42 protein-coding genes and 1 riboswitch (1 of these 43 running past the window's edge) are annotated in these 53224 nt (G+C 44.1%); of the genes, 15 read left to right on the forward strand and 27 right to left on the reverse strand.

Annotation, left to right across the window (positions count from 1 at the left end; all coding sequences use genetic code 11):
* From DRB05_RS04405 to polA, 3 genes are all read right to left on the reverse strand, one after another.
* Nucleotides 1-347, reverse strand: the 5' portion of a protein-coding gene (locus tag DRB05_RS04405) for a DUF1285 domain-containing protein (protein ID WP_128725856.1). The gene continues 184 nt to the left of window position 1, outside the view; 347 of the gene's 531 nt are visible here — the first part of the coding sequence; it begins with the start codon at nucleotides 345-347; the stop codon falls past the left edge of the window.
* Nucleotides 334-903, reverse strand: coding sequence for a YceI family protein (locus DRB05_RS04410; RefSeq protein WP_128725857.1), 570 nt, complete (start codon nucleotides 901-903; stop codon nucleotides 334-336). Before DRB05_RS04410 ends, DRB05_RS04405 begins: the two co-directional genes overlap by 14 nt.
* A gap of 615 nt (nucleotides 904-1518) precedes the next feature.
* Complete coding sequence (gene polA, locus DRB05_RS04415) at nucleotides 1519-4275, reverse strand: DNA polymerase I (protein ID WP_128725858.1); 2757 nt, start codon at nucleotides 4273-4275, stop codon at nucleotides 1519-1521.
* A 432-nt stretch (nucleotides 4276-4707) separates the two neighbouring features.
* Here polA and elbB point away from each other — a divergent pair, with 432 nt between their 5' ends.
* From elbB to DRB05_RS04430, 3 genes are all read left to right on the forward strand, one after another.
* Nucleotides 4708-5358 (forward strand): isoprenoid biosynthesis glyoxalase ElbB, encoded by a 651-nt coding sequence (gene elbB / locus DRB05_RS04420; RefSeq protein WP_128725859.1) that lies wholly within the window; start codon nucleotides 4708-4710, stop codon nucleotides 5356-5358.
* A 245-nt stretch (nucleotides 5359-5603) separates the two neighbouring features.
* On the forward strand, nucleotides 5604-5996 hold the full coding sequence (locus DRB05_RS04425; RefSeq protein WP_128725860.1) for a cytochrome c5 family protein: 393 nt from the start codon (nucleotides 5604-5606) through the stop codon (nucleotides 5994-5996).
* A 218-nt stretch (nucleotides 5997-6214) separates the two neighbouring features.
* The gene (locus tag DRB05_RS04430; protein WP_128725861.1) at nucleotides 6215-8785 is read left to right on the forward strand and encodes a diguanylate cyclase; all 2571 of its coding nucleotides are present in this window, start codon (nucleotides 6215-6217) and stop codon (nucleotides 8783-8785) included.
* Here DRB05_RS04430 and rep read toward each other — a convergent pair.
* Nucleotides 8771-10786 (reverse strand): DNA helicase Rep, encoded by a 2016-nt coding sequence (gene rep / locus DRB05_RS04435; protein WP_128725862.1) that lies wholly within the window; start codon nucleotides 10784-10786, stop codon nucleotides 8771-8773. The two genes, DRB05_RS04430 and rep, sit on opposite strands and share 15 nt — an antisense overlap.
* A 191-nt stretch (nucleotides 10787-10977) precedes the next feature.
* On the opposite strand from rep, the gene DRB05_RS04440 reads away from it, so the two are divergent.
* Nucleotides 10978-11247: an accessory factor UbiK family protein gene (locus DRB05_RS04440; RefSeq protein WP_010376312.1), complete on the forward strand. Its 270-nt coding sequence runs from the start codon at nucleotides 10978-10980 to the stop codon at nucleotides 11245-11247.
* 66 nt (nucleotides 11248-11313) lie between these two features.
* On the opposite strand, the gene can is transcribed toward DRB05_RS04440, so the two are convergent.
* From can to ilvG, 8 genes are all read right to left on the reverse strand, one after another.
* A complete protein-coding gene (can, locus tag DRB05_RS04445; protein ID WP_128725863.1) occupies nucleotides 11314-11982 on the reverse strand; it encodes a carbonate dehydratase in 669 nt (222 codons plus the stop codon).
* Nucleotides 11982-13178, reverse strand: coding sequence for a methyltransferase (locus tag DRB05_RS04450; RefSeq protein WP_128725864.1), 1197 nt, complete (start codon nucleotides 13176-13178; stop codon nucleotides 11982-11984). Before DRB05_RS04450 ends, can begins: the two co-directional genes overlap by 1 nt.
* A 27-nt stretch (nucleotides 13179-13205) precedes the next feature.
* Nucleotides 13206-14258, reverse strand: coding sequence for an ABC transporter substrate-binding protein (locus DRB05_RS04455; protein WP_128725891.1), 1053 nt, complete (start codon nucleotides 14256-14258; stop codon nucleotides 13206-13208).
* A gap of 68 nt (nucleotides 14259-14326) precedes the next feature.
* A complete protein-coding gene (gene ilvA, locus DRB05_RS04460) occupies nucleotides 14327-15868 on the reverse strand; it encodes a threonine ammonia-lyase, biosynthetic (RefSeq protein ID WP_128725865.1) in 1542 nt (513 codons plus the stop codon).
* A gap of 2 nt (nucleotides 15869-15870) precedes the next feature.
* The gene (ilvD, locus tag DRB05_RS04465) at nucleotides 15871-17727 is read right to left on the reverse strand and encodes a dihydroxy-acid dehydratase (RefSeq protein WP_128725866.1); all 1857 of its coding nucleotides are present in this window, start codon (nucleotides 17725-17727) and stop codon (nucleotides 15871-15873) included.
* Nucleotides 17728-17819: 92 nt separating this feature from the next.
* Complete coding sequence (locus tag DRB05_RS04470; protein ID WP_102055914.1) at nucleotides 17820-18743, reverse strand: branched-chain amino acid transaminase; 924 nt, start codon at nucleotides 18741-18743, stop codon at nucleotides 17820-17822.
* A 20-nt stretch (nucleotides 18744-18763) separates the two neighbouring features.
* Nucleotides 18764-19006: an acetolactate synthase 2 small subunit gene (ilvM, locus tag DRB05_RS04475; RefSeq protein ID WP_010376329.1), complete on the reverse strand. Its 243-nt coding sequence runs from the start codon at nucleotides 19004-19006 to the stop codon at nucleotides 18764-18766.
* A complete protein-coding gene (gene ilvG / locus DRB05_RS04480) occupies nucleotides 19003-20664 on the reverse strand; it encodes an acetolactate synthase 2 catalytic subunit (RefSeq protein ID WP_128725867.1) in 1662 nt (553 codons plus the stop codon). The genes ilvM and ilvG overlap by 4 nt, the downstream gene beginning before the upstream one ends.
* A gap of 528 nt (nucleotides 20665-21192) precedes the next feature.
* On the opposite strand from ilvG, the gene DRB05_RS04490 reads away from it, so the two are divergent.
* Nucleotides 21193-22068 (forward strand): TraB/GumN family protein, encoded by an 876-nt coding sequence (locus tag DRB05_RS04490; protein ID WP_128725868.1) that lies wholly within the window; start codon nucleotides 21193-21195, stop codon nucleotides 22066-22068.
* A 158-nt stretch (nucleotides 22069-22226) separates the two neighbouring features.
* Nucleotides 22227-22844: a hypothetical protein gene (locus DRB05_RS04495; RefSeq protein WP_128725869.1), complete on the forward strand. Its 618-nt coding sequence runs from the start codon at nucleotides 22227-22229 to the stop codon at nucleotides 22842-22844.
* Here the strand turns inward: DRB05_RS04495 and DRB05_RS04500 are convergent.
* Nucleotides 22830-24539, reverse strand: coding sequence for a response regulator (locus tag DRB05_RS04500; RefSeq protein WP_240036201.1), 1710 nt, complete (start codon nucleotides 24537-24539; stop codon nucleotides 22830-22832). The genes DRB05_RS04495 and DRB05_RS04500 overlap by 15 nt on opposite strands.
* A 157-nt stretch (nucleotides 24540-24696) precedes the next feature.
* Nucleotides 24697-24874, forward strand: a riboswitch (Lysine riboswitch).
* A gap of 115 nt (nucleotides 24875-24989) precedes the next feature.
* On the opposite strand from DRB05_RS04500, the gene dapA reads away from it, so the two are divergent.
* The 5 genes from dapA (at nucleotide 24990) to DRB05_RS04525 (ending at nucleotide 30179) form a co-directional block, all read left to right on the forward strand.
* Nucleotides 24990-25874, forward strand: a complete 885-nt coding sequence (dapA, locus tag DRB05_RS04505; protein WP_128725871.1) for a 4-hydroxy-tetrahydrodipicolinate synthase — start codon at nucleotides 24990-24992, stop codon at nucleotides 25872-25874.
* 10 nt (nucleotides 25875-25884) lie between these two features.
* A complete protein-coding gene (locus tag DRB05_RS04510) occupies nucleotides 25885-26625 on the forward strand; it encodes a 2,3,4,5-tetrahydropyridine-2,6-dicarboxylate N-succinyltransferase (protein WP_128725872.1) in 741 nt (246 codons plus the stop codon).
* A complete protein-coding gene (locus DRB05_RS04515) occupies nucleotides 26625-27830 on the forward strand; it encodes a PLP-dependent decarboxylase (protein ID WP_128725873.1) in 1206 nt (401 codons plus the stop codon). The genes DRB05_RS04510 and DRB05_RS04515 overlap by 1 nt, the downstream gene beginning before the upstream one ends.
* 2 nt (nucleotides 27831-27832) lie before the next feature.
* The gene (locus DRB05_RS04520) at nucleotides 27833-28945 is read left to right on the forward strand and encodes a M14 family metallopeptidase (protein WP_128725874.1); all 1113 of its coding nucleotides are present in this window, start codon (nucleotides 27833-27835) and stop codon (nucleotides 28943-28945) included.
* Nucleotides 28946-29156: 211 nt separating this feature from the next.
* A complete protein-coding gene (locus tag DRB05_RS04525; RefSeq protein ID WP_128725875.1) occupies nucleotides 29157-30179 on the forward strand; it encodes a phospholipase A in 1023 nt (340 codons plus the stop codon).
* A 73-nt stretch (nucleotides 30180-30252) separates the two neighbouring features.
* Here DRB05_RS04525 and DRB05_RS04530 read toward each other — a convergent pair whose 3' ends face one another.
* Complete coding sequence (locus DRB05_RS04530) at nucleotides 30253-31152, reverse strand: bifunctional GNAT family N-acetyltransferase/hotdog fold thioesterase (protein WP_010607756.1); 900 nt, start codon at nucleotides 31150-31152, stop codon at nucleotides 30253-30255.
* A gap of 173 nt (nucleotides 31153-31325) precedes the next feature.
* Between DRB05_RS04530 and DRB05_RS04535 the strand changes: the two genes are divergently transcribed.
* Nucleotides 31326-32015 carry an SAM-dependent methyltransferase gene (locus tag DRB05_RS04535; protein ID WP_128725876.1) on the forward strand — a complete coding sequence of 230 codons (690 nt, stop codon included), beginning with the start codon at nucleotides 31326-31328 and terminating at the stop codon, nucleotides 32013-32015.
* 32 nt (nucleotides 32016-32047) lie between these two features.
* Here the strand turns inward: DRB05_RS04535 and dtd are convergent, their stop codons facing one another.
* From dtd to DRB05_RS04550, 3 genes are read right to left on the reverse strand one after another with little or no spacing between them, the layout of a single operon-like run.
* Nucleotides 32048-32488, reverse strand: a complete 441-nt coding sequence (gene dtd / locus DRB05_RS04540; RefSeq protein ID WP_128725877.1) for a D-aminoacyl-tRNA deacylase — start codon at nucleotides 32486-32488, stop codon at nucleotides 32048-32050.
* A gap of 19 nt (nucleotides 32489-32507) precedes the next feature.
* The gene (locus tag DRB05_RS04545; protein WP_128725878.1) at nucleotides 32508-33452 is read right to left on the reverse strand and encodes an alpha/beta fold hydrolase; all 945 of its coding nucleotides are present in this window, start codon (nucleotides 33450-33452) and stop codon (nucleotides 32508-32510) included.
* Between the two features lie 43 nt (nucleotides 33453-33495).
* Nucleotides 33496-34377, reverse strand: a complete 882-nt coding sequence (locus DRB05_RS04550) for a virulence factor BrkB family protein (RefSeq protein WP_102057833.1) — start codon at nucleotides 34375-34377, stop codon at nucleotides 33496-33498.
* Between the two features lie 157 nt (nucleotides 34378-34534).
* On the opposite strand from DRB05_RS04550, the gene DRB05_RS04555 reads away from it, so the two are divergent.
* Nucleotides 34535-35182 carry a DUF2959 domain-containing protein gene (locus tag DRB05_RS04555; RefSeq protein ID WP_095728998.1) on the forward strand — a complete coding sequence of 216 codons (648 nt, stop codon included), beginning with the start codon at nucleotides 34535-34537 and terminating at the stop codon, nucleotides 35180-35182.
* 168 nt (nucleotides 35183-35350) lie between these two features.
* Here the strand turns inward: DRB05_RS04555 and DRB05_RS04560 are convergent, their stop codons facing one another.
* The 6 genes from DRB05_RS04560 to DRB05_RS04585 form a co-directional block, all read right to left on the reverse strand.
* Nucleotides 35351-36697: an LTA synthase family protein gene (locus DRB05_RS04560; RefSeq protein ID WP_235956606.1), complete on the reverse strand. Its 1347-nt coding sequence runs from the start codon at nucleotides 36695-36697 to the stop codon at nucleotides 35351-35353.
* A gap of 888 nt (nucleotides 36698-37585) precedes the next feature.
* Entirely contained in the window at nucleotides 37586-38245 is a 660-nt protein-coding gene (locus DRB05_RS04565) for a 3-oxoacid CoA-transferase subunit B (protein ID WP_128725880.1), read from the reverse strand.
* Nucleotides 38245-38949 (reverse strand): CoA transferase subunit A, encoded by a 705-nt coding sequence (locus DRB05_RS04570; protein WP_128725881.1) that lies wholly within the window; start codon nucleotides 38947-38949, stop codon nucleotides 38245-38247. Before DRB05_RS04570 ends, DRB05_RS04565 begins: the two co-directional genes overlap by 1 nt.
* 8 nt (nucleotides 38950-38957) lie before the next feature.
* Entirely contained in the window at nucleotides 38958-39713 is a 756-nt protein-coding gene (locus tag DRB05_RS04575) for a 3-hydroxybutyrate dehydrogenase (protein WP_039494664.1), read from the reverse strand.
* A 13-nt stretch (nucleotides 39714-39726) separates the two neighbouring features.
* Nucleotides 39727-40905, reverse strand: coding sequence for a homoserine O-acetyltransferase (locus tag DRB05_RS04580; RefSeq protein ID WP_128725882.1), 1179 nt, complete (start codon nucleotides 40903-40905; stop codon nucleotides 39727-39729).
* A 15-nt stretch (nucleotides 40906-40920) separates the two neighbouring features.
* Nucleotides 40921-42225, reverse strand: coding sequence for an SLC13 family permease (locus DRB05_RS04585; protein ID WP_128725883.1), 1305 nt, complete (start codon nucleotides 42223-42225; stop codon nucleotides 40921-40923).
* Between the two features lie 248 nt (nucleotides 42226-42473).
* Here DRB05_RS04585 and DRB05_RS04590 point away from each other — a divergent pair, with 248 nt between their 5' ends.
* Together DRB05_RS04590 and DRB05_RS04595 are read left to right on the forward strand one after the other, a co-directional pair.
* Nucleotides 42474-44756 (forward strand): TonB-dependent receptor, encoded by a 2283-nt coding sequence (locus tag DRB05_RS04590; RefSeq protein WP_128725884.1) that lies wholly within the window; start codon nucleotides 42474-42476, stop codon nucleotides 44754-44756.
* Nucleotides 44757-44853: 97 nt separating this feature from the next.
* Complete coding sequence (locus tag DRB05_RS04595) at nucleotides 44854-45519, forward strand: response regulator transcription factor (protein ID WP_128725885.1); 666 nt, start codon at nucleotides 44854-44856, stop codon at nucleotides 45517-45519.
* Here the strand turns inward: DRB05_RS04595 and DRB05_RS04600 are convergent, their stop codons facing one another.
* The 4 genes from DRB05_RS04600 to rpsQ all read right to left on the reverse strand — a co-directional run.
* Nucleotides 45520-48978 (reverse strand): PAS-domain containing protein, encoded by a 3459-nt coding sequence (locus DRB05_RS04600; RefSeq protein WP_128725886.1) that lies wholly within the window; start codon nucleotides 48976-48978, stop codon nucleotides 45520-45522.
* A gap of 97 nt (nucleotides 48979-49075) precedes the next feature.
* A complete protein-coding gene (locus tag DRB05_RS04605; protein WP_128725887.1) occupies nucleotides 49076-51028 on the reverse strand; it encodes a methyl-accepting chemotaxis protein in 1953 nt (650 codons plus the stop codon).
* 773 nt (nucleotides 51029-51801) lie between these two features.
* Nucleotides 51802-52653, reverse strand: a complete 852-nt coding sequence (locus DRB05_RS04615; RefSeq protein WP_128725888.1) for a glycosyltransferase — start codon at nucleotides 52651-52653, stop codon at nucleotides 51802-51804.
* Between the two features lie 476 nt (nucleotides 52654-53129).
* On the reverse strand, nucleotides 53130-53224 hold a 95-nt coding region (rpsQ, locus tag DRB05_RS04620), incomplete at its 5' end, for a 30S ribosomal protein S17 (RefSeq protein ID WP_045990750.1).

The raw sequence follows: 53224 nt of genomic DNA on the forward strand, positions 1-53224 counted from the left end.
ATGGGCCACTCACGACCTAAATTGTCTATCGCAATAATACAAGGTGATAACCCCAAAGCCGATGCTTCATCGCAGTAACGCCATTGCTCGATAATAAAAGGATGAGCAAGTACTTCAACCTCACAACTTTCTGCTGGCGTTTTTAACCAGTACTGTTGACCATCAAAGGTTAAGACACTTGCAAACAAGGCTACTAGCGATTGCCGTTTAATTTCACGCCCTTGATGAAACCAACGACCATCCGCTGCAATTTTGATATCAGAAAAACCGCACGACGGCGCCGACCAATTTTCGGTCGGCGCATGAGTCGTAACATACTGTTTGATTAACGCATCAATTTTGTTCATCAAAAACCAAGTTGAAGCTAACAGGCACGCTAGTCGCGATAGTCTTCAGACCCGCAATTTCTCGTAGCGCTTCAATCCCCTTATCTAACCCAAACTGCTTAGAATCGAGAATAAACGCATGTACTGGCGTAACCACCAAGCCATTAGCACTTTTCGTTATCAATAAGTCTAAGCTGATCTTTTGGATCTGACCATGCAGTGTCAATGTTGCTGTTACATCATTGATTTTTTGTGTACCAACTTTAAGTTTAGCAAGTACCTCTGAAACATCAGCATTAACTTTAGCCTTTGGGTGTTGCGCTACGTTGAACAGCATCTTTTGCATGCGTTCATTACGGATCGGGATCATCGTTTCAACGCTTGCCAAGTCAATATTAACCTCAAGTTCGCCTTTAGCAGATAGTGTGCTATCTATCGTTTTAAAATGATGTACTTCTGCAACACTAGTCTGTTTCACAGACACAAAGCTAACATCGCTTTGTTGTTGATTGAATTGCCAAGCAGCAAACGCCTGAGAAGAAATAAGTGCACTACCTAAAAGAAGGTACTTTAGCATGACGACTTCCTTATGAAATGAGAGTGAATTGCATTTGAGCGCTCAGTGTAAAACGCAGTGCAAATTAAATAAACCTTTAATCATAAACTCGTCGTTATGTTGGAATACTTTTATGCTCATGATATTCATTTTACAGCGGGAAAATAGCTTTAGTAGCCAAGCAAAAATTTTGTGATTTAGTTATCCTAGACGAAAAATTTTTAGCGAAGCTAATAACAGTTTCACCTGTAGATTGATTGGGTAGTTACATCAATTGGTATCATCTTTGGGGAGAAAAGAAAAAGACGGCCCGTAAAAATTACGAGCCGCTATAGCAATCTGGGGAGAAGCTATCAATACACTGTATCCTCTTTCGAGAGATACATCATCAACAGGATGTCCTACAGGATGAGGACGGCGCGAACTCTAACAAATAGACGTCCAGAAATAAACACCAAAAAGCAAAACTTAAGCCAATTTGATAAACTTTCAACGTTAATTTGTTTTTTGTTACTAGAGATTAACAGGAGCTACAAAATTAAGACGCTATGCTGCTAGTGTATACTTGCAAACAAAAATGAATAAAGTTGCACTAGTCTAATTGATTAGTGCAACTCGGGTAGATTTTTATTTCAACTAGTGCGCTTGTTCCCAGTTGTCACCACTGTCGGCTTCAACTAATAACGGTACATCAAGTGTTGCCGCTGCGCTCATTAACTCACAGATCTTTTCACTGTATTCAGCAACTTTGTCGCTGTGTACTTCAAACACTAATTCATCGTGCACTTGCATAAGCAACTGGATATCATTGCTATCACAGCCTTGTAGCCATTCATCCACTTTAATCATCGCTTTTTTGATGATATCCGCCGCAGTGCCCTGCATCGGTGCGTTGATGGCAGCACGCTCAGCTGCTTTTCTGCGAGCGCCATTACGCGCATTGATATCCGGTAGATACAAGCGGCGACCGAATAAGGTTTCAACATACCCTTTATCTGCAGCTTCTTCACGCGTGCGCTCCATATACTCTAATACACCTGGGAAGCGTTCAAAGTACATATCCATATAATGTTGCGCTTCATTTCTTGGAATATCTAACTGACGTGACAGACCAAACGCACTCATGCCATAGATCAAACCAAAGTTAACTGCTTTGGCTTTGCGGCGCATATCAGAAGTTACTTCCTCAAGCGGCACGGAAAACACTTCTGATGCCGTTGCACTGTGTACATCTTTACCTTCAGCAAAGGCACTCAACAACCCTTTATCTTGTGACAAATGTGCCATGATCCTAAGCTCGATTTGGCTGTAATCCGCCGCGACAATTTGTTTATTATTGTCAGCAACAAATGCCTGACGAATACGACGTCCGGCTTCATTACGGATCGGAATGTTCTGCAAGTTTGGATCGCTTGAGCTTAGGCGGCCCGTTGCCGTAACAGCTTGATGATAAGAAGTGTGTACACGACCAGTATCCGCATTAACCAATTTTGGTAATTTGTCTGTATAGGTTGATTTCAGCTTAGCCAAGCCACGGTGTTCAATAATAAGTTTTGGCAGTGGATAATCATGCGCCAACTCTTGTAGCACTTCTTCAGCCGTTGAAGGCGCACCTTTTGGCGTTTTCTTAATCACTGGCAACTCAAGTTTGTCGAACAATATCGCTTGTAATTGCTTTGTTGAACTCAGGTTGAACTCCTCACCTGCAATTTCAAAAGCTTGTTGTTCAAGCTCACCTAAGCGTTTTTCAATCTCGATACTTTGTTTCGCTAGCATATCGCCATCGATGTGCACACCTGTGCGTTCAATGCGAGAAAGTACGCTCAGCAGCGGTAATTCAATCTCCGTAAACACCTGCTTAAGGCTATTCTCCTTTTCAATTAACGGCCAGAGGTGTTGATGCAGTCTCAGCGTGATATCAGCATCCTCCGCAGCGTAAGGAGCCGCCTTTTCTAGCTCAATTTGGTTAAAGGTCAGTTGGTTTTTACCTTTGCCTGCGATATCTTCAAAGCTAATGGTTTTATGGCCTAAATATTTGAGCGCCAAAGAGTCCATATCGTGGCGAGTACCTACGCTGTTAAATACGTAAGACTCCAACATGGTATCAAAAGCGATCCCCTGCAGCTCTAAGCCTGCACGAGCAAGCACACTTTGATCATATTTTAAATTTTGACCCACTTTTTTGATCTGAGGATCTGCAAGTAGTGGTGCCATGATCTCGAACACTATGTCTTGAGAAAGCTGCTCGGGCGCTCCCACATAATCGTGATTGATTGGTAAGTAAGCCGCTTCGCCCGGTGCAACCGCAAAGCTCATTCCAACTAGATCCGCCTGCATATAGTTAACACTGGTGGTTTCAGTATCAAAAGCGATGAGCTGGGCCGCTTTTAACTTATTTACCCAGTCATCAAGCTGCGCTTTTGTTAAAATGGTCTCGTATTGGGTGTCGACCTGTGCCGCTGCTGGAGCCGACCCTTCAGCCTCCACATCAACGATGTCAGCTTGTGACTGACCATCCAGCAGTTCAGCTAACCAACGCTTAAATTCACACTGACCATATAGCTCGATTAAGCGATCTTTATCCATCTCAGCTATCTTAAATTGCTCTAAGTCTTGCTCTACTTCACAATCCAGCTTAATGGTGGCTAACTCGTACGACAGCCTTAGCTGCTCTTGATGTTCCTTTAATTTTTTCGCCATGGTTTTCGAGCCACGAAAACCTAAGTCAGCAATTTTGTCTAAGTTTTCGTAAAGCGAATCAATTGAGCCTAACCCCTGAAGCATCGCCAATGCCGTTTTTTCACCAACGCCAGGTACACCCGGAATGTTATCGACCTTATCTCCCATTAACGCGAGATAGTCGATGATCAAGTCAGGACCAATACCAAACTTATCCACGACTCCTTCAGGGTCTAAGATCGTATTCGTCATTGTATTGATCAACGTGACATGTTCATTGACCAATTGTGCCATATCTTTATCACCAGTGCTGATTAGCACATGGCGACTCTGCTCCGACGCTATTTTAGAGAATGTACCGATCACATCATCGGCCTCGACACCACTTATACTTACCAGTGGCAGGCCCATTGCTTTAATAATTTCGTGGATGGGCTCAATTTGCGTTCTCAGATCATCCGGCATAGGTGGGCGGTGTGCTTTATACTCGCTATACATTTCGTTGCGAAAAGTCGGCCCTTTGGCATCGAAGACTACTACCATATGACTGGGTTGATATTGCTTGAGCAAACTCTTAAGCATATTTATCACACCGTAGATCGCACCAGTTGCCTCACCTCTTGAATTTGTTAAATGCGGTGGCGCATGATAAGCACGAAATAGATAGGAAGAACCATCAACCAAGATCAACGGATTTTGAGGGATCTGAGACATAAATATTGGATCCTAAATTAGTCTTTTGTGGAGTAGAATGTAAGGATGCCACAAGGCACATGATAAAACGAGTTTCGCGTTATCTCATCATTTAGATAAATCGTGCTGCACCTGTGGATAACTTTGTAGACAAACACAAAAAATCGCTCCGAAACTTTGATTGAAAAGTCAGAGTAAGAATTAAAACCTTGATTTACTTGCGTTTTTTGTGCCTTTTTTATTGTTATTATCTTTATCACTTTGTGGATAAAGAATTTTTTTAGTCACGCTTAACAAACTGGGTGAGTAAAAAATAGCCTGATTTTCTCAAGCGGAGGAGTATACTAACACAATTGATCAAAGATCATAGAAGATCCTTTATAATTTTTTAATTCGTGCATAATTCTTTTTATGCATATAGCGCGTATGATGTGACATTGAAAGGAGAAGTGAATGAAAAAAGTAGCGGTAATTTTAAGTGGCTGTGGTGTCTTCGACGGTGCCGAGATCCACGAGTCAGTGTTGACTCTACTCAATCTTGAAAAAGCTGGAGCTAGCTATCAATGCTTTGCGCCGAATATTGATCAATTCCATGTGATCAATCACATCAGCGGTGAAGAACAAGATGAACGTCGTAATGTTCTCGTTGAAGCAGCCCGTATTGCTCGCGGAGAAATTGCAGATCTGGAAACATTAAATGCCGATGAATTCGACGCTTTGGTCCTACCGGGCGGGTTTGGCGTTGCAAAAAACCTTTCCGATTTTGCCTTTAAAGGCGCAGATTCTACGATTCTTGAATGCGTAAAACGCGTATGTCGTGAGTTTAATCACCAGCAAAAACCTATTGCCTATTTATGTATTGCGCCGGCACTTATCGCCCATATCCATACACCAGGTACACTCGCAACCATAGGTAATGATGTTGATACTGCAGCGGCAATTAATACGCTTGGTGCAAAACACGTGGATTGTGAAGTAACCGAGATCGTCGTTGATGACAATGAAAAAGTGATTAGTACTCCTGCATATATGCTGGCATCATCAATCCTTGAAGCTGCGACCGGCATCGAAAAAGCAGTAGTTAAGTTAATCGAAATGGCATAAAAGCGATCGATACAAGTTTTTCCTCGTATTATTAAGGAAAATGCGTCAAGGTCGACTGACTCACATCTCGGCCTTGCGCTAATGCAAATTTAGGCAAAAAAGCTTGCCCTAACGCAATAAATTAATGGTTTTAACCATTTATACTCAAGTTTACGTTTTATAAATGAACAGGTGGCGTTATAATCCCGATAATTCCGTCATCCATTATCGTGATTGAACACGTTCAAACGAAGTGAGCAAGGTAAATGAAAAAACTTTCAGCAGCACTTTTATTGCTATCAACAGCCGCAGTTGCGCAACCATACGACAATTCTCTAACTGAAGAAGCGATTAAAAAACGTCTTCAGCCTATCGGCTCAGTATATTTAGCTGGCGCTGAAAGTGCAGCAGAAGCCGAACCATCAGGTCCTCGCTCAGGTGAGCAGGTTTATCAAGCAGCATGTTTTGCTTGTCACGGCACAGGCGCACTGGGCGCACCAAAAACAGCTGACGATTGGGCTCCTCGTCTAGCAAAAGGCTCTGACGTGCTATTAGACCATGCTATTAACGGCTTCAATGCGATGCCTCCTCGTGGTACGTGCATGGACTGTTCTGATGATGAGATTGCAGCAGCAATTGATTTCATGACGAAGCAATAAATATTTTGGTTACAGACTGAAACCGAAATGGTTATTGAAAATGCAGCGTAAAACGCTGCATTTTCACCTCTTTCATAGACATATAAAAGCGCCTTTAACATGGCGAAAATTCTGTCTTGTTCACCTACGAAGAAAGAAAAATTTACACTTGACCACTACAGCTAAAAGTGAAACTATTAAGCTCAATAATTAAACAACAATAAGAACTGGTTTCGTCATTGGAAGAGCCATCACAACAGGTTAGGAGACTATCTCGGCGAACCGCCAGATTAGAGTCTTTACTTAAAAAGTATAAAAGAAAGTCTCAACTTCAATACACATTAATTCAATTATCAGAACAGGCGAGCACTGTTGCTGAGTTAACCCTGTTGTACCCAGCAATTCATAATATTCTCTCTCAATATTTGCCTAGTAAAAGCTTTTATGTGGTATTACAAAATCGTTTTACTCAGGCACTAGAGTTATCTTATTTTGTCGATGAAAAAGACGGAATATCTGTTCCACTTCATGAAGCACATCACTTTAAAGATGGTGTGACGGGCTTTGTATTTAAGTCCGGTGAAACCGTATACCTCACCAAAGACAATATGCTAGCTCGGGCGAAAGCTGGTGACTTTAAAATAATGGGTAGCCAAGCAGAGCACTGGGTGGGAGTACCTATCTATCGCGATGGTGCGATTATTGGCGTTATGGTGTCACAAAGCTATCTTGCAGATCAGGCTTACAGCGATGACCAAATTGAATTACTTGAGGTCATGTCACTGTATTTAGCGACCGCTATTGAGCGGGTTAAAAAGCGTGAGTTGTTAGAGTCTGAAGTGAAAATCCGTACTCGAGCGCTAATGCAAAGCAATGAAGCACTAAATAAAGAAATAGAAAATCGCAAGCGTGCTTTAGAAAGACAGCAAATCTTATTTAAAATCTCAGAGCTAGCAACCCAGTTCTCTGATATTGACGACGTTTACCAGCAAGTTCATGATATTATTCGCTCCATCACCTTTGCTGACAACCTTTATATCGCTTTATACGATACAGAAAAGAATTGGCTTACCTTTCCATATCACATTGATGAAAAAACGAGCTATAAGCCTCGTCCTTTTGCAAAAGGATATAGTGAGCTAGTTATTCGAACAGAACAAAGCCAGCTAATAGACAGTATACGCGCCAAAGCCCTTGCACTCGATGGTACGGTAGAGCGCCCAGCTGGCTATAACCACAAACTCGCAGCAACAAGTTGGCTTGGTGCCCCATTAAAAACGGCCACTGGCGTCATTGGTTTGATCGCATGTCAGGCTTATGATCATAAATACGAGTTTAATTATGATGATGTCGAGCTTATCTCTTTTGTATCGAATCAGATCGCTACCGTATTGCAAACCCATTTGGCAAATCAAGCACTCAAGATTAGTCATCAGCAGTTAGAACACCGTGTGGCAGAGAAAACGAAAGAGCTACAACAAACCAACTTACATCTACAGATGCAGATGGAGGAACGTAAAAAAATTGAACAGCAGCTTTATCATGATGCCCATCACGACTCGCTCACAGGTCTACCCAATCGCAGTTTGTTTTTAACTCAGCTCGAAAAAACGCTGAAAAAGCATCACCGATATCCCGAAGATAATTTTGCCGTTCTTTTTATCGATTTAGATAAGTTTAAAGACATTAATGATGAACTAGGCCACCAAGCTGGTGATCAATTTCTAGTATGGGTCGCTCAGTCATTCTCCGAATGTATTCGTGAACACGACTTACTAGCAAGACTTGCTGGTGATGAGTTTGTGATCCTACTCGATCACCTAACTGATCGTCAGCAGGCGGAAGATGTCGCTAAACGTATCATTAAAGTCATGCAACAACCTTTCTGTTTAAAGGGTGTGTGTATGCAAAGTGGTGCCAGTATTGGCATTACCTATAGTAATAAATTATATCGTAACACCGATGAAATTATCAGAGATGCCGATGCTGCAATGTACTATGCCAAGAATGCAGGTCGTGGCAGATATGAATTTTATCACCCGCTACTTACCGCGAGCTCAAACGGTCATAAACAGCAAGAGCAGCATCACTTAGATAAGCTCCCTACCCACTTCCGCTGCACAGAAATCGTAAACTGGTCAGATAACGCTCAGCCAATTGGATTTTTGGAAGCCTTTGGCGAACATCCGGTATTAGGTAGTACGAGTTTTGATATTCTGAAAAAGTTTGCAGCGGAAAAATCTCAGCTGCTTGAAATTGAGCTGCACCTGCTTAACAAAGCCCAAGAAATAACTCATAGCCGTGATGAAGATATGCTATTTGGTTGCTCTGCAATGTTATTAGAAAGCGCACATTTTGACGCGCTAAAGCAGCAACTTAAACGACAAGAAAAAGCTCTTTGCTTGCTCTTCGAAGAGAGCGAAATTCGCTTTGCGTCTAGCCAGCAGATATTAAACCTCAGAACCTTAGCCGATATGGGGATCCCTATTGGCTTGAATAATTTTGGTAAAGATCGCTGCGATCTCACCCTGATCAGTCAAGTCGATTTTACTTATCTATTATTAAGCTCGACGTTTAGTAAACGCGTCTTACAGCAAACGAGCTATGAAGTTCAATTACAAGGGATCTTAGCCGTTACTAAGGTGAAAAGTGTTAAAGTCATCGCCAGAGGTCCTGCAATTTTAAACTTTAGAAGCTTACTGGAAAAGCACGGCTTGCAGTTGTTCTTTGGTAAACAGCAGATGCTGGACAAAAACAAAGGACGTAAAGCCTTTATCCAAAACCTCGATAACGAATCAGTCCCGTCTTAGCATAGCCCGTAAATTCGCAACGTTAGACTTACCTTTTTCCATTCGCTCTGCCTGTGTCGCCACAGGCTTTTTTCCTTCAATTTGTAAATCATCTTGAGGCAACTCTTGTACAAAACGACTTAACTCAGGGGTGATCTGCTCGCCAAATTGACGACGACTCTTGGTATAGGTCAAAGTTAAGGTTTGCTGAGCGCGAGTTATGCCAACGTAAGCCAAACGCCGCTCTTCTTCGACATTGTCTTCATCAATACTCGTTTGATGAGGTAACAAGCCTTCTTCCATCCCCACCATAAATACGTGTGGATACTCGAGACCTTTAGACGCATGCAGCGTCAATAACTGTACTGCGTCTGAGTCATCTTCCTCTTCATTGCGCTCAAGCATATCTCTTAATGTGAGTTTGCTTACCACTTCTGGCAGTGTCATAGCGGGGTTATCTGCGTCTCCCGTGAGCATATCACTTATCCAACGATATAATTCTGATACGTTTTTCATCCGCATTTCCGCAGCTTTTGCACTTGGTGATGACTCGTAAAGATACGCTTCGTAATTAATTTCTCGGATCATATCTTTTACCGCTTCCAAGGTATCTCCGCGGGTTGCTCGGTCGGAAAGCTCAACCACCCAGCGCGCAAACCCCATCAATGCATTTAAGCCACGACCCGCCAAACGTTCCGCGAGCTCTGACTCAAAACACGCAGCAAATAGACTGATATGGCGTTCGTTGGCAAAGCTACCTAGCTTTTCTAATGTCACAGGACCAATCTCACGCCTTGGGGTATTGACGATACGTAAAAATGCGTTGTCATCATCTTGGTTCACTAGGAATCGTAAATAAGCCATGATGTCTTTTATTTCACTGCGTGCAAAGAACGACATACCGCCACTAATTTTGTATGGAATACGGTTGGTCATGAGTGCCTTTTCAAACACTCGAGCTTGGTGATTACCGCGATAGAGCAATGCATAGTCGCGATAGCTGGTACGTTTCATAAACTTGTGTGAAATGATCTCTGCGACCACACGCTCTGCTTCATGTTCTTCGTCACGAGTCGCTATCACCCGGATCGGGTCGCCATACCCCAGCTCACTAAACAGCTGTTTATCAAATTCATGGGGATTATTAGCAATAAGAATATTTGCGGCCTTTAGGATACGACCTGCACTACGATAGTTCTGCTCTAGCTTGATAAGCCTCAAACCCGGAAAGTCTTTGCTCAGCAGCACCAAGTTTTGCGGTTTAGCGCCACGCCATGAATAGATAGACTGATCATCGTCGCCAACCACAGTAAAACGTGCGCGCTCACCAACTAGCAGCTTCACTAACTGATACTGGCTGGTATTGGTATCTTGATACTCATCCACCAGCAAATAGCGGAAACGTTGCTGCCAGCGCGCTCTCACATCAACCGACTGATTCAAAAGCAAAGTTGGGATCATAATAAGATCGTCAAAGTCTAACGCATTGTAAGCACGCAACTGCGTTTGATAACGCGCATAAAGCTGAGCGAATAGCGCTTTTTGTGGCTCTCGCGCTTCTCGAATAGCGCGCTCTGGCAAAATAAGCTCATTCTTCCAGTTACCAATCTGCATCTTTAGCAAGTTGAGTAAGTCTTTATCACGCTCAAGTTCTTTTTCAGTGAGTTCACTCAACAACTGATTGGTGTCTTGATCATCAAACAAGGAAAAGCCGGGTTTATAACCTAAGGTCTTGACCTCTTTTTTAATGATTTCCAGCCCTAATGTATGGAATGTCGACACCCACAAACCCTTAGCTTCTTGCTTGCCCAAAGTTTGTGCCACCCGTTCACGCATTTCTTTCGCCGCTTTGTTGGTAAAGGTGACCGCTGCGATATTCTTTGCTTTGTATTCACACTGCTGCACTAGGTAGGCAATTTTATTGGTAATAACCCGGGTTTTACCTGAGCCCGCCCCTGCCAATACAAGGCATGGACCACTGATATATTTTACCGCTTCGTCTTGTTTTGGGTTGAGCTTCATGCAACTAATCCGGTTATCTTCTCGCTTGGCACAATGTTGGCAACAACTGTCAGTGCTGAGGGGTTGAGGAATTCTTATAAACAGGCCCTAGTTTATCGTATCCATGTAAAACTATGAAGCGAACCTTTTCCGTCTGCGACGCATAAGGTAAGATGAACTGTGTATACTGACTCGCAAGCTAAGGTAAGAAGATGATTAATCCAGCCAAAATTGAAGAAATTGCTAAGCAAATTTCCAGTAACATGCCTCAGGGCGTAAAGAATCTTGCTGAAACATTTGAAGCAAGAACGAAACAGGCGATCCAGAGCAAATTATCAGAAATGGATTTTGTTAGCAGAGAAGAGTTTGATATTCAAAGCAAAGTGCTGATCCGCACGCGTGAAAAGCTGGTTGAACTTGAAGAAAAAGTGGCGCAGTTAGAAGCACAACTTGCCAGCCAAGCATCCGACTCGCAGGAATAAGCAACCAAAGCTTCGGATAGTAAAGCGTGCGCTTTTGGCGCACGCAAACTCTCAGCTCTGTTGACCCTAGCAATAGCGCTGATTCACGCCAAGCAGAGACTTTTCATAGCAAAGAGACAATTGCTCCATATCTTCTACAGCGTTCACCACCTCATTCAAGAGACCATCAGCTAGACCATAGACCCATCCGTGTACCGTCAAAGTTTGACCTCGCTGCCAAGCATCTTGAACGATATTGCTCTGACATACGTTACGTACCTGTTCTATCACATTTAGCTCGCAAAGCGCCGCACACTGCTTTTCTTTGTTCACTTGTTCGATAATCGCTTGGTGTTTCTCTTTCACATCCGCAACATGACGCAGCCAATTATCGATAAGACCAAACTTAGCATTATCGAGCACCGCTTGCACGCCACCGCAACCGTAGTGACCGACAACCATAATGTGATCTACTTTGAGCACCTCTACCGCATACTGCATGACCGACAAGCAGTTGTGATCAGTATGCACAACGACATTGGCAACATTGCGGTGAACAAACAACTCTCCAGGCATTAAGTCAACAATCTCGTTGGCAGGCACACGAGAGTCAGAGCAGCCAATCCACAGGTAATCTGGGTTCTGTTGTTGCGATAACTTTTTGAAAAACTCAGGATCACTGGCATTGGTGCGATCTGCCCACTGTTTATTATTATCGAGTAAGTGACTCAGCGGACTTGGGCTCGTATTACACATTAATGGTTCTCCGACTGACGTTCAGCCTGTATCAAAATATTCCTTGGGGTGAGTGACTTTTCACAAAAAGTACTAAGGGTGACATCATACCCAGCTGCTTGCAGATATAAAACCCTATCCAGGACCAACCAGATCTCAATCGCACGGCGAAACACGTGTCGTACTAACTCAATTCTATCTGTTACTTGTTTTCGTTCACGTCCAATACGTTCATATCGGTCAAAATCGATTCCATCAGGCAAGATTAGTTGTTTCTGCTCAGCAGCCCAATAACAGAAATCACTAAATGCCCCCGAAAAAATAGCCTTATTGACCGAAGGCACACTCACATAATGTTTATCTGCGGTAAGTTCTCTGCGCAGCGCATCAAATCCTAAGCGCCAACTCACTTCTTTTTTACGTACTTGTGCCACTCTTCCAGGCGCTGTAACTGTCTCTTGCAGCGCCAATTTCATATCGTGATGAGATAAATTGAGTTGACTCTGCTGCGCTTCAACGCTCATAGCTTGATAATTAGGTGGTGTAAATAAGTGATAGCAACATGGTGAAAGCGATAACTTTTTCATGCCATTCGCCACAGCTTGGGACATAAATACACGATGCAATTCGCCACATGCATGCAGTGCAATACCATGACGATTTTCAACAAAATGGTGATGAGTGTCATCTTTCAACACATCAGCACAATGGAAATGAAGGTTTAGATTTTGCCGCTTTGCGCTTTCTTCTCCTTGTCGGCATAGATCCGCTTGAAGCTCAATACTGTTTACTTCTGGCGCACCATGATAAGAAAGTAGCCGACCCAAATGACCTTTACCTGCGCACCACTCTAATACCGATGCTTTGGTTTCGTTTACTGCAGCAACAAAATCTTGCAACTGCTCCAATTTGCGTCCTTTTATACCATTACTTAACCAAAATGGTAACTCGTCTCTGTGACCCGTTTTTTGCGGTAAAACGCTTAGAGCATTCAGTTGTTCGAGTTCTGGAATGTGTTGGCTAAAAAAAGCAAAGAGGGCATCAGTGTCATTGTCCAATACGGATACTGCGTCATCGCTTAACTGCAGAAGTTCGGACTGCAGTTGTGGCCAAGGAATAGAGAGGTGCTCAAAGGCAACGATCTGCCAATATTTCCGAGTATCGAATAATAATTTATCTAAAAGTTGAAAGCGTTTGCTCGATTCCACAATAGCCACAGTTGTCAGGGAAACAATACCCTTATTCTAGCGTAATTGTTGGTGATATTTACGAGAAAAAATTAAGTGGATATACATGGGGATACAGACCAACGTCAGAATGGCAGCAATAATCAGCGCCCAAGATAAATTGGATTGTTCATTCTTCACTTCAGAATAAATAAAACGCGCCTTATGTTCATGAAATTGACTGATATTTAAGTGATATAGCTGCGCTATCCATTGCCATTTTGCCGTCGACATTTTTCCAATTGGAATATTAGCCACCTTTATGAACTCCCTCAGCTTCTCGGCTTCAAACGCCAACTGTGCCATCGATTTTTGGGTAGCATAACGCGCCTTAGTCACTGCGAGTGACTCTTCTAAATGCAACATTGCGTATCGCCACCCTTTCAAACTTGCTCGGCGAAATCGTTTAACCAAGTCAGGACGGTTTTCTAGTATGGCTTCGGTTGTGAACAAAATGTCCGCATAAACATTTAGAGCAAATTGCTTTGGGCAAATTTCACGAGTTGCTATACCACTTTGCTGCACTGCATAAGGCTCATTAGTGCTATAGACCTGCATCGCATCAAATTTACCCGCGATAAAGTCCTTAAGAGGTTCATCACCTGAATATAAGCGCATATTTTGTGTATTGACGCCAGCGCGTTGCAACATCATGAGCAACTCGCCGTTTTCTGTGTGACCTAAATGACTGAGGCGTTTCCCCTGAAAATCACGGGGAACATAAATATCACTGTCCGCCTTCACCATCCAGCAATAAGGAGAAGACTGCAATATGGCTGCAAGCGCTACAAAGGGTTTGCCACTAAGTCTTTGTTTAAGTAGGCCCGAGTGAAACACACCAAACTGTGCTTGGCCATATAACACACGAAAATCAACATTAGGGTTATTGGGATCGGCAGGAAGAATATGAACATCTAATCCTTCCTTATGGTAAAACCCCTTTTCTTTTGCCATATAGTAGCCCGCAAACTGAAATTGATGCGTCCACTTTAACTGTAAGGTGACTTTTTCAAGGGCAGCAGCCTGTATGCTAAATAAGAGAAGCGATAACGCAGCATAGTAGTGAAACATCATATCCTTGCGTTTTTAGCTGATAATATCTAACTATAGTTTAAGGCACTCAGGCTGCCATTAGATTTTCATCCAGCCTTTTGCTTTTGCAGTTGCTCACCATGCAAAAAACGCGTAAAACACGGGTTATCTGTTTCTTCTTGAAACTGATACGCTAACTTTGCAAGATGTTCATCAAAGCGCTCATAATCACTAAGCTCTACTTCAAAAGCGGCCAACACATTACCTTGTGCCGCGCCGTGATTGCGATAATGAAATAAAGTAATATTCCAATTACAGCCTAACATGTCTAAAAAGCGCGCTAATGCGCCTGGGTATTCAGGAAATTCAAACCGTAACAAACGTTCATTCATGACGCTCGGCGGTTTGCCGCCTACCATATACCTCACATGTAACTTTGCCAACTCGTTATCTGATAAGTCATCAAACAGGTAGCCATTTTGATGCAACGAGGCAGTCAACTCAGTTAGCTCTTGCTGACCATTTCTAAGCCCAACACCAACAAAAATTTGCGCTTCGCCACAGCCGGCATAGCGGTAGTTAAACTCAGTGATTGCTCTACCACCAAGAGAGTGACAAAAACGCTTAAAGCTGCCTTTCTCTTCAGGGATAGTCACCCCGAGCAATGCTTCATGTTTAGCACCTAGCGCCGTTCTTTCGGCGATATACCTCAACCGATCGAAGTTTAAATTAGCGCCTGACAAGATAGCCGCAACACTCAGCCCCTTTTCACCCGTTTGCGTGAGCCATTTCTTCAAACCCGCGGTTGATAACGCACCGGAAGGCTCTGCAGTTGCTCTCGTCTCAACAAAAATATCTTGAACCGCCGCACAAATTTCATCGGCATTAACCGTAACGACTTCGTCGCAAAACTTTTGTGCTAACCGAAAAGTTTCTGTACCAATAAGCTTTACCGCCACGCCGTCCGCAAAACCACCGACTCGCTCAAGTTCCACGGGCTTTCCAGCTTCAAGCGCGGCTTTAAGGCATGCGCTGTCCTCAGCTTCTACTCCAATAATACGGATATCAGGACGAAGTGACTTCAAATACACTGCCATTCCCGCAAGCAAACCACCACCTCCTACGGGAATAAATACGACGTCTAGTTCATCAAGTTGCTGAATTAACTCTCGCGCCACCGTACCTTGGCCGATAATCACATCTTTATCATCAAATGGCGGGACAAAAACACCATTTTGCGCTTCACAAAGATCTAGCGCGTACTGCTTTGCCGCATCAAAGTGATGGCCGTGTAAGATCACCTCACCACCGAGCTTACGAACCGCGTTGACCTTGATCTCTGGCGTAGTCACAGGCATTACAATGGTAGCGTGCTGACCTAGATGTGTCGCACTTAGTGCAACCCCTTGAGCATGATTACCCGCAGAAGCGGTATACACCCGCGATCCTTTCGGCAACTGGCGGAGCTTGTTATACGCACCGCGCAATTTGAAAGAATAGACCGGCTGTTGGTCCTCTCTTTTCAGCCAAATTTGGTTACCAAGCTGGGCTGACATTTGCTCTAATTGATTCACTTGCGTAATCTCGACGAGCGGTGCCACATTCGCCTGAATAATGGCTCTAAAGTAATCAAGCTCTTGGGAAACCATCGCTAGCCTAACTCCTCTAGTTTTTGTAAGTCACGTACCGCGCCTTTGTCTGCACTCGTTGCAAGCAGTGCATAAGCTTTTAGCGCGGGACTCACATAACGTTCTCTGTTAACTGGTTTGTACGCGTCTTTACCTCGGGCTAGTTGCTTTTCATGGCGCAGCGCCAACTCGGTGTCGTCCAGTTTAACGTCAATACTGCGGTTATAGATGTCGATAGCGACAACATCGCCGTTTTCAACCAGCGCCAGATTGCCACCACTGGCAGCCTCTGGTGACGCATGGCCAATAGAAAGTCCTGAAGTACCGCCAGAAAAACGACCATCGGTAAGTAAAGCGCAGTCTTTATCTAGCCCCATCGATTTAAGATAGCTAGTTGGGTACAGCATTTCTTGCATACCTGGACCACCTTTAGGCCCTTCGTAGCGAATGATCACTACATCACCTTTCTTAACTTGACCACCCAGTATTCCCTCGACGGCATCGTCTTGAGATTCAAATACTACAGCAGGCCCTGTAAAGCGCAGCATTTCATCGGCCACCCCGGCACTTTTCACGATACAACCATCAGGCGCTAAGTTACCTTTCAATACTGCAAGGCCGCCATCTTGCCTAAAGGCATGCTCAATGGAGCGAATACAGCCGCCTTCACGGTCTAAATCGAGCTCATCCCAGCGATACTCTTGGCTCATAGCTTGGGTGGTGCGGATCCCTGCAGGCCCCGCACGATAGAAAGTTTGTGCCCGTTCGTTATCACGGTCTGCGGCATTCCAGCGCGCGATAACTTCACCTAGATTTCCGCCAGCCACATGCCCTACCGACAAGTCTAATTTATCGCCTCTGGCCAGCTCGTTAAGGATGGCCATAATGCCGCCAGCACGGTGAACATCTTCAATGTGATACTGTTGTGTTGCCGGAGCAACTTTACATAAAAAGGGTGTACTACGAGATAAGCGGTCTATGTCATTCATATCAAAATCGACAAAGCCCTCTTGTGCTGCCGCCAATAAATGCAGTACGGTATTGGATGAACCGCCCATCGCGATATCTAATGTCATGGCGTTCATAAATGCGGCTTGGTTAGCAATGTTGCGTGGCAGCACTTGCTCATTGTCTTTACCATAGTACTCATCACATAAAGCCATGATGCGCTTTGCTGCGCCTAAATACAGCTGTTGGCGGTCTTTGTGTGTCGCTAGTGTTGTACCGTTACCAGGCAAGGCTAAGCCCAGCGCTTCTAAAAGACAGTTCATGGAATTGGCAGTAAACATGCCTGAACACGAACCACAAGTAGGACAAGCAGAGCGCTCTACTTGCTCAGAGTCTTCATCACTCACCGTCGGATCTGCACCTTTCACCATAGCGTCGACAAGATCCAACTTTAAATCGATATCCGCTAAACGGGTTTTTCCCGCTTCCATCGGGCCGCCGGAAACAAAGATCACCGGAATATTCAACCGCAGTGCCGCAAGTAGCATACCAGGGGTGATCTTGTCGCAGTTAGAAATACAGACCATAGCATCGGCACAATGAGCGTTAACCATGTACTCTACCGAATCAGCAATTAAGTCTCGAGACGGAAGCGAGTAAAGCATACCGCCGTGACCCATGGCGATACCATCATCAATAGCAATAGTATTAAATTCGCGAGGTACGCCGCCTGCTTCTGTTATCGCATCAGCCATCAATGCGCTAAGTTGATTGAGGTGAACATGACCCGGAACAAATTGGGTATATGAATTCACGACCGCAACGATCGGTTTATGGAAGTCACTGTCCGTCATTCCTGTTGCTCGCCACAATGCACGAGCGCCCGCGCGTTGCCTGCCCTCAGTAGTTGTCTTGCTCCGTAATTTAGCCATGTTTCACCTTTTTCTCGGTCATGCCGAGTTCCTCATTCCCACAATTTACAATACTTTTTTGTTCGGGGCGCTTGGCCCCGAGACCAATAAAATTATTCGTTTACGTACTCTAACCAGCCATTTTCATCATCAGCTTGACCTTTAACCAAAGCGAAATATGCCTGCTGTAACTCTTCCGTAATTGGACCTCTACCACCATTACCCACCGTAATTTTATCTACGCTGCGAACAGGTACTACTTCCGCTGCGGTACCAACCATAAAGAACTCATCAGCAAGATAAAGCGCTTCGCGAGCGATCGGCTCTTCACGTACTTCATAACCGCGTTTTTTCGCCAAATGGATGATAGTGTCGCGCGTAAGACCAGGTAGAATACAAGCTGTGGTTGGCGGGGTGTAAAGCACGCCTTTTTTCACAACGAATAAGTTCTCACCAGCACCTTCGCTCAGATAACCATTAACATCAAGCGCGATCCCTTCGACATAACCATTACGCTTCGCCTCACCTGAAATAAGCTGTGAAGATAAATAGTTACCACCCGCTTTAGCCGCTGTAGGCATGGTGTTTGGTGCAAGGCGGCTCCAAGAAGAAACACACACATCAACACCTTGCGCTAAGCCTTCTTCACCAAGGTACGCCCCCCATTCCATCGCAGCGACAGTCATGTCTGCACGGTGTGATTTCGGATTTAAACCAAGGCCTACATGACCCAAAAATGCAAATGGACGAAGGTAAGCATTGGTAAAGTCATTTGCACGGATCGTCTCTTTACACGCTGCAATTACTTCCTCTTGGGTAAAAGGAATTTCCATACGGTAGATCTTCGCAGAATCAAAGAGGCGCTGAATATGATCGGTTAAGCGGAAAACAGCTGGACCATTTGGCGTATCGTAAGCACGGATCCCTTCAAAAACTGAGCTGCCATAATGTAAAGCATGACTAAGCACATGAGTGGTCGCTTGAAAATAAGGAACCATTTCACCGTTATGCCAAATTACTTCTGATGTTTGTGTCATTGTTAACTACCTTAATTCTTCTAAATTGCCTGTTTCTGTAGTGTATGCAAGTCAACCGCTTGCACTTCTACTAGCTTACTCAGTTGTGAGGTTAATAAATAGATAGGTTTGTCACTATCTACCGTCATTTTGACGTGGAATAAGTCATCTTGACCTTGTAATTCCAAATTCGTTAAGCGAAATCCGCGATGTCTGGCTACGCGTAAAAAGCGCTCCACTGCGATGCTCTGTTGTTTTACTGCAACGGTTAAATGGTGTTTCATGAAAGGCTCTCCGTCATCATTTCATCATTGGCAGCACCAGGTGGAACAAGCGGCCATACGTTTTCTTTATCGTCGATACAAGCATGTAAAATATAGGGCCCTTGCGCATTCACTATGGCGTCAACGGCATCATCTACTTGGTTTGCATGAGTAATTGTCTGTCCAGGAATACCGAACACGGCAGCCAATGAGACAAAATCAGGATTGTCTGATAGGTCGGTTTCACTGTAACGACCGTCAAAAAAGAGTTGCTGCCACTGCCTCACCATGCCCAGCCTTTGGTTGTCTAATATCAATATCTTAACGGGCAGGTTATTACGGCGGATGGTTGCCAACTCTTGAATATTCATCATGATGGAGCCATCGCCAGATACCGTGATCACAGTGTTATCTGGACGTGCTATCTGTGCACCGATTGCAGCTGGTAAGCCAAATCCCATCGTGCCTGCACCACCACTACTTAAGTGATTGCTTGGATGACTGAATTTCATGTGCTGCGCTACCCACATTTGATGTTGGCCTACATCGCAGCAAACTACCGCTGTATTGGGTAGCTTTTGGCTCAGTTGATTTAACAAATACGGTGCAAATACTTTTTCGCCAGGGTAGTCATAACGCCACGCATGTTGACGTTGCAGTGCTTCGATGGTCTCTAGCCATTCGCTATTCGTAACCACGCACTCAAGTTGCGGCAATGACTGTTTTAAGTCTGCAATAAGCGAAGCGGCTGCGGGTTTTCGTTTACCCACTTCTGCAGGGTCGATATCTAAATGGATCACCTTTGCCCCTGCAGCAAACTTTGCCAAATTCCCCGTTACACGGTCATCAAATCGCGCCCCGATACATACCAACAAGTCACATTGCTGAACCGCCAGGTTCGCCGCTTGAGTACCGTGCATACCTAGCATTCCTAAGTCATAATCATAATCTGGCGTTACGCTGCCCAAAGCTTTTAGCGTCGATACGGCCGGCATATGGGTTTTTTCTAAAAATTGCATCAGCTGTGACTGTGCATCAGCGCTTTGCACGCCACCGCCAATGTAAGCAACCGGTCGTTTAGCGTCACATAATAGTTGATTGGCTTTTGCTACTTCAGTTTGCGAAACCTTCGGCTGTTCGTCTTGTGGCGCAGCAAAAGGATGAAAAGGTACTTTAGCTAACTGGATATCTTTAGGAATATCGACCAACACCGGACCGGGTCGCCCAGACTGCGCTAAGTACATGGCTTCTTGTAATACTTCAGCCAAGTCTTCCGCTCGCTCAACCATGTAGCTGTGCTTTGTACACGACAAAGACATGCCCAGTACATCCACCTCTTGAAAGGCATCCGAACCGATAGCAGCGGTCGGCACTTGCCCAGTGATAGCCAGTAGCGGAACTGAATCCATCATGGCATCAGCAAGTGCGGTGATAAGATTTGTAGCGCCAGGTCCAGATGTGGCAAAACAAACCCCAAGCTTACCTGTACTGCGAGCATACCCAACAGCAGCAAAACCAGCACCTTGCTCATGGCGAGTCAAGTAGTGCTTAACTGGCGCGCCATACAAAGCGTCATAAATGGGCATGATGGCACCACCAGGATAACCAAATACGTGTTTAACGCCTTGCTCTTCTAGCACCTTGATAACAAGTTGTGCGCCGGTTGTTGAATTGCTCATGATCTGCTCTCAGTTGCCTTTTTTATGCCCTAAAACGAAAACGCCCCCCGAACCTTTTGGTGCGGGGGGCGCTTATGCTGATACTTTTCTTACAGCACTAACTAGCCCCCGCGGTAATAATAATCACCACGTTGATAATCACGACTAGTAGAGTTGCTGTTAGTAACATTGCTTGAATTCCGTAAATTTAAACTTGGCAATCATCCAGTGTAAGTACTGCGCTGCCTCTTTTTCTATTAATACCGCGCCTTGCACACTTAAGTCAATACAAAAAACTATGCTATTTAAAATTAAAAACCTGAGTTTAACGCATAAAAAAACCAAATAACCACAATTTATAGAATCAAAACAACCACACATTTTAAAATGCGAATTTTCTATTGGTTCAGCTTCGATATAACGAAAAATTTACTTTCTCGATTTGCCTATATGAAATTTTTTCTACCGCCTACACGTACTTCATTTTTTAGTGACATTCACATTTCGATATCGCAGACTGACCCTTTACAACCAATTTGGATCATTACTATGGTTAAAGTATTTTCACCATTGTTATTTGTTTATCTTTGCTTAAGCTTTTTCAGTAATCTCGCCAACGCAGAAGTTGGCCTATGGAAAATAGAAAAAAACAACAAAACGTCGTACTTATTTGGTACCGTGCACGTCGGTGACAAACATATGCAAGGTTTACCGACCAAGGTAAAAAGCGCCATTGCGAGCAGTGATAGGGTCATGGTTGAAGTGAACTTAGAGGCACTTTCTCCATTTGCAATCCAACAGCGCTCAATGCCATTTATGTTGTTAAAAAGCAACCAAACACTAAAAGACCAACTCTCTGCAGAAGTCTATCAGAAACTACAAGATTACTTTTCCAAAAAGCAAATAGATATCGCCTTATTTGAACGCTACAAGCCATGGGCTGTTATGATAACTATGCTACAACTGGAATATCAAAAACTTGGATTTACCGATACCAATGGCATCGATAAACAAGTAATAGCCTATGCAAACGAAAAGAAGATCCCAATTGGTGAATTTGAAACCTTAGAATATCAGCTTGAAATGTTCAGTCAGCTGAGTATTCATAGTGACGCTATGCTCAAGGAAACATTTGCACAGATGTCAGATTTGAATACCTACTTCTTGGATTTAGTTTCCGCATGGCGAAGCGGCGATTTAGAAAAGTTATCCCATTACTATCAGGTAAGCTTTGCGGATGATAAGTACGGCAAATTAGCTGAACAATTGATGATCATTGAGCGCAACAATAACTGGATCGAAATGCTAAAAAAACAACTCCCTAATGAATCAACATTTATTGCCGTTGGTGCATTACATCTCGTTGAAAAATATGGCCTTGTTGAGCAGCTTAAAAATAATGGCTACTCAGTCACCCGGCTATAACGCTCAGCACTAACTTACCAAAAGGTAAGTAGTTTACTTTATGGGCGTGGAAAACAGGTACTTCCATCAACACGCCCTAAAAAATAAAAATCTTTTTAAACCTTTTCATTGTTATTTGCGACTTACCTTTCAAACACTCTCGTTGAAGGTAAAAAATAATGAAAAAATTAGCGTTAGTTGTAGCATTAACTGCTGTGGCAATCACTGCACAAGCACAAGAGTCAAAAACCATTACAGCCTCATTTCCAAGTAATAACCTAGCCGAGTTGGAAGTGGATATTGCCGTGGGCAAAATCGACCTACAAACCTACAATGGCAACACCATAGAGGTCGACATTTTGGTTGAACCGAAAGAATCAGACAGTTGGTTTGGTAAACCAGATGTGAGTGAGGCCACCCTGACCAGCGACACATCTGGGGACAAATTATCACTCGAGATCAAGTCTGATGATTACGAACTATCTTGGCAAGTTAAGGTACCGGTCAGTCTGGCCTTAGATGTAGAGGTTGGTGTTGGCAGAATTGATATTCAAGATCTTAATAATTCTGCTGATTTAGAGGTAGGCGTAGGGAAAATAAAGATTGAGACTACCGCCAGCGACTTCAAAAAGGTGTCGTTAGATTCAGGTGTTGGTAAAACGAAAATGTCAGGTTTTGGCAACGTAGAAACCTCCGAAAAAAGTATGATTGGTTCAACAACAGACTATCGTGGTCAGGGTCCGTATTCTATCGATGCAGAAGTCGGTGTAGGAAATATCCGGTTAAGACGAGACTAAGTCTCCACACTCGTCCAATAACAACGTCACTTTGTTATGCAGCACATCAGGCTGCAACGGCTTATACAAATGAGCCGTTGCCCCAAGTGCATAAATTTTATCCAAATCCTCTACATTAGTATTTGCTGTAACAACCAGAATAGGAACGATTGGATCTAGCGCTCTTATACGCTGAGTGGCTTCAAAGCCACTCATTACTGGCATATTTAAATCCATTAGCACAATATCGAACTTACCCACTTCATATACTTCAAGGGCATGCCCACCGTGTTCAACATGCGTTACTCGTTTAGCTACGGGCTGAAGCATTTTTTCAATCACGCGAGCATTTAGTAAATTATCTTCCACCAATAAAATATGAGCTGACACCTGCTCCGCCTTACGAGCAGGTGCTTGTTGACTGTCAATTTCAATGGGGACTCTCAGAGTTGCTCTCGTGCCAGCAGGCTCTTTCGCAATAAAATCTAATCGGCCGCCAAGCGCTGATGAAAGTAATTGGCAACGCTTAAGCCCTAATTGCGTGCCTTGAAAGTGCTCGCTATGCATAGATTCTCGTAACAGCTGATAGTCAAACCCAGGTCCAGTATCTTCAACTACAAACTCTAAAAATGACACATTTTCATCCACAATGAGATCTGCAAACACCTGAATACTGCCATATTCGGTAAACTTAGTTGCATTATTGACCAATTCACTGATTAACCAACTAACACGCTTACCGTCACAGTAACAAGTCACATCTAACTCGTTACTTAACGCCAGATTAAAAGCGAGAGATTTCTTGTGTGCGGTTAATTGAAAGGCAATACAGGCTGACTTTATTAGTGCGCGCAACGCGACCCGATGGCGCTCAATTACAACCTCTTGCTCGGAAAGGTTATTAAAGTCTTGAACGGAATAAAGTAATACGTCCAATTGATTTGCTGCATTTTTCACATGTTGTAATTGCTGAGAATCTTTATTATTTAGGTATTCATCCAGATACCCCTGAATGGCCTGCAATGGCGTTCTTAGCTCGTGACTGACACGCGCTAAAAATCGTGATTTTGAGTGTAATGCATCGTCGGCAAGCTTTCTTGCCGCCTCTAATTTGTCAAGTGCTTCAGCTATTTCTCGCGCCATTGGGCGAAATATAAACTTGGCTTCGATAAGCAATAGCAACAGTCCAAGCAGCCAAATTAACAGCTCTATTTTCCTCACCATCTCTGTTTTACTTCGCGCGTGCTGCTCGAACAGTGTAACGGCATTATCAAGATTTGGAAGTAAGTGCTGAGATGCGATAAAAATTTGCGCCACTAATTGAGGAGCTGGTTGCTGTAATTGTGACCTTGCCAAGGTAATAAAAGCTTTACTCTGAACATCTAACTGCACAGGTCCTTGATAGTAAAATACTTCGAGGGCTTCATTTAAATAAACCGCCTCACCACGCTCTATTTTGGTTAAAAAGTCATGATTACTCTCAAATTTGTCAATCGCTTGGCGCAGTGCTTCACTATCTCTTTTATCCTCTTGTGCACTAAAAAGTGCGATACGCTGAGACAACATCCGCTGCATACCTGCAATATTAATTACCCGTGCGTCTTGGCTCTGTTGATACAGTAGATACTGCATTACCCCCATCGCCATCGATAACAAAATAGCCATAGCTAATAATGCCCCGATATAACGATTTTTAACTTTATTTATTAACGACATATTTTTGTTTTTCATCTCATAGCGTTGTCTCAGCCGCAATCTTAAGTGTAGTTAACAATCGCATTATTTACAGCCCAATACTTGACACCTAGACGGCCAAAATGTTTCAATGCGCGCTCACCCTATTTAGATAGTTTGATGCTACGGCGTCAAACTGAGGGCTGGAAGAGGTGCGTTATTCAGGTAACTAAGTGAAGGAGAGCAAACTCCGTTGCAGCTTAGTGAGGGGAATACACGCCGAGAAATTGAGTACTTTTTGCTAATACTCGTTTCGGGCGACTGGGCTGAATCCCAGCGACTGTCACCAACATACTTGGTGGAGAGCTTCTGGTCTTAGAAAAATAAGGCCATTGGCTGCCTTATCCTTTTTAAGTCCATTGCTCTTCGAATTTTAACGGTTCGAAGTTTGGACACCCTCCTAACTCCGAACATGATTTAAGTTCGGTAGAGATGAAATCACAATTCAACTTATCTGACTATCCACTGTGGACGGCCTTAGTAACACCTTTTGATGCTGAAAATCAGGTTGATTTTCACGTGTTAACGGCGCTTGTACGCGATCAAGAGCGGGCTCGTAACGGCATTCTTTTACTTGGCAGTACCGGCGAAGGCTTGGCGCTCACCCAGCAAGAGCAGCAACAAATCGTTGAGTTTGTTTGCCAGCTCGCGCCAAGCGTACCACTCATGATTGCCGTTGGCGGCAGTAATCTTGAGCAGCAGGTACAGTGGGTGCGCTTCTGTAATACGCAGCCCATTCATGCACTTTTGCTTGGCTCACCAATCTACGCAAAGCCCGGCAAAGTCGGTCTGGCACATTGGTTTAGCACACTACTTGATGAAAGTCACAATCCTTGCATGCTCTACAACGTACCTGGTCGCAGTGCCGTTGCTATCGCTCCTGAACTACTCGGCGAGCTAGCTTGCCACCCTAATCTGTGGGCACTAAAAGAAGCCAGTGGTGATATTGCCACCTTTGAAGCATTTCGTCAGGCAGCGCCTGATGTCGCAATCTATAGCGGCGAAGATGGCTTAATGCCCTACTTTGCACAAGCTGGTGCAACGGGTCTAGTGTCTGTCGCAGCAAACGCATGGCCGCAGCAAACCGCGGAATTTGTAAGGCGCTCGTTAAGCGGCACTTCTCCTAATTTATTTACCATCTGGTCAGAAGCTGCAAATAGCTTATTTGCAGTGGCAAATCCTATTCCGGTCAAAGTGTTAATGCATTTACAGGGCAAGCTCACAAGTCCTAACTTGCGCCCGCCACTGACACATTTAGAACTCACCCATACCGATGCGATCACTCGCGCGAACGAAACGATTTTATCTTGGAACTAAGGCAGTAAATATGAGCTGGTTAACTCTACTAAACGATTTAGAAAATGGCACAGTACGTGCTGCAACACAGGATGAGCAAGGCCATTGGCATGCTAACGTAGAAGTCAAACAAGGGATCCTTGAGGCATTTAGAAATGGCGTAAATACGGAATTCCCAGGTGGATTTGTTGATAAGGATAACTTAGCACCACGCGGATTTGCTGCCCAAGATGGCGTTCGTATGGTTCCTGGCGGAAGCAGTGTAAGACGTGGCGCTTACGTCGCAGCGGGCACAATCATTATGCCACCGGCTTATGTCAACATTGGTGCCTATATTGATTCAGGTACTATGGTAGATAGTCATGCGTTGGTTGGTTCTTGCGCGCAAATTGGTAAAAATGTCCACCTTAGCGCAGCGGTGCAAGTGGGTGGTGTATTAGAACCAGTTGGAGCAAGCCCTGTTGTTGTTGAAGACGATGCCTTTATTGGTGCCGGCTGTGTATTGGTTGAAGGAGTTGTTGTTAAACGCGGTGCCGTATTAGCACCGGGTGTGCGCCTTTCAGCAAGTATTCCTGTCTATGACTGCGTGAACGAGCGCTTACTTGACAAAGGTGAAGCCATCCCTGAAAACGCGATAGTGATCCCGGGCTCCCGTCCAGCCTCAAGTGAGTGGGCACGAAAGCAAGAACTAAGTATGTCATGCGCACTTATCGTAAAATACCGTGATGAACAAAGTGATGCATCACTGGCGCTGGAAGAGGTTTTACGCTAATGACTTGGTTGAGCACGTCACAGCGAACCGCAGCTGAGGCATTGATCCAGCAACAGGACACGCCTCTCTTTTGCTACGATTTAGATAAGCTAAGTGCGCATGTTAAGCCCTTAGTTGATCAGCAAATCGTTAGGCTTTGGTATGCCGTAAAAGCGAATCCGCTATCACATATCATTCAAACCCTAGATGACGCTGGGTTTAACTTTGATGTGGCATCTAGCGGCGAGCTTGATCAGGTGTTATCTCAAGGGATCGCACCTGAGCGCGTGCTCAACACCGGCCCTGCCAAATCACTTAAGCAGATCCGTCATTTTGCAACACAAGGCGTACGTATTTTCGTGGCTGAAAGTCACAATCAAGTACGCTGGTTAAATCAAGTAGCCGAAGAGTTTGAGCTTCAATTTGAAGTTTTACTGCGGGTGCAGTTACGCTTTGATAAAGCAGAGCACAATCCACTTGGTGGCAATACACTGACTCCTTTTGGTCTCGGTGCTGAGCAATGGCAAGCCCTAACTTTAAGTGACTACACCCACCTAGATTTTGTCGGACTGCATATTTTCCAGTGGGGGAATATGCTCTGTAGCGATACACTCGCTGAACTTTGGCAGGCTATGGTTGCACCTTTAGTTCAGCTCGCTGCTGATTTAGATATTACTCTAAAGGTACTCGACTTAGGTGGTGGTCTTGGCATCCCCTATGATAGGCAAAGTCCTTCTCTCGATTGGCAGAAATTATTAGACACGCTCGCATCGATAAAATCCGCCACGCAAGTGGAAGAATTATGGATGGAATTAGGCCGCTATGCGGTTGGCGAATGTGGTTTTTATCTCAACCCTGTGGTGGAACAAAAGCAAAACTACGGTGAACAACAACTGATTGTCGCAGGCGGTGTCAACCATCTGTTGCGTCCAGCCGTTACCGGACAAGCGTTCCCAGCTGAATTGTTACGCCAGTCTCAAGCTGAGGTCACAGACTTTCATATTCATGGCCCACTTTGTACGGCGCTGGATAAATTAGGCACCCTACACTTACCAAGCGACAGTAGCGAGGGCGATTGGCTTGTTTTCAGTCAATGTGGTGCCTACGGCTACACCGAAAGTATGCCGTTCTTTTTATGTCATGAGCTCCCAGCAGAGTACATCATCTCAGCTGGAGAAATCAGCTGTGTCCGTGAAGCTGAGCCCGCTTCAAGTTATTTGAGGTAAACATGAATACCATTACACAACAACATATTCAGGTTGGTGAAATTGCCAATGGTCTGCCTTTGACTATTCCAGTCTATCGCATCAAAGGCGATGGCAGTGGGCCTAAGGTGTATATTCAAGCGAATATGCATGGCGCCGAGGTGCAAGGTAATGCAGTGATTTATCAACTGCTGGAACAGTTGAAGCAATTGTCATTAAAAGCGGACATCACCCTAGTGCCTTACGCAAACCCGATTGGTTGTAATCAGAAGTCTGGTGAGTTTACCTTAGGTCGTTTCGATCCAATTACGGGCACGAATTGGAATCGGATGTACATCAACCATTCCGCGTTGGTTACCGAGTTTGTGGAGCAAAACCCGACGCTTTCAATCACAGAAATCGCTCAGCAATTTCGCCAACGATTAGTTGAGCGCACCCAAACACTACTTGATGGGCCCTTAGATAGGTTGACGACAGGTAAGCGCATCGCCTTGAATTTACAGCGTCTAGCTCACGAGGCTGACATTGTTTTAGACCTTCATACGGGGCCAATTTCAGCAAAACACCTGTATTGCCCTGAGTATGCAAAAAACAGCGCTCGATATTTTGATATTCCACATGTGTTGCTTATTCCGAGTGACTTTGATGGAGCCATGGATGAAGCCAGTTTTTGTCCATGGTGGAACTTGCAGCAAGCCTATCAGGCTATAGGCCGAGAGATCCCAGTATTAACTGAAGCGTTTACGGTTGAGCTTGGCTCTCAAGAAAAAATTGATTTAGCGGAAGCATTGAATGACGCTAATAGCATTTTGAGCTACCTGAACCATAAAGAGGCCTTTCAAGATGCACACTTTATGCCGCAAGACATCACCCGTTACGTCTGTCGACTAGAAAATTATCGCGCCTTTTATGCCCCAATGGGTGGTATGGTGGAATATACAGCAAAGCTTGGAGAACATATTAAGGCGGGTCAAACCATTGCTAAAATTCTCAGAATGGAGCGCTATTTATCAGAAGCTCCCTTAAATGAGATCAAGTTAGACGAAGATGCCATCGCCATTTTGCACTTTGCGTCTGCTAGCGTGAATCAAGGCACTGAGCTTTATAAGTTTTTTACTCAAGTTGAAACGCTTTAACTTGAGTACTTAAGTTGCGTGAGAGTAAGTCAAAGCAAATAAGCTCTACTTATTTAGCTTAACGCTTACTAAGGTATGGCGGCGATAGCCGCCACCTTTTTTATTTGTACCTATTTTTCTTTCTGACATTTTTGACCTTCGAGATTCATTTCCCTTTCATTATCATTAGTTAATAATGTAATCAATTGTACTTACTCTCGGCGCATACAGGATGAAACTTACACACTTATCAATACCGGCTTTAGCCTTGCTTACCTTGCCACTTTACGCTCAAGAAGCCCAACAGGAAGATGAAATCGATTTAGTCAAACAGTGCGTACTAAACGCAGTATTGACTGGAGAAAAAGATAAAACCATTGAGCAAGTCCGTACAGAGTGTGCCGAGGCTGATGCAGATAAAACCCTAAGCCAATTAGATAAACGCATGGCGCGTGAACGCGTAACAGAAAAAAACCGTAACGTATTAACACCACATAAGCGTAACTATATTTTGCCAGTTTCTTATATGACCAACGTCAACAGCAGACCATTCGACGGTCTAAAAGCTATTGACGATGAAGACGGCGAGCCAATCGACAACTTTGAAGCCAAATACCAAATCTCGTTAAAAGCGCCTATTTATAAAAGCTTTTCGGATAAAGATCAGGCAATCTATTTTGCTTTTACACTGCAATCGTATTGGCAGCTGTACAACAAAGATGTGTCTTCGCCATTTCGTGAAACCAACTATGAACCAGAAATCTTTTGGATTAATTTTTTAGATGATGAAAACGTGCTGTGGGGCGATGAGATGGCCTTTGTACTTGGGGTTTCCCACCAATCGAACGGACGCAGTCAACCAAACTCCCGCTCTTGGAATCGTATCTATGCGAATTTTATCTGGGAAAACCGAGGTTTTGTATTCAGCTTTAAGCCTTGGTATCGCTTACCTGAAGATGACAAAGATGATGCGTTAGATCCGCGAGGAGACGACAACCCAAACATAGACAAATATTTAGGTAACTTCGAGTTTAGTGGCGTATATCGTCATGAAGAACATGAGTTTGGCTTTATGTGGCGCAATAACTTAAGCAGCGATAATCGTGGAGCAATTCAGTTAGACTGGTCATTCCCAATTTGGGGAAGACTGCGTGGTTATGCACAATACTTTAACGGCTACGGCGAAAGCTTAATAGACTACAACACACATACCCAAAGGCTCGGTATTGGCGTGCTGCTCACTGATATTCTTTAAGCACATTCAAATACGAAAAAAGCTCTGAACACTCAGAGCTTTTTCATTTGGGAAGCTGAAAATAATTCTCTACTTATTGCGGTTTAATCACCACAAACTGCCCCTCAAATTTAGCAACTAACATGTCACCATCATAAACATTCACTGGCACCACATATTTTGCTTTGCCTGCCGTCTCTAGCGCTTGTAATTCACCTTCGCAGTCCGCAATAGTAACCGTTGCCGCTGGAGCAGTGGTTAAAGGTTTTAGATATTTAATATTGGCATCAGCTAACACAATATCTCCCTCTAACCCGAGTTCCTTAAGTGCTAAATAAGTCGCTCCCCAACCCGTTAACGTCGCCATGCTATATATAGAGCCTGCAAACATCGAGTTGTGTAAGTTAAGGTTCGCTTTTAAGTCAGCCTTAGTGGAAAACTGCCAGTCTGTATAACTTTCTACTTTAATCCCCATCGCATCACTGATTGGAATAGACTCCCGCCAAGTATTTTGTAATACATGGGTCCAATCTGGCTGCCTAAACCAGCCCGGCTCCGTAGGACGTTGTTTTACCATTTTCCAGTGCTGCACATCACCATAGGCTAAGTGTGCCTTTTCAACCACTTGATAGCCATGGCGCTCGTAAAATGATAACGCACGCTCACGAGCGTACAAAACCAGCTCTTCTGCTTTTTGCGTCCACGCAATAACTTCCAGCTCATGAAGCAAACGGCTACCTAAATGATGACCTCGATGCCCCTCTGCAACGGCCATATAGCGTACTTGTGCTTGCTTATGATTGTTAAAATGGAGCCTAGCTACGCCTAGCACTTCACCATCATTATTTTTAATGTAGCGATGTTCAGCTTCTTGTTCTAAATCATCCTGTTCGCTGCCACGAGGTTGATCCCATGGCGCTCTTAACACCTGCCAGCGTAACTGGTAATAAGCTTGCCAATCTTCGCTGCTTTGTGGTGAAGTTACCTCAAACATCACTGACTCCTGTTTTGTTATTAGCCTGTTAAACGACTTTAAATCTAGTACGGATACACCCTACAAGATAAGCTCAGTGTAGGGAATAAAATGCGCCAAAACACTTATCCTTTGGTGTAAAAACTGGTGGACAAGCTGGCATTCACAAAATCCTCGTCTATGCTGATGTTATCATGGGAGAATTTATCACGCATTCAGGCACTATCAGCAACGATTTTGTGGACCGGAGCCACCAGCTAGGACACTTGCTATATTGGCATAAACAAGGCAGAAATAGCATCCAAGTGCGACAAGAGAAATCGTTAAGATGGCTTCTGATAAACAACACATTACAATCCGTTGTGGAGTTAAACCACCCGGAGCACTTGTTATTTCCTCATTTAAAAACATTCGCGAGTCGCTGGCAGCAAGTCACCCCGCCAACCAGCGTACTGGAGCTGGGTCTTGGCGCAGGTGCAATCCGTGATTACCTCAATGCCACTTATCCAAATTGTCACATAACCACTGTAGATAACAACCCAGATGTGATCCATTGTTACAAACGCTATTTTGGTGGCGACCCTTTGTGCGATGTTAATTGTGTTGATGTATTTAAAGCGTTGCAACAAGGCAAACGCTACGATTGGATTGTGCTCGATTTATTTAGCGAACTTGAGCCTCCCATCTTCTTGTTTCAGCATCAGTTTTATCGCCTGCTCAGAGCTGCTATTAATGATGGGGGCCGACTGTATATCAACTTTTTAACTGAGCATGAGTCGCAGCTCAAGCAACTTCAACACTTACTAATTACCAACTTTGGTAAAAAGCCCTTTATCGAAAAGGTGCCGGACTACGCCAATATGATTATCGAAGTTAAACGCTAGCATTTGTTGGTCTTAAGCTTTTAGTCAAATCACTACTCAACATTAAAATTAAAAGTCACAGGGCCGTCATTGAGTAAACTCACCTTCATATCCGCGGCAAATTGTCCCGTCGCGACTTTCAACCCTGCAGCCTTGGCTTGAGCCACAAAGTATTGGTAGAGTGTATTCGCTTGCTCAGGTGTTCCTGCGCTCGAAAAGCTTGGCCTCATGCCTTTTTTGGTGTCTGCCGCCAAGGTGAATTGCGATACAACTAATAATTCGCCTTCAATGTCTTTTAAACTTAAATTCATTTTCCCCTTGTCGTCGGTAAAAATACGGTAGTTACTTACCTTATGCAGCAACTTATCCGCCGTTTGCTCGGTATCCGACTTTTCAACGCCTAAAAGTAACAATATCCCCTGACGGATTTGGCCTACAATCTCACCTTCTACTTCTACCTTTGCTTCGCTGACTCTTTGAATTAATCCTTGCACTACCTACCTCTTGTGACTGCTAATGATGCTGAATTTTGCACAGCAATAGATCAGCCGCTCGCCTTATTGCTTCTGCGTAAATGGGGTTAGCACTACAATGCCCAACCCCATTCAAAATCAGTAACTGCGCCTTAATGCTTTGTGCTAGCTGATGAACCGGTGCGTATCGACACATTAAATCATGCCGACTGTGAATAAACCAGATAGGTAAGTGATTGAGCTGATGTGCATCTGCTGTAATTTGTTGTGTTTTGATAAAGCACTGATGACTAAAAAAATGCACCATATGCTGTGCTTTACTGAGCTGTTTGTCTGCTTTGCAGAGCCTAATACCTTGTGTATCGCTATCTGTTGTGATCAGGTTATCCCACTCACACCAGCGCTGTGCTGCTTTTCTTTTGAGTAACTCATCCTCGCCAAAGAGTGCCGAATGATAATGGTCTAGTAAGGATTCCACAGTTTGTGCACCTTGTGCAAAGGCAAGATACTGCTCTGGATAAATTTGTGCGGGGGCACCTTGGCTACCATAAAGCCAATGAAGATCCGCCTCATTGCCCAAAAAACTCGACCACAACACCATCCCCAAGACATTTTCACGATGTTGCTCAGCATAAAGAAGTGCCAGCATGGCACCGAAAGATTCTCCGACGAGTACAACCTTTTGCAGTCCTAAATGCGCACGAATGGTATGAATATCTTTCAGCAGGTTCGCGGTATTTATCTTGCTAAAATCAGTCGGCGTTGAGTTACCACAGCCTCGCTGACTAAACAGTATGATACGGTATTTTTGTGGATTGAAGTAACCGAGCACATTACGAGAATGGCCCTGACCTGGGCCACCATGCAGCATGATAAGCGGTGTGCCATCACTGCAGCCATATTCCTCTATGCCCAATTGATGCCCTTCACCCACCGCGAGATGAAAGCGACGCAATGCATCGCCATGTCGATACAATAAGCTCATAATTCCCCCTAAAGGGTCTTAAGCTAACCGTTATTGGTAAAAGCTAAAGTCCCTGCGCGTCTGGTGGGTCAAACTCCGAGCTTGCATCTAATCCTGCGGCTTCCATATCTTGGGTTAAGCACACGGTAAACTCCGCACCTAACAACACCACTATCCAAGATAAATATACCCAAACAAAAAGAATAGGAACTGTCGCGAGCGCGCCATAGATAACTTCGTATGAGGGAAAATGGCTGATGTATAATGCAAAGCCTTTTTTCGTTAGCTCAAATAACAAAGCTGCAAACAAAGCACCCGGAACCGCGGCTCGAAATGACACACTGGTATTTGGTACTAAAGTATAGAGCATAATGAAGCCAACCATAGAAATTAAATAAGGCAACATCTTAATCAGTGCACCACTAAATCCCGGGATCCCTTGATCGGCAAATGTCACTAAAGAAACGATATAAGATGTCATACCAATACTCGCGCCTAATAGCACAGGACCAAGCGTGAGCACCATCCAGTAAATCGCAAACGAAATCATCAATGGGCGCTTTTGCTTCACTCGCCAAATTCGGTTGAGTGTGGTGTCAACATTGCGAATAAGTAACAAAGCCACAACGGCCAAAAAGCTCACCCCCACAGCTGTCATCTTATTCGCATTGCCAGTAAACGCACTAATGTGCTCTTTAATGGTGTCCGTAGATGTTGGCACAAAGTTATTAAACACAAAGTTTTCAATAGCAAAACGCGTATCTTCAAATCCAGGAAACGCCGAAAAAATTGCCACACCCACCGCAACTAAGGGGACTAACGAAAGTAGTGTGACATACGCTAAATAGCCCGCGTTGACCGTGATCTGGTCCTCAATACAACGCTTACTATAGCGGCGCCACCAGCTAGGCTGAGAATGTAAGAATCGCAGTGCTACGACCTTCATTTCGGTTATTCTTTGCATCATAATCAAGTTAATATTCATGGATCACTTTACATATCATAACAATCCCCGCCATAATTTATAACGCTAAATAGTAATATATAACGACGGTCACGTGGCCACTTACTAATTATTGACCTTCTAGAGCCCGGGAGTGCAAATGAAGAAACTCACCTTAAGCGCAGTGTTACTTTTACTCGTTACTGGCTGCCAGAGTGCCTATTACGCCACTATGGAAAAGTTTGGTGTGCATAAACGCGAGATATTGGTTGATCGTGTCGAAGAAACAAAGGAGTCCCAAGAGGAATCACAAAAAGAGTTTCAATCGGCGTTGGAAAGACTCACCACGTTAATTAACTTTGATGGTGGTGAATTACAAGAAGCCTATAACCTGCTTAACGATGACTACCAGTCATCCCTTGCCGCTGCAGCTGAAGTAAGTAGCAATATAGACAAAGTGGAAGACGTAGCCAATGCGCTATTTGACGAGTGGCAAGATGAACTTGAGCAATATTCAAGTGCAAACCTAAAACGCGAGAGTGCTAAGCAATTAAGCCAAACACAGCGCCAATTTGAACGCTTACTTCGCTCAATGCGCAGCAGTGAAGCCAAAATGCAGCCCGTGCTCGACTCGCTACAAGATAATGTGCTGTATCTTAAACATAACCTAAATGCACAAGCGGTAAGCGCTATTAAAGGTGAGTTTACGGGGTTAAAGCGTGATATTAGCGCCCTAATCGCTGATATGAACCGCTCTATTGAAGATTCGAACAAGTTTATTGCTGAGATGAATGCACGTAGCGCGTGAGTATCTTAGTCATTAACAGTTAATAAATAAGACTAAATAGTATCATCCAAAAAGCATACCTCACTGCTATAGTGATTTGCACTTATAAGAATACGATTACAGGCCATGCTAATCAAAAGATTAGTATGGCCCTCGGGTTTAACAGTCTATATTGGCCCACGTCGCAGTTTAATGAGGTGTAGGACTCCCCATTAGTAATTGCCATGCAGCAGCCATATAAGTTTGATATTCAAGGGTTGGTGCTGGCTGCTCAACACCTTTATCACCCTGTTTGGGGTTAACCTGATAGCTATAAAACTGCTCACCATCACCTTGTTTCCAAACTCGCTCCGTATCTCGAATTGTTTTATAACCAAAAACATTTTCTGGAGCTTCAGAACCAACAAGTGAATAGCCAAAACTAGAAAACGATGTGTTGGACCTTGCTATCAAGTCCATAATCGTTGCTGTGATATCCATATGTGAAGCAATTGTTCGGTTACTCAATTTAGGTGAAACCCCTTGCCCCAGTATAAGGATTGGGACATGGGTGAGTTCGTACAAGTTAGGCTTAGCATGAAAATAGCGGCGGCTGTAGTGATCTCCAGTAATGATAAATAGCGCGTCAGGGTATTTGCGTTGCATATTATCCACAAACTGTCCCATCATTTGATCTGAATACCATAAGTGTCCAAGAGTGTTAGCTGATAACACTTCATCACCCATCCGCTGAAACTGAACTGGGTAGTCACCGTTTTTCCAAGGGTAATCGCTAGCTGACAAATCTAAATTAAATGGGCCATGGTAGCTAGTCGTCATAATCAAATTAAAGCTATTTTCTGGCACTGACTGGCTAACGAGATCAAATAATTGCCCATCATCAACCCCCCATACACCAGCGCTCCCCTTGCCTCCAGCATTTGCAGCAGAATAGACGTGATCGACGCCATGTCTACTCATAAACTCACCTACCGTTTGCCAAGACAATAAGCCACCATAAAAAAATTGTGATGTATAACCTTGATCCTCCATCAAATGGATTAGCGAGTATGTTTGAGCCTTACTCGTGAGACGGCTCATGTTAATACCACTAAATGGAATCCCTGTAACTAGACTGGACAATGAGTTCATTGTACTAGAAGCAGCAGGCAACGCTTGTTCAACATAAATACCCTTTGCTTTTAGTCGATGAAAATTTTCTGTTAGCGCTAAATCCCTATATTTATCCTGCAGAGGCCAAGAATCAAAGCTTTCCATTACAATGTAAAAAATGCGCGAAGGTTTTTGAATTAAGGGCCCCATACTACGGGTTTCATTATTTAGCAGCGCATCATCGATCTCATGCTTATCGGCCAAATAAGGATTAGTACTTAACGTGGTGAGCTGATTTAATTCACCATAGTCTTGTATCGCGTAAAAGAAACTACGGAACGGGTTAATAACTAAGTTGTTTACAAATGGATCTGTAGTGACGGCCGACCACTTTCTTGATGCAGGACGAGAGTCAAATGAGCCTCTAGCGGCGCAAACAAACATAACGAACACCAATATCGAAATAATTGCTTGCTTGATTCTGCTCTTCGGACAAATGTTTATCAGTAAGCGATAACTTCTCTTATCCACAAAACGAGTCCATACGACTACGCAAGATAGCAGTATACCTATGCTCAACAAACTCCCCCAGGGCTTATACTGCTGAATGGCCGTGCTCAGTATAGCCTGCTGATCATCATATAACCCTTCCAGCATAAAATAATTGTATTGAGTTCCATACTCGCTGATATAAGTTATCCCGCAGATTCCTAATAATACAAAAACACTCAGATAAATTAGCCCTATCATATTGCGTACTCGTCTAACCCAATTATCTAATCGCAAAGGTTGTAGGAAACAATTCAGCAAAAAAGGAATAGCGAGACAAACTCCAGCAGCGGAGGAGTCAAATTTAAAACCAGTGGCTAAGGCATCAAATATTTGCTTAGCCGTGATATTTAACGAAATGTTCTCGCTGAAATGAAATAGATAAAATAGCCTAAATGACATAAGTAGAAATACCCCACTCAGCCATAATAAAAGTATCTTCCAACTCTCAGTAATAAAAAGGTACCACCGCCCCACCTTTGGTGCGCTAAAAGAAGCTTGCATTGAATGTCCTTTGCAAATTGTAATAAACAATTGTACCAATTTCAGGTTTATATGGGAGGCTTTATAGGTAAGTGTTTACTATTTTTTACAATTTTATGACTACGATGAGAAGCTATAGCAGGGGAAGGATAATTAAGGGAAAAATAGGACTTTTAGATAACTGAGAAGGTATGTTGATTACAAGCCACTTTGTGGAAGCGGCGCAGAATAACAAATGTAGCGCAGCTCGCGTTAAAGCCAGCTGCGTGCATAGCATGGAAGCTTAGCTTTAGTTCAACCCTAGCTAAACGCCATCTCCGGTACGTCATCTGGGCAGATCAATATACCAGCTGTTTTTGCTTGAATTTCCGCGACGCTAACACCTGGAGCTCGCTCAAGTAAATGAAACGCGCCACCTTTGACTTCAAGCAGCGCAAGATCGGTTACTATCTTATTGATACAGTTTACGCCGGTGAGCGGTAAACTACAGTGCTGTAGCAGCTTGGACTCACCTTGTTTATTCGCATGCGTCATAGTGCAAATTATATTTTTAGCCCCAGCGACCAGGTCCATCGCGCCACCCATGCCCTTGATAAGCTTACCTGGGATCATCCAGCTGGCGAGATTACCTTGTTGATCCACTTCAAAAGCGCCAAGCACTGTCAGGTCCACATGACCGCCACGGATCATTGCAAAGCTTTCTGCAGAACTAAAAATGGCAGCTCCCGTGCGGGCCGTAACGGTTTCCTTACCCGCATTGATCATATCCGCATCCACTTCCTGCTCGGTTGGATAAGCCCCCATTCCTAATAAGCCGTTTTCCGATTGCAGTATAACATCCATGCCCTGTGGTACATAATTGGCCACCAGCGTGGGGATCCCAATACCAAGATTGACATAAAACCCATCTCTTAATTCCTGTGCCACTCGCATGGCCATTTGCTCTCTGGTTAATGCCATTATGCCTGCTCCTTCACGGTACGTTTTTCGATGCGTTTTTCGAACTGTCCTAAAATCACTCTATCGATATAAATTCCAGGAGTATGAATTTGGCTCGGTTCGATTTCGCCGGGCTCTACAATTTCTTCCACTTCAACAACGGTAATTTTTCCAGCTGTTGCAGCCATTGGATTAAAGTTCATGGCGGTGTGGCGATAAACACAATTGCCAAAACGGTCTGCTTTCCACGCTTTTACAATAGCAAAGTCTCCCGTAATACTCGGCTCTAAAATATATTCTCTGTCACCAAACGTTTTTACCTCTTTACCCTCAGCGACGGGTGTACCAACGCCTGTCGCGGTATAAAAAGCGGGGATCCCGGCTCCACCTGCGCGCATTTTTTCTGCAAGTGTCCCTTGCGGGGTTAATTCAACTTCCAATACACCGCTCAATAACTGCTGCTCAAACAAGGCGTTTTCTCCCACGTAGGAAGCCACCATTTTGCGGATCTGCTTGTCCTCAAGCAAAACCCCTAAACCAAACCCGTCTACTCCGCAGTTATTAGAAACCACGGTTAAGTCCTTTGTGCCCATGTGGCGTATTTGGTTTATCAAACCTTCAGGGATCCCGCACAAACCAAAGCCCCCTGCAATCACGGTCATGCCATCACACAGTCCTGCCATTGCTTCGTCGTAGCTTACGACTACCTTATCAAAACCAGCCATCATTCCTCCTATTGCACTGTCCAGCCGCCGTCAAGCACAATGGCTTGGCCAGTAATGTTGCGTGACTCATTTGCGAGTAAAAAATTAACAGCGTGGGCAATCTCATCCAACCCTATAAACGCCTTTTTCGGCATTGGTGCCAACATGATATTGTTTATCACTTCATCTTCGCTGATCCCATGCTGTTTCGCTTGCGCGGTAATTTGCTGTTCTACCAATGGGGTTTTTACATAAGCGGGGCAAATGGTGTTCACAGTGATATCGCAGTCTGCGGTTTCCAGCGCCAATACTTTACCAAATCCCATCAACCCATGTTTTGCAGCGACATAAGCAGACTTATACTTAGAAGCGACTAAAGCATGGATAGAACCAATATTGACGATACGGCCAAAGCCTCCTCTGCGCATATGCGGCAATACTGCCTTACACAACATGGCTGGGCCTGTTAGCATCACGTCTTGCAGCAATTGCCATTTATCTTCTGGATAATGCTCCAGTGCTTCAACATGTTGCACACCTGCGTTATTGATAAGCACATCAATGTTATCGTGCTGACGGACAAAGTCAGCGATGTCTTGCTTATTAGCGATATTGAGCGCAAACGCTTGTGCATTTCCTCCGTCACTGACGATAGACTCAGCCACCGTCTGTGCTTGCGCTAAGTTCAAATCTACAAGCAATAAACTGTAACCTTGTTTGCTCAAGGCCATCGCGATATAGCGACCAATGCCACTTGCAGCCCCTGTGATCAACGCCGTCTTCATCGTCACTCCTTGATTATTTTGCTAAGAACTGAGCAATAGTGTCAGCCTGTGATTGAATTGAAAAAATACCGTCTAAATGCCCCCAAACGCCTTCTATCTCTGTAATTTGTACGTCTTTATTTTTGGCTTTAAGGGTTTCTGCTAACTTACGAATGGGCTCAGGCCTTAATAACAAGTCATTGCTTGCAGGCATCAATAAAACCTTTGCTGTGATTTTATCGATAGCACTATCAAAATTACCTTGCATGCCTGCGGTGTATAGTTGCGAGGCGCGGACTAAATACAAGATAGAATTCGCGTCTTGCGTTTCGGCCCTTGCTCGTGCGCGCGTGGCTAGCGTTTGGCTGAGTTTAGGAAGCTGACGAATATCTTGCTTTGCTTTGGGATCAAGCACAATAAAGTCTGGAAAACTGGCGTTATAAATAGCGGGGTGCATCGCGTCTTGAGTGATATTAAGCATCGTGGCCGTGAGTCCAGCAAGTGGCCTTTCCCCGTCGTAGTAGTCCCCGCCCTGCCAATTTGGATCAAGGCGGATGGGTAAAGCCCATTTCTCTAACGCCGCAACGGTCCAAGCATCCATCTTTGCCGCGCCAATCACATGAATTAAACGTGACACTTTTTCGGGGTAGCGCACCGACCATTCTAACGCTTGGAAAGATCCCATAGACGCGCCCATCACCGCATGTAGTTTGTCGATACCTAAGCTATCCAATAGTTGCTTTTGTACTTCAACAAAATCACCGATGGTCACCACGGGAAAATCCAAGCCATAAGGTTTGCCCGTCTTTGGATTAATGGATGCAGGGCCCGTTGTGATCACATCTTTATTATGCCAATTTGCGTTGACCAAAGTATCTGAACTTATCACGAAGTATTTGTTAGTATCTATCGCTTTGCCCGGGCCGATAATGGCATCCCAGTAACCTGCCAATACGTCAGACTCTCGATACTTACCCGCAGCGTGAGATGTGCCTGAAAAGAAATGCGTGATCAAAATTGCATTGCTTTTGTCGGCATTTAATTTGCCATAGCTTTCCCAGCCGACCTTAACGTCAGGAATGCTGACTCCAGACTCTGTAGTAAAATGCGCGAGTGTAAATGCCCGCTTTTCAACCAGCATAGATTTGTTTGTCTCACTGCTATAGACGATATGGCTGGCAACGAACAAAAGTAACAGGAAAATCCGCTTCATTGCTGTATCTCTCCGTTAAAATAAGATGAATAGGGTTAATGCGAGGGCAACGCCCACCAGCGGCACGACCGCAGTCAACGCAGCCATGGACCAGTATGCTCGTTGATGTGTTTCTTTACAGATGGCGCGAATGGTTGTGACCACATAACCGTTGTGCGGTAAGGTATCCAAAGCGCCTGAGCTAATAGCGACAACACGATGTAATTGTTCTGGATTGACACCCGCATCAATGTAGTGCGGTGCCACTAAAGGTAACGCAATAGCTTGCCCACCGGATGCAGAGCCGGTTAAACCGGCTATCACACTTACCGCCACAGCGGCGCCAAGTAGCTCATTACCCGGCATTTGTGTCATCAACTCGACCGCTAATTGAAATGCCTCGGTGTTTTTTGCTACCGCACCAAAACCCACTACCGCACTGGTATTACCGATAGCAACTAGCGCACCTGTTGTACCCAAGTTAATCGCGGCCCCCATATTGTGAAAATACTTAAAATTAATCGCAACAATACTGAGTACACCGCCAAGTAGAGCTACAATAAGTGCACTTTGCTGCAGCACATCATGAAGTGTAAAAGATAAAATCAACACCACGATTAGAGGCAGTACGCCAGTGATTGGATGAGGATAGTTACGTTCATGGATTTCAGGGTCGTCTTCTTTCGCCTCAAAGTGCTCACCATTTGCCACCGCTTTGGCTATCATCTTTTTCAACCACCAATAGCCAGTAATAGCCATAAACGTGGCAACCACTAGACTGACTTCCCAAGCTGCATAAGGCGACGTGCCTAAATATTTTATTGGGATCCAGTTTTGGATTTCAGGAGAGCCTGCCGAAGTCATGGTAAAGGTGACTGAGCCGAAAGCCAGAGTTGCGGGAATAAAGCGCCTTGGTAAATTGGCATCTTTAAATAAGCTAAGCGCCATAGGATAGACAGAGAAAGCAACAATAAAAACACTGACGCCGCCATACGTTAGTACCGCACAGGCAATCACCACCGCTAATACCGCATGTTTCATACCTAACTTGTCGACAATATAGCGTGCGACGCTGTCGGCAGCACCACTGTCTTCCATGAACTTACCGAACAAAGAGCCAAGCAAGAACATGAAAAACCAAGCACTCAAAAAGCCAGCAAAGCCATCCATATAAAGTGTAAGAAAGCTGCTTTCTACAGCTTCTGTGGGAAATAGCGCAACGCCACTCGTTAATGCGACCAATAAAGCGCAAAGTGGAGCTGCGATAAACAAGTTTACGCCACGGAGAGTTAGCCAAATAAGCAGGCCAAGTCCTCCTGCCAGTCCAAGCATACTAAGCATAAGGGCTTCCTTTTATTGTTATTAATGCCCGTTATAAGTTGATGTGTTGGGCATGCTGTTGATGAATATCAGTGTGGCGTGCAGGCGCAATAAAAACCATAGTACTAAGGTTATAGAAGCTCTACACCCCGTGTTAATCCTAGCGTATCAAGGTATTAGTACTAAGGTACTAATAGAAAAACTTTACAACTCCCCTATGCTTTGGTGTGACAACAAGCACCCAAAATGACAATAATAGGGACCACAGGATGAACATTTACCAACCTAGATATTCAGCTATCGCGTTGGCTATTACACTCGCAACTCAAGTCAACCCAGCGGCAGCAGAACAAGCAACACAATCAGAAGGCAAGCTAGAACGCATTGAAGTCACGGCGCGTAAGACGGTAGAAAACCTTCAAACCGTTCCAGTTGCAGTGACTTCTATCGGTGAAACCGATCTACTCGAAAATGGCATCTCGGTACTCTCTGAAGTCCAGCAGTTTTCACCCAATACCACGCTTCAAGCTAGCCGAGGCACTAACTCTACCCTCACAGCCTTTATTCGTGGTGTCGGGCAACAAGACCCATTATGGGGTTATGAACCCGGTGTCGGCATTTACGTCGATGACATTTATTTGGCAAGGCCGCAAGGGGCTGTACTCGACCTCCTTGATGTACAACAGATTGAAGTATTACGAGGACCGCAAGGAACGCTATATGGCAAAAACACCATTGGTGGCGCTATAAAATATGTCACTAAGGAAATGTCTGGCGATGCGACTTTTAACGTGGAAGGGACTGTTGGTAGTTATAATCAACGCGATCTTAAGATCACAGGTCAATTGCCGCTCGTGGAAGACACACTCTACTTAGGTTATGGCTTTGCTACTTTAAATCGAGATGGTTTTGGCGAGTTCAAGGTTTCAACGCTACCCGGCCAAGATAAGGAAAACTACAATAAAGAAATTCAAGCTGCACGGTTAACCTTGGAATATCGTCCAAGCGACGACTTGTTCTTCCGTTTAGCATGGGATAAAACCGACGATGACTCTAACTCTAAAGGGGGTTATCGCTTGTTGCCGAGCTTACTGACTGACGCTCCCGTGCCTGACAGCGTATTTGATTCTTACACCAGTATGCCAACGTGGAATAAAGTCGAACTTGAGGGATATAGTTTGACCGCTCGCTGGGACTTTTCTGACGCCACCACAATAAAATACATCGGCGCTAGCCGAGATAGTTATTCCCCGACCAATATCGACTTTGATAATACGCCATTGCGGATCTTTGATGTACCCGCCATTTATGATGATGAACAAACCACGCATGAGATACAGCTAAGCCATGCAGGTAACGGCTACAAATTTGTCTCAGGTCTATATTATTACGATGGCGAGTCATGCGGCCAATTCCAAGCAATTTTGGAGGTATTAGGACAAAGCTTGGGCGCTCCCGGTCTTACGCGAGAAGTGAGTGGTTGTAACAACTCAAATAGTAAAGCCGCGTATATTCAAGGCACCATTGATTTAGCAGAGCAGTGGTCGCTCACATTGGGCGCTCGTTACACTAAAGACAGCAAAGAAGCACAAGTCAGTAATGGTTTGGTCTTTGATGTCGTGTATCCCGAATCAAATTGGATCCCAGGTTATACACGCCCTGCCGGTGAGCTCGTACCGTCAGTGCTTGATGATGAAGAAGATTGGTCACGGTTTACGCCAAGAGTGGGAGTGGAATATCAATACAACCGCGATATCATGTTCTTTGCCAGCTATGCTCAAGGATTTAAATCCGGCACCTTCAACCCCAGAGCTAGCACCGCAGAGCCTGCTGCAGACCCTGAAATCGTAGATTCATTCGAAATCGGTATGAAAAGCGAATGGAACGACAATCTAAGAGCCAATATCACGCTATTCACATTAGATCACAAAGACCGCCAATATATTTCCGTATTGCCCGGTGCAACTTCTGCCGATCTAAACCAACGACTTGGCAACATCGGTAAGTCTACAGCAAATGGTATTGAAGCCGAGCTGAGCTATGTCGCCACAGAGGCGCTGAGTTTTGACGCCGCGATAGGATATATCGACAGCGACTTTGAAGAGGTACTCGATACTAACCCAGACACGGGTGCGACATTTGATAAATCAGACCGCTTTAGTATTTCTAACACCCCTGATTTAACTTTTAACCTTGGGGCGACATATAAACTCTACAGCGATATTGGCGATTGGGTATTCAATGCCAGCTACTACCATCGTGGTGATTATGTCTTATTTGAGGAAGATAGCCTACTGACGCAGGATAGCTATGGTTTAGTCAATCTGAGTATTAATTGGTATAGCACAGATGGCAATTGGCGTGTTGGTCTTCATGGGAAAAACCTGACCGATGAAGAATATATGATAGGAGGCTATCAGTTCGTGACACCAGATCCGAGCGATCCGAGTAATGTGAGTAAATATACGCCGGGGCTTGGTGGTGATAATACTTTGATAGGCTACTTTGGCGACCCAAGAACCGTTTCGCTTACCGTAGGTTATCGTTTTTAGCATCGAAAGCGAGGCTGCAAGGAAGCCTCGCTATCTCAATCACTTGATGTAGTTTTGGAAATACCCTATAACAACGGATACTAGGAGTTAGTTAAGGATGTCTCAGGTGCAAGCAATCATCGCTGATGATCACCCATTATTTCGCAGCGCTCTCAAACAAGCCGCTGCACAAGCGATTGGTCATGATCCTATCAAAGAAGCCAGTACCTTAGACAGCTTATTCGAGATGTTGCTCGCGCATCCTGAAACAGAGCTAGTATTTTTGGACTTATCTATTCCAGGCGCGAAAGGTCTCGAAGGTCTTGCCCGGTTAAGAAATCAGTATCCAGACATACTAGTGATCATGGTTTCAGCCAACGAATCGGCAGCCATTATTAGTCAATGTGTTGCCCTCGGGGCAAGCGCTTATATTCCCAAGTCTTCCTCACTAGAAGTGATTAGTGATGCTATCAAGCTCGTTATTGAAGGAGAAACTTGGTTGCCTGAAATCGTGGATATCGCGCCAGAAAGTGACAGCGAACAAGCGCAATTTGCACGTAATTTAGAAAAGCTAACACCGCAGCAATATCGCGTGTTAACGATGATTGCCGACGGCCTTTTGAATAAGCAGATTGCATATGCAATGTCGATTCAAGAGACCACCATCAAACAGCATGTTTCAGCAATTTTAAAAAAGCTCAATGTGTATAACCGCACCCAAGCTGGGATCCTCTTTAATCAGCTGGCTACGGATGTACACCTCGACGATGAAGCGAGTGCTTAACTAAATTAATCGTTTAATCATGCGCTTTAGGGCTGGTATTTTAAGCGGTTTATAAAGTAATGGGATCCCGGCATCACTTACTTGCTCGCGAATAGCCTCGTCGTGGTTAGCTGTGTTGATAATGATTGGCATATTGTCCAGCGCAAGCGCCGTAATTACCTCAAGTCCGGTGACACCATGATCAAGCTGATAATCCGCGATCAACATATCAGCCCGACTCGTTGCTTGCAGTGCACTAAGCGCTGCTTCATCTCGCGCTACGGCCACCTTACACCCCCAACTTAGCAATACTTGTGATAGTGCATCCAGTGCGTTGGCATCATTATCGAGTAGCCAAATAGACAGACCCGATAATTGCGAATCACCGCTGAGCTTGTCAGCGGTTACTTCAGCCTTTTTATCCGTCTGCCCCCCAAGGCTTGGCAATGTTAAGGTAAATTGTGTGCCTTTATTAAGTTGTGAGCCGAGGGTGATGGGAATTTCCAACACTTCGCATATTCGTTTGCTGATAGCAAGCCCGAGTCCTAACCCCTGCGCTAGCTCTTTACTATGGAGCTGTTTGAACTCTTGAAATATGGCGTCCTGATCTTGCTTTGCAATGCCCACGCCAGTGTCTTCAACAATGATAGAAACACTCTCCCCCTGACATTCAGCGATAAGCCTTACCGTACCAGACTCAGTGTAACGGATAGCGTTACTCAGTAAGTTTCCTAATACCCTTTTTAGCAGTGCTTTATCAGTGTAGAGCATGACATCGCAAACCCGCACCGCAAACGCTAACCCTTTGTCTTTCGCAACCGCCCCATATTCGTTTTCCAATGGTTCCAACAGTGACGACAACGCAAAGCGCGAGCGATTAACCTTAAACGCTCCAGCCTCTAACTTTGTTAGCTCAAGAATGCTCGACAAAAGCTCTTCAGCACTAGCCAATGAGCTTTTGATGCTTTGCGAAAGCTCAGCTAGTTCAGTCCCTTGGGCCTTTTCACTCATTAATGAGCAAAACAGGCTAGCTGCATTGAATGGCTGTAACAGGTCATGACTTGCTGCGGCGAAAAAACGGGTCTTACTCTCCGTTGCATGTTCCGCTTGGCGTTTCGCAGAAGATAAAGCACGGTTAGCGTCTATCAAGTCTTTGGTCCTCGCCGCGACCGTTTCTTCTAGATTTACATTAGCTTGCTCTAGTAAGGATTGTTGTTTTACAAACTCGGTGATATCCGTATAGGTCGTTACAAATCCACCTCCAGGCAGTGGGTTACCTTGCATTTCAAACACTCGGCCATCGTGATGCTCGCGGCGGTAGCGATACGCATTGCCTCGTCGTAAATGTGATAGACGCTTCTCTACTTGCTGCTCGACATCAGCATCACCAAATAGTCCACGCTGCGCATTGTAACGAATAAGCTCAGCCACAGGACGCCCAATAAACAGCGCATTGTCTGGATAATTAAACATTTCTGCGTAGCGCTGGTTCCAAGCAACCAATTGCAGTTGACTATCCACTACACTTATCCCCTGACTGACGTTTTCTATCGTCGACTGTAGTAAATCGCGATTAAAACGTAGCACCTGTGACGCTTCATCGACAAATTCTGCAACTTGCTCTAAAGGTTGGCGTTTTTCATCTTTGGCGACATCTAAAATCAGTTTCGCAGATGCCCCGCCAACGAGAGTCGACATCTCCCGCTCGATCATATTTTCAACTTGCAATGGCGCTGGCAACTTCCAGTTTGCAGGCTCTTTAGGGAAATGAAGCTCTACAAGCTGCTGCGCACGCGCTTGTTCGCTAAAGCGCTGCAGTAATGTTGCCAAGTCTTGGTAACTCAATACCGTGTTAGCGGACTGTGCAGATTTGGACGGCATTACAAATTTATTGCTTTGTAATCGCTCAGCAAGACGTGCAGATGAAATAAACGGCACCAGCAAATAAACCAGCAGATTTGCACTTAAAGAGATCAAGACGGACTGGCTCGTACTATCTAATCCCAGACCCAAAAAGTCTAAAGGTGCTAACCATGTGATATTCATGGGTCCCGCGCTCAGCCAGTGACTTTCGAAGTTAAAGCCACTGATCAAGCTCGGTAATAACAGCGTGTAAAACCAAATAGCAAAACCCGTCACAATCCCCAATTGCGCGCCTAAACATGAAGCCCCTCGCCACCATAAACCAACCACCATTGCAGGCGCAAACTGCGCAACCAAGGCAAATGACATGAGTCCCATATTGGCCAACGTGTTGCCCTCAGCAAGCACTCGATGACTGGCGTAACTCAATAATAAAATGCCAACAATAACCACCCGTCGAGCATTGAGCAGATTAAACTTAGATAAGCCCCGATGGCTTGAATTTAACTGCGAGCGGCGCAACAAAAATTGATTGATAAAGTCGTTGGTGATCATAATAGATAGCACGATGGCTGAAACTATCACCATGCTCGTCGCCGCAGAAAACCCTCCCAGAAAGGCTGTCAAAGCAACTAGAGGCGCATCAGAACCCAGTGGTAAGGCGAGCACAAACGTATCGTAGCCAACATCTTGACCATTAAAATACACCAGTCCGGCGTAGGCGATTGGCAAAATAAACAAATTAATTAGCAACAAATAAACGGGAAATAACCAGCGTGCGGTCTTAAATTGGTTTTGTTCATCATATTCAATAAAAGAGGTATGAAACTGCCTCGGCAAACAAAGCGTTGCCAATACCCCTAAGAGAACATGGACTAAATAAACATAGGTTGGGCTAGCAGTTGCCTCTATTTGCTTGGTAATTCCCTGCTGATCCGCCTGGCTAAATAAGTGAGTGGGCGATTCAAAGAGTACAAAACAGACGTAGACACCAACGGCAATAAACGCCAGCAACTTAACTAATGACTCAAAGGCGATTGCAGTCATCAACCCTGGGTTATGCTCACTCGGTCTCAGCCTACGCGTGCCAAATAAAATTGCGAATAGAGCTAACAGTAAGGTGATATAAAAAGTACTATCCTGCCAAAACGCGACACTCACCCGCTGGGTGTCACTTGTTAGCATACCGATACTGGCGCTGGTAGCATTGAGCTGAAGAGCAATATAGGGCACGACCGCAATAACAGAGATCAGAGAAATGAGTCCAGACAAACTAGAAGAATTACCATAACGCGTGGCAATAAAGTCCGCCATGGAAGTGAGCTGCTGCTGGCGGCATATTTCAGCAATTCGTGTGTAGACTTGCCAACCAAATATAAACAGTAAAATCGTGCCAACATAAGTTGGGGCAAGCCACCAGCCATTATTTGCAGCTTGCGCGGTAGTACCAAAAAACGCCCAAGAGGTGCAATATACCCCAAGTGACAAGGCATAAGTAACTTGCTTGGCATGATAAGACCGAAATTTTGTACTCGCCCTATCTGCGCCCCATGCAATGGTAAATAAAAGCGCTAAATACAGCAGCGCAATAAGACTTATCAGCCCGATAGAAAACATAACTGTGATGATTTTTTATTGTTTGCTCTAGCATAGCGGCTGTACTGTAAAAAGACAGCACACTTTAGTGCTATCCCCCAATGCTTAGTATCATCACTTATAACCTAAAACTGCTCACCGACTTATCTAGTGCGCGGGACAACGACAACAGCGATAACGCTTCCTCTGACGCCCGCTCCGCTCCCGTTGCAGTCTCTTGCGCGGTTTCACTAATTTCGGTCACACTTTGCGAAATTTGCTGTGTAACCGTGTTTTGCTCCTCAGAAGCACTGGCAATTTGTAGATTCATATCTTTAATCGTACTCACAGATGAAGAAATCGCTTGTAACACTTCATCCGTTTTCGCTGACTTGTCCGCTGTATCTTTCGCGTCTTTCACGTTTTCTCGCATCATACCAACGGAGCGCTTCGCTTCATTTTGCAACTTAGAGATCATCTCTTGAATTTCGTCCGTACTCTTTTGGGTGCGACTCGCAAGACTTCTCACTTCATCGGCCACTACTGCAAAACCTCGCCCTTGTTCACCAGCCCTTGCAGCTTCAATTGCTGCGTTGAGCGCCAACAGATTAGTTTGCTCCGCGATACCCCTGATAACATCCAAAATAGAACCAACCGATTCTGTTTCTTGTTCAAGATTCTCAATGGTTTTGCTAACATTTTCTATTTTACCAACTAGACCTTCCATTGCTTGCTGTGTTGCAACGACAACTTGAACACCTGAATTAGATTGAGAATCCGCATCGGTCGCAGCATCCGCTGCGAGTTGAGCACTTTGGGTTATTTCAGCAATCGTAGCAGCCATTTCATTCATCGAAACAGCACTATGACTGAGTTGCTCCATTTGGTTGTCCGCCCCTTGTTTGGACTGGGCAGTGATAGCACTAAGTGTTTCCGACGAGGAAGATAATGCATGCGTGGAGCTTTGAATTTCTGCAATGATGACTTTGAGTTTGTCAGCCATATTGCGCATCGCCAAATAAATACCACTGACCGACTCTCCCCTGTCAAATTGAATAGTAAGGTCTCCACTGGCAATCCTTGATGCCACTTCTGCAATTTCTTTTGGCTCTCCGCCAATCGGAGTTTTAATTAAACGCGTAATATACCAGCTTAAAAAACAGCCTAGCAGGATCACAATACATGCAACAACAATAATAGAATTCACTGTGTTTTCACTTTGTGCTTGAGCAACTGGCCCCAGTTTGTCTTGCTTGTTTTTAATCGACTCTTTAATACGCCCTAAATAGTCCGCAATACTTTGACCATTTTTGTTAAGTGAGCCAGCTATTAACTGGTTCCTCTCAGTGATAATTCGCTGAACTTCGTTTACCCCCTGAGAGTAACGCTCACCCAGTGATCCTGTACTTGCAAGCAGACGTTTGGATACGTCGTCGGTAAACTCTGACTTAGATTGGTTTAGTAAATCCTTCTCTTGCTTAAGTTCTTTCATTGCTCTTTCATAGTCTTCAGGTAGGTTACTCACTAAGAATTTACTGACAAATAATCGCCCTAATAACAGCTTTTCTTGCATATGAGCCGCAATATCCAACCCTTTAAAATCATTGCGTTCGACACTTAAATCCATCAGCTGAGTAACATTTTTGCGCATTTGAGGACCTATTTGATCCAGTGTATTGTTAACCACTGAATCTCTGCGACGGTAAAGCGTTAGGATTTGTTTAAAGTTAGCTTCATATTCAGTTAAAGCCTCCTCACTTTTCTCTACTAGCGAGACTAATTCAGGTGTAGTTAGGACCTCTCTAGCTTCAAGGAAGTCTTTATGTAATTGCTCAGTTTTTTGTTCAAATTGGCGTACATCTTCTTGAGACTGTTGTTTGAGAAAATTTAAGACATTGACTCTGGTTGACAACAAGTTTGCCTCCAAACTACTTGCAAGATTACTTGCCCTAGCTAAACTCCGATATTCGACAAAATTACTAAAACCACCGCTCAACCCGACATAAGCCACTCCAGAGAGCATTATCATTAGAGCGATCATGATTCCAAATGAAACCGATAATTGCTGACCTAACTTTAACTTTGTAAGCATATAACAACCCTAAACATCGTATTCACGGATAGACTAGTAGCAACTCGAGCAGACGCTACTTGTATTTAATACAATAATCATTGACGTGAATCATCATTTAGTAAAGGTATGTACCGATTAAAAAACAACTTAGGGGAACGCCGATATATCGCACTTATCGCATTTAAAAGGAGCAGTAATTTGTTGATGGTTAATATTAGTTAGAGCGGGATAGCGTATGTTACACGACAAAAATTCGTTATGACCGAGAGAATGCTATTATTTATTCTCTTTAAAACACAAAAGTCTAATTTCGTTAAAAACTAAAATTAAGCTTTCTTAGGACGTTCAATCACGTCAACTAGCGTCCAAGATTTTTTCTTATACCAATTTGCTTAATTAAGAGATCTATTTTGAGGCAAAAATTTTGCTAGTTAGTTGTTCTAAATAAAAAGTTTTTACGCAGTTAGCGCCTGACTTATTCCCTCAAATTGAATAAGTATCAAGGCAAATTGTTATTAAAGATTAGCGCACATTCGCGAATAGCCACGACGTCACCTGTGAGTAGCAGTGTTGTTTTCATCATGTGTGTGCAACCTATTTGTACACTTGACGCTTGCTTTTCTAATGGAAGGTAACGCAGCTCTATTATGTTCAATAACAACAGTGATTGACTTATCCACTTTATCCGCTAACAACACTACATCGTACAGCACAGGTCTAACCACTCACCGTAGCCAGCCTTCTGGCAACTTTTACACAAACTATAAATAAACACGACTCAACTCAGGCAGCTAAGTAGTCGAGTCTCCATGAAATAATTTCCTTTTCAGTATTTTAGCGTTGACTTTCCAACCCGTTCGAAGTTGATGATATACACCCTGGGTACGCCAGGCTCTATATGGCTCGATATGTGTCTCTATGTAATTCCAAGCTTTCGGACAAATATTGAATGCCTGAAGTTGCTCTAGGTTCACATCACCAAAACCCTTGAATGCATTAATCTTGTTCTCAATATGAATCACAGACATCCACATTGGTTTTTTTCGTACAGTCTTCACTTGCTTAATTTCCGACCAATAACCATGGCGCTCATTACACCAAATCGTTTTATACTCTTTACTTGTCTCAATTAGACTTAAAAATGGATTATGCACGTGCGCATGTTTGGCAAATCTCACTTTTGGGGCTACTTGAAGTGTAAAGCCATCAATAAAATCTACAGCCAAAAAGCTCTGTTGATCAAACTGTGCCTGTACTTCCTTTATATAGTCCTGATGTAAACAGTCATCATTATCCAGACGTGAAGTAATCAAATATGGCTGGGTTAATCGTGCATTTAACTCTCGTTGTATTGCTGGTAAAAAATCCTCCATTCCATCAGCATAAATAGGTATGAATGCTCGGAACTCAGAAGCTAAACGATCTATGGTTTCGCGAAACTCAGGAGCAGTCGATACGTCAAAGAAGACGAGCCAATTAAAATTTTGCTCCGTTTGTGCTTTCACTGAAGAGAAACAATAGTGTTCAAATAGCTCTAACCGATTTCTCATCCACTCATCGGTTAGGACTTGTGTTTTAGATTTCGTTTCTAGCCAATCTTTCTTACGCAAATTAAAACGGGTTAGTACAAAGTGTTGGAACATGTATAAACTCTGGAAATTGGAGAATATATCTGTAACTAAAAAGCATACAAAACCAGAATATAGAAAATACTCCGCGAAAATTGTCAGATAGATCCACTAACTAAATAAGATGTGAATTGCTATTGATTGCTGGTTAAGGCTAACTAAAAAGATCGCCTAAGTATCCTTCTTCACACCAGATAAACGGACATAGAAACTAACACCAAACACCCTAAGTTTCAACCATACTAAGCCGCAAAACATATCGCTCAAAAATATACGTCGTGCTTGGTAATTGTTAATATCGCAAAGGTAACGCTATCTTCTTTAGCTAATGTCTGACGCTCATTTATCCCCTTAATGCTTTTTATAAAGAGTACCGTAGATAGGGTGGTTAATCTGACGCTCGATAGCTATTTATAAAAATTATCCAGAAACGCAAAAGCCCCAGCTAATGCCGGGGCTTTATAAAAGTCTAATTTAGTTAAAAACTAAAATTAAGCTTTCTTAGGACGTTCAATCACGTCAACTAGCGTCCAAGATTTTTTCTTAGAGATTGGCGCACATTCGCGAATAGTCACGACGTCACCTG

The sequence above is a fragment of the Pseudoalteromonas sp. A757 genome (genome assembly GCF_004103285.1).
Taxonomy (GTDB): Bacteria; Pseudomonadota; Gammaproteobacteria; order Enterobacterales; family Alteromonadaceae; genus Pseudoalteromonas; species Pseudoalteromonas galatheae.

What these genes read in the sequence shown, in the direction of transcription:
- DRB05_RS04410 (WP_128725857.1), bottom strand. Translation starts at nt 903, where the DNA reads ATGCTAAAGTACCTTCTTTTAGGTAGTGCACTTATTTCTTCTCAGGCG.
- polA (WP_128725858.1), bottom strand. Translation starts at nt 4,275, where the DNA reads ATGTCTCAGATCCCTCAAAATCCGTTGATCTTGGTTGATGGTTCTTCC.
- elbB (WP_128725859.1), top strand. Translation starts at nt 4,708, where the DNA reads ATGAAAAAAGTAGCGGTAATTTTAAGTGGCTGTGGTGTCTTCGACGGT.
- DRB05_RS04425 (WP_128725860.1), top strand. Translation starts at nt 5,604, where the DNA reads ATGAAAAAACTTTCAGCAGCACTTTTATTGCTATCAACAGCCGCAGTT.
- rep (WP_128725862.1), bottom strand. Translation starts at nt 10,786, where the DNA reads ATGAAGCTCAACCCAAAACAAGACGAAGCGGTAAAATATATCAGTGGT.
- DRB05_RS04440 (WP_010376312.1), top strand. Translation starts at nt 10,978, where the DNA reads ATGATTAATCCAGCCAAAATTGAAGAAATTGCTAAGCAAATTTCCAGT.
- can (WP_128725863.1), bottom strand. Translation starts at nt 11,982, where the DNA reads ATGTGTAATACGAGCCCAAGTCCGCTGAGTCACTTACTCGATAATAAT.
- DRB05_RS04455 (WP_128725891.1), bottom strand. Translation starts at nt 14,258, where the DNA reads ATGTTTCACTACTATGCTGCGTTATCGCTTCTCTTATTTAGCATACAG.
- ilvA (WP_128725865.1), bottom strand. Translation starts at nt 15,868, where the DNA reads ATGGTTTCCCAAGAGCTTGATTACTTTAGAGCCATTATTCAGGCGAAT.
- ilvD (WP_128725866.1), bottom strand. Translation starts at nt 17,727, where the DNA reads ATGGCTAAATTACGGAGCAAGACAACTACTGAGGGCAGGCAACGCGCG.
- DRB05_RS04470 (WP_102055914.1), bottom strand. Translation starts at nt 18,743, where the DNA reads ATGACACAAACATCAGAAGTAATTTGGCATAACGGTGAAATGGTTCCT.
- ilvM (WP_010376329.1), bottom strand. Translation starts at nt 19,006, where the DNA reads ATGAAACACCATTTAACCGTTGCAGTAAAACAACAGAGCATCGCAGTG.
- ilvG (WP_128725867.1), bottom strand. Translation starts at nt 20,664, where the DNA reads ATGAGCAATTCAACAACCGGCGCACAACTTGTTATCAAGGTGCTAGAA.
- DRB05_RS04490 (WP_128725868.1), top strand. Translation starts at nt 21,193, where the DNA reads ATGGTTAAAGTATTTTCACCATTGTTATTTGTTTATCTTTGCTTAAGC.
- DRB05_RS04495 (WP_128725869.1), top strand. Translation starts at nt 22,227, where the DNA reads ATGAAAAAATTAGCGTTAGTTGTAGCATTAACTGCTGTGGCAATCACT.
- DRB05_RS04500 (WP_240036201.1), bottom strand. Translation starts at nt 24,539, where the DNA reads ATGTCGTTAATAAATAAAGTTAAAAATCGTTATATCGGGGCATTATTA.
- dapA (WP_128725871.1), top strand. Translation starts at nt 24,990, where the DNA reads ATGAAATCACAATTCAACTTATCTGACTATCCACTGTGGACGGCCTTA.
- DRB05_RS04510 (WP_128725872.1), top strand. Translation starts at nt 25,885, where the DNA reads ATGAGCTGGTTAACTCTACTAAACGATTTAGAAAATGGCACAGTACGT.
- DRB05_RS04515 (WP_128725873.1), top strand. Translation starts at nt 26,625, where the DNA reads ATGACTTGGTTGAGCACGTCACAGCGAACCGCAGCTGAGGCATTGATC.
- DRB05_RS04520 (WP_128725874.1), top strand. Translation starts at nt 27,833, where the DNA reads ATGAATACCATTACACAACAACATATTCAGGTTGGTGAAATTGCCAAT.
- DRB05_RS04525 (WP_128725875.1), top strand. Translation starts at nt 29,157, where the DNA reads ATGAAACTTACACACTTATCAATACCGGCTTTAGCCTTGCTTACCTTG.
- DRB05_RS04530 (WP_010607756.1), bottom strand. Translation starts at nt 31,152, where the DNA reads ATGTTTGAGGTAACTTCACCACAAAGCAGCGAAGATTGGCAAGCTTAT.
- DRB05_RS04535 (WP_128725876.1), top strand. Translation starts at nt 31,326, where the DNA reads ATGGGAGAATTTATCACGCATTCAGGCACTATCAGCAACGATTTTGTG.
- DRB05_RS04545 (WP_128725878.1), bottom strand. Translation starts at nt 33,452, where the DNA reads ATGAGCTTATTGTATCGACATGGCGATGCATTGCGTCGCTTTCATCTC.
- DRB05_RS04550 (WP_102057833.1), bottom strand. Translation starts at nt 34,377, where the DNA reads ATGAAGGTCGTAGCACTGCGATTCTTACATTCTCAGCCTAGCTGGTGG.
- DRB05_RS04555 (WP_095728998.1), top strand. Translation starts at nt 34,535, where the DNA reads ATGAAGAAACTCACCTTAAGCGCAGTGTTACTTTTACTCGTTACTGGC.
- DRB05_RS04560 (WP_235956606.1), bottom strand. Translation starts at nt 36,697, where the DNA reads ATGTTTGTTTGCGCCGCTAGAGGCTCATTTGACTCTCGTCCTGCATCA.
- DRB05_RS04565 (WP_128725880.1), bottom strand. Translation starts at nt 38,245, where the DNA reads ATGGCATTAACCAGAGAGCAAATGGCCATGCGAGTGGCACAGGAATTA.
- DRB05_RS04570 (WP_128725881.1), bottom strand. Translation starts at nt 38,949, where the DNA reads ATGGCTGGTTTTGATAAGGTAGTCGTAAGCTACGACGAAGCAATGGCA.
- DRB05_RS04575 (WP_039494664.1), bottom strand. Translation starts at nt 39,713, where the DNA reads ATGAAGACGGCGTTGATCACAGGGGCTGCAAGTGGCATTGGTCGCTAT.
- DRB05_RS04580 (WP_128725882.1), bottom strand. Translation starts at nt 40,905, where the DNA reads ATGAAGCGGATTTTCCTGTTACTTTTGTTCGTTGCCAGCCATATCGTC.
- DRB05_RS04585 (WP_128725883.1), bottom strand. Translation starts at nt 42,225, where the DNA reads ATGCTTAGTATGCTTGGACTGGCAGGAGGACTTGGCCTGCTTATTTGG.
- DRB05_RS04590 (WP_128725884.1), top strand. Translation starts at nt 42,474, where the DNA reads ATGAACATTTACCAACCTAGATATTCAGCTATCGCGTTGGCTATTACA.
- DRB05_RS04595 (WP_128725885.1), top strand. Translation starts at nt 44,854, where the DNA reads ATGTCTCAGGTGCAAGCAATCATCGCTGATGATCACCCATTATTTCGC.
- DRB05_RS04600 (WP_128725886.1), bottom strand. Translation starts at nt 48,978, where the DNA reads ATGTTTTCTATCGGGCTGATAAGTCTTATTGCGCTGCTGTATTTAGCG.
- DRB05_RS04605 (WP_128725887.1), bottom strand. Translation starts at nt 51,028, where the DNA reads ATGCTTACAAAGTTAAAGTTAGGTCAGCAATTATCGGTTTCATTTGGA.
- DRB05_RS04615 (WP_128725888.1), bottom strand. Translation starts at nt 52,653, where the DNA reads ATGTTCCAACACTTTGTACTAACCCGTTTTAATTTGCGTAAGAAAGAT.